The sequence below is a fragment of the Azospirillum sp. TSH20 genome (assembly GCF_003115935.1).
Classification (GTDB): Bacteria; Pseudomonadota; Alphaproteobacteria; order Azospirillales; family Azospirillaceae; genus Azospirillum.
The window spans coordinates 1-46740 of record NZ_LGQU01000008.1; the positions used below are offsets into that span (position 1 = coordinate 1).

The following is a 46740-nucleotide window of genomic DNA, read 5'->3' on the forward strand; positions in this document are numbered from 1 at the left end:
GGAAGGTGTTGGCGGCGTATTTCGTCAGCTCCGCCGTCTCCAGCGAGGTCACCACGATCGGCGTCTCGATCAGGTAGAGCGGCCGGTAAAGCCGGCGCATCACGTCGCCCGCGCGCTCCGACGTGGCGCCGATGACGACGCGGTCGGGCCGCATGAAGTCGCCGATGGCGGAGCCTTCGCGCAGGAATTCGGGGTTGGAGGCGATGTCGAACTCGGCCTCGGGGCGGACGCGGCGGATGATCGCCTCGACCTCGCGGCCCGTCCCGACCGGCACGGTCGACTTGGTCACCACCACCGTGTAGTGGTCGAGATGCTGGGCGATCTCCTCGGCGGCGCCGAAGACATAGGACAGATCGGCATGGCCGTCGCCGCGGCGCGACGGGGTGCCGACCGCGATGAACACGGCGTCGACGCCCTGCATCGCCTCCTTCAGATCCATGGTGAAGGACAGGCGGCCGGCGGCGACGTTGCGGGCGACGAGGTCGTCCAGGCCGGGCTCGTAGATCGGAATCTCGCCGTTCTTCAGCCGCTCGATCTTGCCGGCGTCCTTGTCGACGCAAGTGACGTGCACGCCGAACTCCGAAAAGCAAGCGCCGGAGACCAGGCCGACATAGCCCGTGCCGATCATCGCAATGCGCATCGCGTCCCCCTCATGTCCTTGAAAATAAGGAAACCTGTATATCTCTGGGATGCCCTGACAGGGCGTTCCTCATGGCCGGCCATTCGATGCGGCCGGCTCTTATCATTGCTCAGCATTCGGGGACGCAGCCCAAACGCACGCGCCCGCCGCCGTCCGGATCAGGGGACGGGGGCGGGCACGGCGTCATGCATACGGCCCGTCGCTCAGCAATATTTGCGCAGCATCTCGCGCACCTTGCCGGCCATGTCCGGCCGGTTCAGCGCGTGGGCCAGCGTCGCTTCGATGAAGCCGACCTTGTCGCCGCAGTCGTAGCGGGTGCCTTCGAAGCGCAGGCCGTGGAACGGCTGGGTGCCGATCAGGTTGGCCATGGCGTCGGTCAGCTGGATTTCGTTGCCGGCGCCGCGCTGCTGCTTTTCCAGATGATCGAAGATTTCCGGCTGCAGGATGTAGCGGCCGATGATCGACAGGGTCGACGGCGCGTCTTCCGGCTTCGGCTTTTCGACGAGACCACGGACGGTGGCCAGACGGCCGTCGTCCTTCTCGACGTCCAGGATACCGTAGCTGCTGGTCTTTTCGCGCGGCACGTCGACGACGGCGACGATGTTGCCGCCGACTTCCTCGTACGCCTCGACCATCTGCTTCAGGCAGGGGGTCTTGCCCTGGACGAAGTCGTCGGGCAGCACGATGGCGAACGGGTCGTTGCCGATCAGGGCGCGGGCGCACCACACGGCGTGGCCGAGGCCGAGCGGAACCTGCTGGCGGGTGTAGAAGCAGCGGCCGGGAGCGATCTCGCTGTGGCGGACCTCTTCCAGCGCGTCCAGCTTGCCGCGCTCTTCAAGCGTGCGGTTCAGTTCGGTGTCGGCGTCGAAATGGTCTTCGATGGCGCGCTTGGAACGGCCGGTGACGAAAACGAAATCCTCGATGCCGGCGGCGCGCGCCTCTTCGACGGCATGCTGCAGCAGGGGGCGGTCGACCAGGGGCAGCATCTCTTTCGGGATGGCCTTGGTGGCCGGCAGGAAGCGCGTGCCGAGACCGGCGACCGGGAACACCACCTTGCGCACGGGTTTCCGCATTGGACGTCTCTTGTGGTTGAGGCGAAATCAAATCCATGGTCCCACGGGACCGCCCAACCGCAAGCGAAGCCTGCGGAAGCACGGGCCGTGGTCCCCGGCTTTCTGCCACGCCTTCCGCGACTGCGCAACAAACCTTCCGAGACCGGGCAAAAGGCTAGTCCCGGCGGCCGAAATCAAAAGAAAACCGGCCGAATGTCCTCGTACAAGCCGATCTTTATCCGCAAGGTCCGAAGCCGGCCCGGACCTTTCTCATAGGCAGTAACGCTTGGAAAAGCGCCGCAAACCACGGGCGCGACACCGTGCCGCTGGCTGTCCGCCGTCATGCTTTGGCTGGCGAACTTTCCGTATGACGCTCGATTGCGGATCTTGCGCGAATACTTGCGCAAGCGGCCCGCAGGCGGCCATGGTGCCGGCCATGATCTCCGACTCGCGTACCTCCATCTTGCCGCCCCCACCCTCGCTGACCGTGCCCTCGCTGACCGCGGACCAGTTGCATGCCCGCGTCCTGCATCGGGACACGGAGTGCTTCGTCATCGACAAGCCGGCCGGTCTGGCCGTCCATAAGGCGGGCCGCATCACCGACCATCTGGAGCTGTACCTGCCCCATCTCGCCGAGGCGGACGGTGACGGCCTGATCGGCGATGGCCGGATCGGCGAGCCGCCGAAGCTCGCCCACCGGCTGGATCGCGACACCGCCGGCTGCCTGATCCTGGGCCGCACCCCCTGGGCGCTGAAGCGCTTCGGCCAAATGTTCGCCGCCGGCCATGTCGAGAAGACCTATTGGGCGGTGGCCGAGGGGATCCCGGACGCGGACTCCGGCGTCATCGACCTGCCCCTGCTGAAGAAGATCGAGCCCAAATCCTCGTTGGGAGCCTCCCGCTCCTCCTGGACCATCCTGCCCGATCCGGCCGGCCAGCCGGCGGTCACCGAATACCGGGTCCTCGGCACCAGCGCAGACGGCCGCTCCTGGCTCGAGCTTCGCCCGCGCACCGGTCGCACCCACCAGATCCGCGTCCATTGCGCCGCCATCGGCTGCCCGCTGGTGGGCGAGCCCTTCTACGGACCCGAGCGCCGGCCGCCCGGCAACCTTCACCTGCTGGCCCGCTCCGTCGCCTTCCGCATGGCCTTCGAACACGCCCCCGTCAGCGCCGTCGCCCCGGCACCGAAGCATATGCGGGACGCCCTGTCGGCCTGCGGCTGGCAAGGGGAGTAAGGACGGTTTCCGCGCAAAGGGGGGACTGACCTCCCGCCTGCCGCATCCCATTGTTAAGGGGGAAGGCCCCACAACCGACGGAGCGCACAGGATGGGACAGGCGGTCACCGACAACCGCGCCATGAACCGGTTCGAACTGGCGGTCGGCAACCAGACGGTTTTCGCCGACTACCGCCGCAACGGACAGACCCTGGTGATTTCCTATGTCGAGGCCCCGCCCTCGCTGCGCGGCACCGGCGCCGCCGGCCGCCTGATGGCAGGCGTGGTCGAGACCGCCCGCACCGAGGGGCTGAAGATCGTCCCGCTCTGCAGCTACGCCGCGCTGTGGATCAGACGCAACCGGCACGACGATTTGCTGGCGTGAGGGAGTACATCTGCCGATGGCTCTGCCGGCGAAACACATCGTACGCTCACCTCCACGGTAGGCGGCAGTGCAACCGCGTTAGGCAGAGGCGTCCGGAGAAGGCAGGCACATGACACTGGTGAGGCAGCTCTTGCCGGAAGATGCGGAGGAGTTTCGTTCGCTCCGTCTTGAAGCCCTTCAGCGGCATCCCGAGGCGTTTGGATCGAGTCATGCCGAGGAATGCGCCCGCCCTCTCTCCAGCTTTGCGGATTGGATCACGGGCGGATACATCGTCGGCGGGTTCGTCGACGGAAAGCTTAATGCGACGGCCGGACTGTTGACCTCCGACAAGGCCAAGTCACGACACAAAGGGATACTTTGGGGTGTCTATGTCCGCGAGAACAGGCGGGGCAGCGGCTTGGCCCACACAGTCATGACCACCCTGCTCGCCCATGCCGAGGACCATGTCGAACAGATTCATCTCTCCGTCACCGCGACCAACAAGCGTGCCATTGGCTTTTACGAACGCCTGGGCTTCAAGGCATTCGGAACGGAGCCGCGGGCGCTGAAAGTGGACGGGGTTTATATCGACGAACTTCTGATGGCAAAAATCCTTCGTTGCTAGGCCCAATCACGTCCTCACCCCAAGTCGAGACTCGTGACCTCGAACAGCCGGGCACAGTCGAGTTCAGGATGGCTTGCGGGAATGCAGGTCGGTAAAGGGTTGCGATGACGACCTCCCGTGATCCCCGTTACGCCGGCTACCGCTTCCTGCCGAGGTGGGCGCTGTTCGCGTAATCAGCAGACCGCGGCTGTCCGCAGTGCCTTCACTCTGCCCGGTCGTCAACAAATTGACGGTGCCCACAGGCAGATCGAGATCGTCCCGACTCATCCCGCAAATCCAGTAGCCGTCCGTCCCCTGGCCTTCGCTGCGTTCGAACCCTATGACCAGACTTCCCTCCCCCTCACATGTCTTCCAGTCCGAAGAAGGACCTGTATCGGGATTTCGCCTCTTCCGGGGAGATCGTGCCGGATGCCCAGCGTGATCCTATCTCGTCGAGGAACAGCGCAAGTTTCTGGTCGAAACCGCTTTCCTTCTTCTCGTCGAAAACCTGAAAGAACCTGGCGGCGCCCAATGAGATTCTCCCGCGGTCCATGACCAGGCGGGTCACAGGCAGGTTCCATTCCCGCCGCTTCGCCTCTTCAACCGCACATACCCAGCTGAGCTGATCGAAGAACCACACCATCTGTCTGCGTTCGTACCAGTAGAGCATGTATCGCTTGACGAGGTCGACGAGTGCCGCCGTCCGTTGCGTCGGGTAAAGACCGACCAGTCCGCCTCCTACGCCATTGTACATGGCGTCAAGACGCTCCGGGCTGTAGAGCAGGGCAAGCGGCGCCTCTTCAGAGAACTGATCCGTGAAAAGAACGGGGTCATCGACGAAAACGCCATCGACGTCAGCAATCAGGAGTGGAATTTTATACCGCTGGATCACACGGTCGGCAACCATGAAGCGTGAACAGGTGAAATACGTAATCTTGTCCTCTCGCGGGAGTTCCTGGAAGTCCGGTTGGCGGCTGTAGCCGATGTGGGTCTTGCGCATCAGCGCCCGCAGTCCGGATACCAGGGCGTCGCACGCCTCGTCGGCATCGACGACGTGGAAGTGGACGATGCGTTTATCGTGGGAGAAGAGATCGACCGAAAGCGCCATAAGCAACCCGAAGCGCTTGAAATACCCCGCATCGCAGGCGCTGAGCACAACACACCGGTAATCCGCAGCGTCCGGCAGTTCCTGATCCGGGAAGTCGATACTCGCATCGAAGCGGCGCACCAACTCTTCCGGAACCGACGCAATACGTTGGCTGAATTCGTCGCCGAAGGACGCGTGAACCAGGAAGCGAACCTCCTTGGCAGCAAACTTCATACAGTTCAAACTGTTCTTCATGTCTCCAATGCGCATGAAGTAGCCGCCGAAAAGAAAGATGAACCAGCACATATGCAGGCGGGCATATTGCTGCGACCGCCCGATCGTGGCGTTGAAGAAGGCGAAGGCGGCCTCCCGGTCGTCCCGTGCCATGTGATGGTCGCAGGCATGCTGGAGCATGTAGTAAGGCCATTTCCAGAACAGGCCCTGCTCCTCGCAAGCCTTGATGAAGGAAACGAGCGCGTCGGCGAAGGCGTCGGCTTGGCGGGCTTTCGCAAGGGCCATCAGCCCCCGTTGCCAGGACGGCAGATGCGCAGGATGCTGTTTGGCGACCTCAAGAAAATGACTTGCCGCCTTTTCGGGATCATTGATGTCTTCGAACAAAGCCGCCAGGTTGAAAATCGCCTCCGCGCATCCCGGGTGCTGGGCGATGTGCTGAAAGAACGCTGAAATCGCCTCGTCGTATTTTTTGTTGTCGAAGTGGTTGTTTCCGGCAGCCAGATGACCGTCGGGGCATTGGCAGCGAATATTCGGCTCTGCGGAAGACATCGGCTGACCCCTGACTGCGCGATGGTGACGGGCACCGTCTTTTCTGACCCACGAAAATTGCACAGAGAACAGGATTCGGCAAAGCCGACGAACCTCCACCCGCGCTCCACCATCTAAACAGCGCAATTCCTAACAACTTTCCATCAGGACGCAGTTTCGGGAAACCCACTGCACCGCCCGATTTTTCACCCACCCTTTTCCCATCCCCCCGCATCCGTGATAGGAATGTCATCCTGCCGCCACCAGGAAGGGACCGCCATGCCCCGCCGGATGCCGCCCACCCGATCTGCGTTCGACACCAACGGCTTCACGCCCGATGGAACAGTGGAACAGCACCCGGAATCCTGTTTCACGGTGTTTCAAACGTCCCATCCGGCGCGGCCCGCCGGCCACCCCGCTGCCGGATGAAACAATGGAACAGCACCCGCAACCCTGTTTCACGCTGTTCCAAACCTCCAGCCCGGCGCCCCGCCGCCAAGGACCGCGCGCCGTTGCTTTCGCGGCGGGAGTGCGGTTAAGTCCCCGCCGGTTTCCGCTGATCCGCGTCGAGTTCATGCCCGTCGAGTCCCTGGACGCCACCGCGTCGCGCCCCGCCCCACCGTCTCCCGCCCCGCCCCCAGCCGGCAGCGGGGTCGACGCCGCGTTGCGGGGTCTGGCCGGGGCCGCCGCCCTGGTGCTGGGGCCGCTGGCCGCGCTCGCCCCGCGCGGGCTGCCGGTCTGGGCCATCCTGGTCCTCGTGCTGTCGCTGACCGGGCTGGCCCGTCGTGGAAGCTTCGGACGCATCCTGCGGCTGACCCCGCCGGTCGCCGCGGTGGCGGCCTTCCTGCTGCTGGCCCTGGTCTCCAGCCTGTGGAGCCCTTCGGACCGCGCGCTGGAGACGGTGCTGGAGATCGGCTACATCGCGCTCGGCGCGCTGGCCGGCGGCGCCTGGATCGCCGGGCTGCCGGCGGCCGAGGCGCGGCGGCTGGGCGGGCTGTTCCTGGCCGGCGGGCTGGCCGGCGGGCTGCTGTTCGCGGTGGAGGCGGCGCTCGACTTCCCGCTGAACCGCTGGTGGAACAGCGTGCCCGACGACCAGCTGCCCAACCTGCTGAACGGCAATGTGCCGAAACGGACCGCGGCGCTGCTCTGCCTGCTGGTCTGGCCGGCCGCCCTGGCGGTGGACCGCTTCGGACGCCGGATGCCGGCCCTGCTGGTGCCGGTCGGCTATGCACTGGCCTGCCTGCCGCTGACCAGCCGTTCGGCCATGCTGGGCATCGCCGCCGGGCTGGTCACTCTGGCCGCCGCCCGTGCATCCGCCGTCTGGACCCGCCGGCTGTTCGCCACCGCGGTGACCGCCGCCTTCCTGCTGGTGCTGCCCGCCGCCCTGCTGTTCTCCGGCCCGCTCGACCTCGACCATTCCGGCCTGCTCTTCCGCTCGGCCCAGCACCGGGTGGAGATCTGGGGCCATGCGGCGGACCGCGCGTTGCGCACACCGGTGTTCGGCCAGGGAATCGACGCCTCGCGCTCCCTGCCGCCGGACGGGGCGGTGTCGGACTTTTCGCCGATCGGCGACAGCCTGCTGCCGCTGCATCCCCACAACGCCTTCCTGCAGGTCTGGCTGGAGACCGGAGCGGTCGGAGCGGCGCTGGCCCTGGCCGTCATGCTGATGCTGCTGGCCGCCACCGCCCGGCTGGAGCGCCACGACCAGCCCTTCGCGCTCGCCCTGTTCGCCACGGCGATGGCGATGGGCAGCACCGCCTACGGCATCTGGCAGCCCTGGTGGATGGCAGGCTTCCTTTCCGCCGCGCTGATGCTGCGGCTGGCAACCCGTATCGGGGCCCGTATCGGGGACAAGACACAATGAGCAAGCGCCCGCTCCGCATCCTGGTCATCAAGCTGGGCGCCTTCGGCGACTTCTTCCTGGCCCAGACGACCTTCGCCGCCATCCGCCGCCACCATGCCGGCGACCGGGTGACGCTGCTGACCCTGCCCTCCCTCGCCCCGCTCGCCCGCATGAGCGGCCTGTTCGACGAGGTGCTGGAGGACCCGCGCGAGCGGTCGCTGTCGGCCTATCTGACGATCCGCCGCACTCTGCGCGCCCATCGCTTCGACCGCGTCTACGACCTCCAGGCGCAGACGCGCACCGACCTGTACCACCGGCTGCTGTTCCCCGGCCCCTGGCCGGAATGGTCGGGCACCGCCCGTGGCGCCTCCCATCCCGACCGCTACGAGGGCCGGCGCAAGGTGCCGGTGCGCGAGCGCTATGTGCGTCAGCTCGCCCCCTTCGGCATCGTGCCGGACGAGACGCCGGACCTGTCCTGGCTCGACGCCGACATTTCCAAGTTCGGTCTGCCGGAGCGGTTCGCGTTGCTGGTCCCCGGCTCCTCCCCCGGACGGCCGGACAAGCGTTGGCCGGTCCGCCGCTATGCCGAGGTGGCGGCGGCGCTGGCCGGGCGCGGCATCATTCCGGTGGTGATCGGCACGGGCATCGAGAGCGACCTCGCCCGCTCCATCGCAGAGTATTGCCCCCAGGCTGTCGATCTCACCGACCGCACCAGCGTGCCGGAACTGGGCGGGCTGGCACGCCGGGCCTGGGGGGCGGTCGGCAACGACACCGGCCCGACCCACCTGATCGCCGCGGTCGGCTGCCCCACCGTGGTGGTGTTCTCCGACGCCTCCGACCCGATCCACAGCACCGGCCCGCGCGTGCTGATCCACCACCGCCCCGACTTCGCCGACATCGACAGCGCCGGCGTGGTCGAGGCGCTGGACCACGCGCGGGAGATGGGAGGCTCCTAACGGCAGAAGGGAAATGGCGCCACCTTGGGCATGTAGATCGGGATCCACTCGCAATGGGTGACCGGATTCGGCAGCTTCCGGGTCTCGATGTTCGGCCAGGCATGGGCGGCAAGCACCACCAGCGCCACGCCGCCCAGGATCCAGCGCCGCGGCTTGTTTCGGTCCAGCAGCCCCGGCATCCGCGCCAGCACCCAGGCGGCGGACAGGATCGCCAGCGGGTCGGTGTAGGCGGCATAGGCGCGCTGGAAACCGCGCAGCGAGAACAGCGCCTCCAGCCCCCAGGCGACCAGCAGCAGGAACAGCGCCTGCACCGCGGCCAGCTTTTCCCCCCGCCGCCACAGCACCACCGCCCCGGCCAGGGCGAACCACTCCACGATGATGGTCTGCGGGATGTTGTCGGGGTGGAGGAGGATGGTGCGGATCGCCAGCGTGCGGCCGATGCCGGCCAGCAGCAGGCCAAGCGTCCCCTGCCCCACCACGTTGCCCTGCCCCTGCAACTCCGCCCCGTGCCGCCAGGAGGAGAAGACGAACATGTGCTCGACGAAGTTGGCCACGGCGATGGCGTTCTGCTCGTTCCAGCGGATGTCGAGCGCCAGCAGCCCGACCGCCAGCCCCAGCAGAACCGCCGCCGCCCCGGCCACCGCGCGGGCCGCCGGCACCCGGTGGACCACCGCATGGACCAGGATGCCAACCAGAACCCAGCCGGCGACGATGCTCTGGTATCCGCCGCCCGACAGCCCGCCGCCAGGCCAACTTCCGACGGGGGTGTAGGGATAGACCGCCCGCCCCCAGCCGGCCAGCCCGGCCTGGATCAGCCCGAAGGCCGGCACCACCGCCGCGGCCGCCAGCAACCCGACCACAGCCGCCACGCCCCAGGCCGCTCCCGGAGCGGTCTCCGGCTCCGCCCTGCGCCCGAACAGGATCGCCGCCACCGGCAGCCCCATCGCCAGGAATACCGCCTGCACCTTGGTCACCATGGCCAGCCCGACCAGCAGCCCACCCAGCGCCAACTGCAGCAGCGACGCGCCGCCGCAGCCACGCCCGTCCGCCGGCCGCACAGCCCGCAGGACCAGCAGCAGACCCAGCACGACGAAGCCGGCCGACAGCAGGTCGGTGCGCATCTGCCGCCCCTGCGCCGTCAGCCCGACGCCGAAGGCCAGCAACACCCCGGCCAGCAGCGCCACCCGCCGGTCGCCCAGCAGCCCGCGCAGCAGCGTGGCGTAGCTGACGGCGAAGGCGGCGGTCAGCAGGATCGACAGCGCCCGCCCGGCCTGGATCAGCGACTGCCATACCGCCTCCGTCGCCACCACGTCGCTGCCCGTCGGCAGGGCCGACAGGCTGGCGACCGGCAGCAGCCCGACCGTATGCAACAGCCGGTACCAGACGTCGATCACCAGGAAATAGCCGTAGCCGGGATGGTCGAAATACTCCTGCGGCAACCCGTCGCCGAACAGCAGCCCGTGATAGGCCAGCACGAGATCCTGATCCGAATGCACCCAGTAGGGCAGCCGGAACCCGACCAGCAACACCGACAGCACCATCGCTGCGGCCAGCCCCAGGCACAGCAGCCACCAGGGCGCCGCCACGACACGGTCGAGCAGGGAGGGACGGGCGACGGAGGGTGCAGGCGTCATGATGGGCTGCGCTCACGGTTCAGGTCGGCGGGCGCCTTGTGGCACGGAAATGAGCGATTGGGAACCAGTCCGATCCTGCGGTGTTGCCCTCATGAAACGGTGGAGTCGGGAGTCTCCGCCTCTTTCGTGGTGCCTCGCACGAGTGGCTTTGCAACGTTGACGGGTCGCTGCCACAAAATACGGTATGGCAGACCCGCCGGGCAGACAAATGCCGGACAGACACATGCCGGACAAACACATGGGGGACTCGATGGCCGATACCGACGACATCCTGGAGCGTATCCGACGCCGCGCCCACGAGTTGTGGGAGAGCGAGGGCCGTCCGCACGGCCGCGATTCCGACCATTGGACCCAGGCGGAAGCGGAAATCCGCGGCGCCGGCGCGCTGGAGCCGACCGAAAAGGCAGCCGGATCGCGCAAGAAGACCGCCACCTCCAAGGCCGCCGGCAAGAGCACCCGCGCCGCCGCTGAATCCCTGTCCGAAGTCGCGAGCACCCCGGCGGAGGGCGCCAAATCCGCCCCCGCCAAGCCCGCGAAGACTAAGCCGGCCACGGCCACGGCCAAGCCGAAGGCCGAGGCTGCCCCCAAGCCGGCAGCCGGAAAGACCACCGCCAAGGCGACGCCCGCCAAGACCCCGCGCGGTCCGAAGAAGGACAGCGGCAAGAGCGCCTCGGCCGGCTGAACCCGGCCTCACCGTCGGAACCCTTCGGCTCCGGAGCCGGTTGTCAGGGACATCCTGTAAACTTCTCCGGAGGACTTCCCATGGCCGGCTCGCCGTCGATGGACGACTGCATCCGCAACTGCACCGACTGCCACACGATCTGCCTGGAAACCGTCGCGCACTGCCTGACCAAAGGCGGTGCGCATGCGGAGGCCGGGCATATCCGCCTGCTGCTGGACTGCGTCGACATCTGCCGCACCAGCGCGGATTTCATGATTCGCGGCTCCCGCTTCCACCATCTCACCTGCGGCGCCTGTGCCGAGATCTGTGCGGCCTGTGCCGACGATTGCGACCGCATGGCCGACGATTCCATGATGAAGCGTTGCGCCGAGATGTGCCGCCGCTGCGCCGAAAGCTGCCGCTCGATGTCGCGCATGGCCGCCTGATCGGGGCGTCCGCCTACTCCATCACCGCCGCGTCCTCCGGCGCCGGGGCCCCCGCCTTAGGCCGCCGGAGCAGCAGCAGCATCGGGATCACCAGCAGCGCGACGTACATCATCAGCTTGAAGTCGTCGATGTAGGCGATCATCGCCGCTTGCTGCGTGACCTGGGCATTCAGCATCGCCAGCGCCTCCGGCGACGCGGTGACCTGCTCCGTCATCGCCTGGGAAAACGGCGTCAGATGTGCGGCCAGGCTGGCATGGTTGACCTGGGTGTTCTGCGACAGCAGCGTCATCACCACCGAGATGCCGACGCTGCTCCCAAGGTTGCGGACCAGGCTGAACAGGCTGGCGGCATCGGTGCGCAGCCGCGGCTCCAGCGTGGCGAAGGCGATGGTGCTGAGCGGCACGAACACCAGCCCCAACCCCAGCCCCTGCACCACGCCGCTGATGATGATCGGCTCGCGGTCCATCACGATGGTGAAGCCGGTCATGTACCACAGCGACCAGCTGGTCAGCAGCACGCCCGCCAGGATCAGCAGCCGCGCGTCCACCTTGCGCACCAGCCGTCCCACCATCAACATCGAGATCATCGTGCCGACGCCGCGCGGCGCCAGCACCAGCCCGGTGGTGACCGTCGGGTAGCCCAGCAGGTTCTGCAACATCGGCGGCAGCAGCGCCATCGTCGCCAGCAGGATCACGCCGATCACGAAGATCAGGATCAGGCCGGTGACGAAGTTGCGGTCGCGCAGCAGCGCCGGGTCGATGAAGGGCTCGGTCTTCGTGTTGCCGTGGGCGGTGGCGATGTGGACGGTGAAGATCCAGAAGGCGCAGGCGGCCAGCGCCGTCTCGATCCAGATCTCGGTCGCGCCGAACCAGTCCAACTGCTCGCCGCGGTCCAGCAGCATCTGGAAGGCGCCGACCGCCAGCCCCAGCATGGCGAAGCCGAAGAAATCGAAGCCGCGCTGCCGGCCCTTGGTCTCGTGCAGGAAGATCAGCATGCCGAAGAAAGCCAGCAGCCCGACCGGCAGGTTGATGTAGAAGACCCAGCGCCAGCTGAAGCTGTCGGTCAGCCAGCCGCCCAGCGTCGGCCCGGCGATGGGACCGACCATGATGCCGGCGCCCCACAGCGCCATCGCCTGCCCGTGCCGCTCCTTCGGGTTGATGTCCAGCAGCACCGATTGGGACAGCGGCACCAGCGCCGCGCCGAAGATGCCCTGCACCAGCCGGAAGGCCACCATTTGCGTCAGGCTGCCGGCCAGCCCGCACAGCACCGAGGCCGCGGTGAAGCCTGCCACCGCGATCAGGAACAGCCGCTTGCGCCCGAACCGGTCGGCCATCCAGCCGGTGGCCGGCGTGGCGATGGCCGCGGCCACGATGTAGGAGGTCAGCACCCAGGTGATGGTGTCCTGCGCCGCCCCCAGGCTGCCCTGCATGCTGGGCAGGGCGACGTTGGCGATGGTGGTGTCCAGCACCTGCATGATGGTGGCGAGCATGATCGACACGGTGATCATGCCGCGATGCTTCACCTCATGCGGGGCGGCAGGGGATTGGCTGGCGGCCATGGGGTGCCTGCGGATGATTGTCGGTTGGAGGAGGCGAAGGCCCTACCGGATCGCCGCGACCGCGCTGCCGATCACGCCCGGCAGCGGCCGGCTGTAATGGGTGTCGACCTCCACATCGGCGCTCAGGCCGGTGCGCAGCGGCACGTCGGCGGCATCCGTCCCGTCGATGCGCAGACGGACCGGCACGCGCTGCACCACCTTCACCCAGTTGCCGGTGGCGTTCTGGGCGGGCAGGACCGAGAACTCAGATCCGGTGCCGGCGCCTATGCTCTCGACATGGGCGCTCAAGGTGCGGCCGGAATAGGCGTCCAGCACCACGGTCGCGGTCTGGCCGACGGCCATGTGGGTCAGGTCGGTTTCCTTGAAATTGGCCTCGACCCAACTCGACCCGCTCATGACCAGACTGACCGCCGAGAGCCCGACGGAGGCGTATTGCCCGACGAGCAGACGGTCGGTCTGGCTGACCACGCCATCGGCCGGCGCCGTCACCACCGTGTGGTCCAGGTCGCGCTGTGCGGTCGCCTTCTTCGCCAGCGCCTCCAGCACCATCGGATGGCGGTCGGTGGGGATGTCGGGATCGCCGCCCAGCGCGGCGCGGGCGCTGACCACCGCCTGCTTTTCGGTGTTCAGGTCCTGCTGCGCCGCCATCAGGTCATGGCGCACGGAATCATAGGTCGCGCGCGCGGCAACGCCGGTCTTCAGCAGATCCTGCTGGCGCTGGAACTCGCGCTGCTCGAAGGCAACCTTCTCCTCCGCCGCGGCCTGCTTGGCCTGCGCCTCACCCAGGTCGGCGCGCAACTGCTCCACCTTCAGCCGCGCCGACGCCAGCGCCGCGTCCGCCTGCTGGAGGGCCAGCCGATAAGGCTCGTCATCGATGCGGAACAACAGGTCGCCGCGATGGACCGGCTGGCTCTCACGCACCGCCACCTCGACGATGCGGCCGGAGATGTCCGGGCTGATCGTCACCTTGTCCTGCTGGACATAGGCGTTGTCGGTCGAGACATAGCGCCCGCCGACGACATACTCATAGCCGCCGCCCACCGCCACCAGCAGCGGCAGAGCGGCCATCAGAACCCAGCGGCGCCAGCGCGTCCGGCGGACGGGTTTGGCAGCTGGTTGAGCGGCAGGACGGGTTTCGGTATCGCGGTCGGTCACGGCGGTCATTGCGGTCGGGTCCCGAAGGAAAAAAGGAATGCGTCAGGCTTTGGCGGCGATCTTCTCGGCACTCATCTTCTCGGGCGGCTCGGCCGCCCGGCGGTCGGACAGGTTGGCGCGCATGTGGGCCAGCATCTCGACCAGCTTGGCCTCGGCGTCGGACGGAAGACCGGCCAGCGCCTCCGCATAGATGCCGGTGGCGAGCGCCCGGCCCTGCTCCAGCACCGCATGTGCTTTCGGCGTCAGATGCGGCAGGCGGGCGCGCCGGTCGGTCGGATCGGCGCGGCGTTCGATCCAGCCGCCCTCCTCCATGCGGTCGATCTGCCGGCAGAGCGTGATCGGCTCGATCTCCATCAGATCGGCCAGCGCCGCCTGCTTGATTCCTTCGTTCCGCGCCAGCGTGGCGATCACCGACCATTGAGCGCGGGTCAGCCCGAGATGGCGGGCCCGCTGGTCGAAACGGACGCGCATCATGCGCGCCGTATCGGTCAGGACGGCACCCAGGCTCATCGAATGGGAGTTTGCAGAGCGGGTATCGGCGGCGGAGGACATCGGCACATCATAAGCTTGCTTATCGATTTTGGTGAATTAATAAGCCTGCTTATCATCGGCAATCCTCGCGGCGCGCATGGCAGGGCCACGCCGATGTCGCGCCTCTGGCGCGCGCGACAGGAGATTGCTAAGGTGCCCACCCGTTTCGTTCCATTCCTTTCGCCAACTCGCCCGAATCGACCAGCTGAGGACCGATCCATGCCGCACTACCGCTCCCGCACCTCCACCCACGGCCGCAACATGGCGGGCGCGCGCGGCCTGTGGCGGGCGACCGGCATGAAGGACGGCGATTTCGGCAAGCCGATCATCGCCATCGCCAATTCCTTCACCCAGTTCGTACCCGGACACGTCCACCTGAAGGATCTGGGCCAGCTGGTCGCCCGCGAGATCGAGAAGGCCGGCGGCGTGGCGAAGGAGTTCAACACCATCGCGGTGGATGACGGCATCGCCATGGGCCATGGCGGCATGCTGTACAGCCTGCCCTCGCGCGAGTTGATCGCCGACGCGGTGGAGTACATGGCGAACGCGCACTGCGCCGACGCGCTGGTCTGCATCTCCAACTGCGACAAGATCACGCCCGGCATGCTGATGGCCGCGATGCGCCTGAACATCCCGGCGGTCTTCGTCTCCGGCGGCCCGATGGAGGCCGGCAAGGTCAAGTGGCGCGGCAAGGTCAAGTCGGTCGACCTGATCGATGCCATGGTCGCCGCCGCCGACCCGACCGTCTCCGATGAAGAGGCGGCAGAGATGGAGCGCGGCTCCTGCCCGACCTGCGGCTCCTGCTCCGGCATGTTCACCGCCAATTCGATGAACTGCCTGACGGAAGCGCTGGGCCTGTCACTGCCCGGCAACGGCACCATCCTGGCGACCCACGCCGACCGCAAGGAGCTGTTCCTCGCCGCCGGCCGCATGGTGGTCGACCTCTGCCGCCGCTGGTATCAGGAGGAGGACGCGACCGCCCTGCCGCGCGGCATCGCCACCCGGCAAGCGTTCGAGAATGCGATGACGCTCGACATCGCCATGGGCGGTTCGACCAACACCGTCCTGCACATCCTGGCCGCGGCGCAGGAGGGCGGCATCGACTTCACCATGGCGGACATCGACCGGCTGTCGCGCCACGTTCCCAACGTCTGCAAGGTCGCCCCGGCGGTGGCCGACGTCCATATCGAGGACGTGCATCGCGCCGGCGGCATCTTCGGCATCCTGGGCGAACTTGACCGTGCCGGCCTGCTGAACCGCGAAGCCCCCACCGTCCATGCCCCGACGCTGGGTGACGCGCTGGACCGCTGGGACGTGATGCGCACCCAGGACCAGTCCGTCCACACCCTGTACCGCGCCGCCCCCGGCGGCATCCCGACCGTCGTGCCCTTCAGTCAGGAGCGCCGCTGGCCGGAGCTGGACCTCGACCGCGAGAAGGGCGTGATCCGCAAGGCCGAGAACGCCTTCAGCCAGGACGGCGGCCTCGCCGTGCTGTACGGCAACATCGCGGAGAACGGCTGCATCGTGAAGACGGCGGGCGTTGACGCCTCCAACCTCGTCTTCGCCGGGCCGGCCCGCGTGTTCGAGAGCCAGGACGACGCCGTCGCCGGCATCCTGGGCGATGTGGTCAAGGCAGGCGAGGTGGTGATCATCCGCTACGAGGGTCCGCGCGGCGGACCCGGCATGCAGGAAATGCTGTACCCGACCAGCTACCTGAAGTCGAAGGGGTTGGGCAAGGCCTGCGCACTGGTCACCGACGGCCGTTTCTCCGGCGGCACGTCGGGGCTGTCGATCGGCCATGTCTCGCCGGAAGCGGCGCAGGGTGGCGCCATCGGACTGGTGCAGGACGGCGACCGCATCGAGATCGACATCCCCAACCGCATCATCCGCCTCGCCGTCGATGACCAGGAAATGCAGCGCCGCCGCGATGCGATGAACGCCAAGGGTGTGGATGCCTGGAAGCCGGCCAGCCGCGACCGCGTGGTTTCCCCGGCGCTCCGCGCCTATGCCGCCCTGACGACCAGCGCCGACCGCGGCGCCGTGCGCGACGTGTCCCAGGTGGAGAATATCGCCGTCCGCCGCTGAGCCGGTTTGACCCGGCCAGCGTCAACAGCGACCAAGTCAGGCACAGCGGATATTCATCACAAGTAACAATCAAGGCGCCGCGCAAGTCGCGGCGCTTTCTTTTTGCCCCGAATTACATACACCGATATGTTGGCTTCCGCCTGCGCGAAAATCTTAGGGCGATACATCGCTCGGATGTTCGCAAAATTCGAATTGCATGCTCTAATATGCCAACGCGAATTCCGCAAAGGGGGCGGACATGGCGGACACCATGTTGAGCACAGCGACGGACGAAGGCCGTCCTTGGCAGGAGGCATCACGCCTGCCGGGCGACAAGCCGCGCGAGCGCAAGGTGGTAACGGCGATGTTCGTCGACATCGTCCGCTCCTCCGCCATCGTGGCCGGCCGTGATCCGGAAGATGCGGACGACCTGCTCCTCTCCATTCTGGATCGCGTGACGGAGGCGGTGCCGCGTTTTGAAGGCACGGTGACGCAGATGCTGGGCGATGGTTTCCTGGCGACCTTCGGCGCCCCCGGCGCCAAGGAGGACCACGCCCTGCGCGCCTGTCTGGCTGCCCAGGACATCCTCAGCGCCACCCGTGACGAGCATGGAAAGCCGCTTTTCCAGATCCGCATCGGCATCAGTTCCGGCGACGCCGTGACCCATGTGGTGACCAACGGCCTGTGGTCCGACTACCGCGCCATCGGTGAATGCGTGCATATGGCCGCCAAGCTGCAGCAGCGCGCCGCCTCCGACACCGCGCAGCTCAGCCGCGACACGCTGGACCTGATCCCGGTCGGCGTGACGGCGCGCCCGATGGGAAGCCTGCGTTTGTCCGACGAGGTGGAGCCGATGCCGGCCTTCCTGCTCGACGGAGCCCGCGCCGTCCGCCGCACCGCCACCGACCTGCTGTCCGCCACCGACGCCCCCTATGTCGGCCGCGAGCAGGAGGTGGCGACGCTGTTCGCCATCACCGATTCGGTGGAGGCCGGGGCGCCGGCCCAACTCCTGCTGCAGGGAGAGGCGGGAATCGGCAAGTCGCGGCTGGTGGGAGAGTTTCTGCGCGATCCGCGCAGCAGGCGCTGGACCTTGCTGCAATGGCCGCAGATGCCGATCCGTCGGCTGGCCGATCCCGACGACCTCGAGGCAGTGGCGCTGAGCCTGGCGGAGCAGGTGGCCGGCCGCGCCAGCGAGGAGGGCGTCGGCTGGGTGTGCGAGGCCGCGGGCCGCCGGTCCGGTTCGCTGGCCGGCGACGCCGTGCGGGCGCTGTTCGGCCTGCCGGGGCTCGACCCGCTGTGGAGCGGCCTCGATGCGGCGCAGCGCCTGTCGCTGGGCATCGAGGGGCTGGTGGGGGCAACGCTTGAGCTGGCGGCGACGGTCCCATCGGATGATGGCGCCCAGACCGATGGCGAGGGGATCGTGGGACGGCCGTTGCTGGTCCTGGTCGAGGATGCCCATTGGGCGCGGCCGGTGATGGTGCGGCTGCTCGATCGGCTGGCGGAAGCACTGCCGGGGTCCGGGTCACGCCTGCTGCTGCTCGCAACCCGACGACCGCCGCCGCTGGGACCGGAATCACGCGAACAGGGCTGGAACGGCCGGCCGGGCGGACGGCGCATGGAATTGGGCATGCTGTCGCCGGAACAGGTGCAGAGTTTCCTGGCCCATTGGCTGGGGCCGGACTGGTCGCTGGTGGAGTTGAAGGCCCAGGTCGCCACCCGCTGCCAGGGCGTTCCGCTTTATCTGGAAGAGGTTCTGCGCACGCTGGAGACGTCCAACGCCATCGAAGGCACGCCGGGCTCCTACCGGCTGATCGACCCGTTGGTGGTCGACAAGCTGCCGCGTACGCTGCACGCGCTGCTGGCAGAGCGCATGGACCTGATGACGCTGGAACGGCGCCGACTGCTGATGAACGCCGCCGTGATCGGCAATACCTTCGACGTCGGGCTTCTGCAGGCTCTGACCGGCCTGTCGATGTCGATCCTGTCCGACTATCTGGCCTATCTGGAGCGTGCCGGCTTCGTGCTGCGCACCCGCCTGCTGCCCAACCTGGAATATTCCTTCAAGCATGCGCTGATCCAGGAGGTCGCCTACGCCACCCTGACGAAGTCCGACCGCCGGGCGCTGCATGCCCGCGTGCTGGAGGCGCTGCGCCACCGCCGCGACGCCGACCTTCCCAACCGCCTGGACCTGCTGGCCCACCACGCCTTCAAGGCGGAAAACTGGCCGGCCGCGCACTTGTTCGGCCGGCGTGCGGGCGAAAGGGCCGAAGGTCGTTCCAAGCTGGAAGATTCCAGCCGGCATTATACCAACGCTCTCGCCGCCGTGCGGCGTCTGCCGGATCATCCGCGAAACACTGCGCGCCAGATCGATTTGCTGATCGCACTTCCGAGATCTCTGCTGCCGCGAGGGTCGATGGGAGTGGACGACCATCTGCAACGGGCCATCGCCATGTCGCGAGATTCGGGTGATCTCATCCGCTATGCCCGGGCATGCTCAATGTTGGCATCGTTCCTGTGGACGTTCGGCGATCTCGACGAAGGTCTTGCGCTGTGCCGCGACGGCCTGTCTGCGCTCGACGCCCGGGATGACCGCCGCACCCGCGTCCAGTTGCTGTTCCGGCTGGGCGGCCTACAAACAGACAAGGGGCTCTTCCTAGAGGCGTTGGAAACATTCGAGCATGGCTCCCACTTGCTCACGAAGTCTCGTCCATACGACCGCTATGGTCTCGCAACTGTCGCACGGGTGCATATGGGCAGCCTCGCGGCCCGCGGATTGGCCGAATTGGGGCGGGTCGATGAAGCCGTGGAAACCGGGCGCCGCTCAGTCGAAATCGCCGAGGAAAGCAACCACCTCTTCTCAAGGATGTTCGCCCTGACGCATCTGGGATGGACCCATATCATCTGCGGGCAGTTGAAAGACAGCATTCCCGCACTTGAGGCCGCATTGTCGGTCGGCCACGCAATACATGCACCTCTACTGCTGCCGTTGGTGATGGGCGGCATCGGATACGCATCGGTCCTGACAGGGAACCACAATTCAGGCTACGCTATGTTTAAGCGCAGCTTTGCGCTGTTTCAGCAGCAAGGCGGGGGCAATGGTCGACTTCACCCGTTGGGCCGTGTTCCCCAAGTTCTGATTTGGTATGCCGAGGCACTTGCCGCCACCGACCAGCTGGTTGCAGCTTCAAAGGCTGCACAAGATGGACTAACGATCGCCAGCAAAACTTATCAAAAGTCTTTGGAGGTCCAAGCAAGTCTTTTGCTGAATAAATTCGGCAGCTTGAACGCCTTCAGCACACGGTCAGAATTACAGCGAATTATCATTGAATGATTTACTACAAAATACGGAAAATCATCAAACTTCATCATTTCCACGAAAGTAGTCCAGAACAAAGCTCCGGATTTCACTGCTTAAGGCTACATTCTTCGAGCGACGCGCATCTAATTTCGCGCACAATTGCTTGGTCAGCAATCCTTCAGCCTGCGCGATGGCATCCAGCCCATCCCACACCGCATTTTCGAGACGCACACGTCTTTCGCCATCCTCAACTGGCACAACACGAACCGACATAACAGGCCAAGCCATCAGATTAGATAATTGGTCAGCCCGGCAATCACGTTGTTTGTTGGCAGAGTTCAGCATCCCATCGGACTCCTTGACTGCGGTCATGACCGACAACCCAGCTTGAGAAGGCTGTGTTATCCGAAGGGCGGTGTTCGCAAAGTGAAAAACTTCACAGCGCGAGTTAGTTCGAATTCGAAGAAATGAGCACATCACTTCAACCGAGGAGACAAACGATGTCGCTCAATCTGTTCCAGTCGTCGATGGTTCGTGGCGCCGATGGCCGTCTGTACAACGTTTCCGCTCAAGGTGTCGCCGAGATCGCTGAAGTGCAGGCTTCGACCGCTCGTAACCTCGTCCGTTCCGGCGACCGCAGCACCTTTGATGCCGCCGATCACGAGGCCGGTCGTTACAGCATCACCCCGGGCGCCTGATCGGGTTCCCGGTTCCGGTTCTTCGGACCGTGGCCACCAGCGCCACTTCAGGTGCTGACCGGCCACGGACCCGGGAACGGGGACGCGCCCTCTCGATTTTCCTCCGCCCTGGACAAGCCGCGATGCCCTTCGATCTGCTCGATGTCAAAGCCTCCGTTTCGGATGCGGTGAAGGCCCACACGGTCGGCACCCACCGGGTCATGGCGCCCGAACAGACCCTGGCACGGGTCGCCCCGTTCCTGCCGATCATGGGGATCACCCGGGTCGCCAACGTCACAGGGCTGGATGCCGTCGGCATTCCGGTGGTGATGGTGACACGGCCGAACTCGCGCTCCATCTCGGTGTCGCAGGGCAAGGGAGTGACGCTCGCCGCCGCCAAGGCCTCGGGGGTCATGGAGTCGATCGAGAGCTATCACGCCGAACGCATCACCCTGCCGCTGAAGTTCGCCAGCTTCGAGGAGCTGCGCTGGACCCACCCGGTGGTGGACGTCGACCGCCTGCCCCGGCTGTCGACCGGCAGCTTCAATCCCAACAGCCCCATCCTGTGGATCGAGGGGCAAGACCTGCTGAACGGCGGCCCGAAATGGGTTCCGTTCGAGATGGTCCACCTGAATTTCACCGTGCCGATGGCCCCCGGCCACGGCGCCTTCCTGGCCGGCTCCAACGGGCTGGCGTCGGGCAACCACAAGGTGGAGGCGATCAGCCACGCCGTCACCGAACTGGTGGAGCGCGACGCGACCACCCTGTGGCGCCTGCAGGACCCGGCTTCCCAGGCGGCGACCCGCATCGACCTGGACAGCATCGACGATCCGGTCTGCCGTTCGCTGATCGACCGGTTCGAAGCGGCGGGCGTCGCCGTCGGCGTGTGGGAGACCACCAGCGACGTCGGCCTGCCCGCCTTCCTCTGCCGCATCGTCGAGCGTGAGGAGATGCCTCAGCATTCCATCCGCCCGGCCACCGGCATGGGCTGCCATGCGGCGCGCGAGATCGCCCTGTCCCGCGCCCTGACCGAGGCGGCGCAGAGCCGCCTGACCTTCATCGCCGGCGCCCGCGACGACATGCCCCGTGCCGAGTATGAGCGCCACCTCGACCCTGCCCATCACGCCCGCTGGAAGGCCATGATCGTGGAGGGTGGCGGCCGGCGCCCCTTCCACCATTGTCCGACCAGCACCGCCCCCACCATCGAGGCCGACCTTGCCCACCAGCTCGACCGGCTGCGCGCCGTCGGCATCGAGGAGGCGGTGGCGGTCGATCTGACCAAGCCCGAATTTGGTATCCCCGTCGTGCGCGTCGTCGTGCCTGGGCTGGAGGGTGCCGACGAATCCCCCGATTACCTGCTGGGTGAACGCGGCCTGCGCGTGCTCGGCACCCAAGCCATGGAGAAGGCGGCATGAGCGGCGTCTATGTCTTTCTCGGCCCCACCCTGCCGCGCGAGGACGCGGCGCTGGAGCTGGACGCCACCTATCTGCCGCCGGTCGCCCAGGGCGACGTTCTGCGGTTGTGCGCGGAAAAGCCGGCGGCCATCGGCATCATCGACGGTTTCTTCGAAAGCGTGCCGTCGGTCTGGCACAAGGAAATCCTCTACGCCATCCATGCCGGCATCCCGGTGTTCGGCGCCTCCAGCATGGGGGCACTGCGCGCGGCGGAGCTGTATCCCTTCGGCATGGTCGGCGTCGGCGCCATCTTCGAGGCGTTCCGCGACGGCCGGTTGGAGGATGACGACGAGGTGGCGGTGATCCACGGCCCGGCCGAGCTGGGCTACACCTCCCTGTCTGAGGCGATGGTCAACATCCGCCGCACCCTGTCCGACGCGATTGCCGACCGGGTGCTGACCGCCGAGACGGCCCTGCGCCTGGAATCCATCGCCAAGGAACTGCCCTACCGCGAGCGCGGCTATGGACGAATGTTGCGTCTGGGTGGCGATATCGGCCTGCCGGCGTCCGAATTGGTGGCTTTCCGCAGTTGGCTGCCGCAGGGCCGGTTCGACCAGAAGCGCGAGGATGCCAAGGCGATGCTGCGCACCATGGCCTGGCGGCTGGGCCGTTCGACGGGTGACGATGCGGCACCGGAGGCCCGTTTCCACTTCGAGCGCACCGTACTTTGGGAACGTGCCCTGCGCGACGCGGCTCCGCTCGCGATGTAAGGGCGTATCCGCTAGACTGATCGCGCCGGGGTGGCGATGACCGCCAGCCCGGCGCGAAACTGTACCTGGACGGACGGATGAACGCGCCGATGGATGTTGCGGCGGTGCTGAGGCGCAACCGGCTGCTCGGGGAACTCGATGCCGAGCAGATGGCGGAAATGCTGACGCTGGGCCGTATCGCCCGCTTCGATGCCGACCAGATCATCTTCGACAAGGGGGACCCCGGCGACAGCCTGTTCGCCGTGTTGAAGGGGCAGATCGCCATCCGCACCTCCTCGGCGGACGGCAAGACGATGCTGCTGAACATCCTGGAAGCCGGCGATGTGTTGGGCGAGATCGGCCTGATCGACGGACGGGAACGCACGGCGGCCGCGATCGCCCTGCGGCCGGTCGAGCTTTACCGGATCGACCGCTCCGACTTCATCCCCTTCCTGGAGCGCCACCCGCGCCTGTGCACCCGCATGATGATCGTGCTGTGCGACCGGCTGCGCTGGGTATCGGAGAACATTGAGGACGCGGTCTTCCACGACGTGCCGCGCCGGCTTGCCCGCCGGTTGCTGCTGCTGTCGGACAGCTACGGCCAGCAGACTCCGACCGGCCTGCGGTTGACCCTGCCGTTGTCGCAGGAATCGCTGGCCAACATGTTGGGCGTTACCCGTGAAATGGTGAACAAGTGCCTCGGCGCCCTACGAAAGGCCGGAGTGGTGACATATGCCAAAGGGTTTATCGTCATCAACGATCTGGCATTGCTTAAGGACATGGCCGGTGACCCCGAACGGGTTCCCTAGGGGGAATCCTTACCTGCCTAAAGTTTTGTTCCCAAAACCGGTTGTGGTCGCGTTATAGTGTGCATGCGTTGGGGGCAATCGCACGGGTAGCACGAGGGTTTAAGAGCATGTCGAGCGAAGGGAACAGGAAATCTCGCGTCGATCAATCTACGGGCGTCGCTTCACTGACTTCCCGCACGCTCAAATTGTCCGGGCGCGATGTTACAATCAGATTGGAGCCGTCCTATTGGGAAGGGCTCGAAGAAATTTGCCGTCGGGAGGATCTGACGGTGGACGAACTCTGCTACGATGTCCGTGACCGCATGGAGCAGCAGGGTCGTCGCTCTTCCCAGGCCGGCGTGTCGCTTGCCAACGCCTTGCGCGTGTTCGTGGTCGGCTATTTCAGGCAGGCGGCGACCGAACGCGGCCATGCGCGTGCCGGTCATGGCCAGGGCCGCCCCTTCATCGCGACCCCCTTCGACATCGTCCCGGTCACCAGCGACAGCTGACACCTGAAAAAAGCCGGCACTCTTGGGGACAGGCCTTTCGACCCGCCCCCCAATGTGTTGTACCGACCGTCTTATTGGGCGGTCCAGCCGCCATCCATCGTCAGGGCCGCACCGCGCATGTTGCCGGCGGCCTCCGAGCACAGGAACACTGCCAGTTCGCCCAGCTGTTCCGGCGTGACGAAGGATTTGGACGGCTGCTTCTCGCTCAGCAGCTCGCGCCCGGCCTCCTCCACCGACAGGTTGCGCGAGGCAGCCAGCGCGTCGATCTGCTTCTGCACCAGCGGCGTCAGCACCCAGCCCGGGCAGATGGCGTTGCAGGTGATGTTGGTCTCCGCCAGTTCCAGTGCCGTCACCTTGGTCAGGCCGATCACGCCATGCTTGGCGGCGACATAGGCCGACTTGTTGACCGACGCCACCAGCCCGTGCACCGACGCGATGTTGATGACCCGGCCCCAGCCGCGCGCCTTCATGCCCGGCAACGCGGCGCGGGTGCCGTGGAAAACGGCCGACAGGTTGATGGCGATCACCGCGTCCCAGCGTTCCACCGGAAAGGCATCGACCGGCGCCACATGCTGGATGCCGGCATTGTTGACCAGCACGTCCAGCCGGCCATAGGCCGCCTCGGTGGCGGCGACCATCGCCTCGATCTCCGCGGGCTTGGACATGTCGGCGCCGTTGTGGGCGACGCGCACACCGAACTCCGTCGACAGCGACCGGCACAGCTCGGCGATGTAGCCGGCATCGCCGAAGCCGTTCAGCATCAGGTCGGCGCCCTGCCCCGCAAGCTGCCGTGCGATCCCAAGGCCGATCCCGCTGGTGGACCCAGTAACGAGCGCGGCCTTCCCCTTCAGATTGGTCATTCTTCTTTATCCTTCGATCGGCATGGAACGGAGGTCCGGGGCGAGGATCAACTCGCACCCGGTGTTGGCGATTACCTGCTCCACCGTGACACCGGGGGCGGTTTCCTTCAAGACGAGCCCGACGTCGGTCGGCTCGATGACGGCGAGGTCGGTCACCACCAGGTCGACCCGACGGACCGAGGTCAGCGGCAGGGCGCAGCGTTCGACGATCTTCGCCTCGCCCTTGGCGCTGTGCTGCATGGCGACGATCACCCGGCGGGCGCCGGTGACCAGATCCATCGCCCCGCCCATACCCGGCACCATCTTGCCAGGCACCATCCAGTTGGCGAGCCGCCCCTCGCGGTCCACCTGCAGGCCGCCCAGCACGGTGACGTCCAGATGGCCGCCGCGGATCAGCCCGAAGGAGAGGGCGCTGTCGAAGGACGCCGCCCCCGGCAAGGCCGAGATGGGCGAGCCGCCGGCGTCGGTCAGGTCGTGGTTCTCCGCGCCGGTGATCGGGCCGGACATGCCGACGATCCCGTTCTCCGACTGGAAGAACACATGGCGTCCGACGGGGACATAGCGGGCGACCAGGGTCGGCAGGCCGATACCCAGGTTGACGAGGTCGCCGTCCTTCAGTTCCAGCGCGACGCGCTTGGCGATCAGGGTCTTTTCATCCATGGCTCGATACTCCCCGATCAGCGCGGCTTGGAGGTGACGATGTGGTCGACCAGAACCGACGGTGTCATCACCGCGTCGGGCGGGATGCAACCGACGGGCAGGATGTCCTCGGCCTCGGCGATGACGGTGGCGCCGGCCATCGCCATCAGTGGGTTGAAATTGCGCGCGGTCAACGCGTAGGTCAGGTTGCCGTACAGGTCGGCCTGCTTGGCGGCGACCAGCGCGAAATCGGCCTTGATCGGCATTTCCAGCAGATAGGTCACGCCGTCGATCTCGACCTTGCGCTTGCCCTCCTCCACCGTGGTGCCAACGCCGGTGGGGGTCAGGACGCCGCCCAGCCCGACGCCGCCGGCGCGGATACGCTCGGCCAGCGTGCCCTGCGGCACCAGTTCCACCTCGATGTCGCCGGCGATCATCTGCTTTTGCGTCTCGGGGTTCAGGCCGATGTGGCTGGTGACGACACGGCGCACCAGCTTCTCCACCACCAGCTTGCCCAGTCCGTTGTTGGGCCGCGCAGTGTCGTTGGCGATGATGGTCAGGTCGCGCTTGCCCTGGCGGATCAGTTCGTCCACCAGCCGGTTGGGGCCACCGACGGCCATGAAGCCGCCGATCAGCAGGGAAGCGCCGTCCGGAATGCGCGCGACGGCCTCTTCCAGGGAAATGAGCTTGTTCATCGTCAGACGATCCCGGTCAGGTAGTAGACGGCGATCACGAAGAAGACCGCCAGCGTCTTGATGCAGGTGACGGCGAAGATGTCGCCATAGGACTGCCGGTGCGTCAGCCCGGTGACGCCCAGCAAGGTGATGACGGCACCATTGTGCGGCAAGGTGTCCATGCCGCCGCTGGCCATCGAGGCGACGCGGTGCAGCACCTCCATCGGGATGCCGGCGGCATTGGCGGCGGTGATGAACTGGTCGGCCATGGCGGCCAGCGCGATGCTCATGCCGCCGGACGCCGACCCTGTGATGCCCGCCAGCACGGTGACCGTCACCGCCTCGTTCACCAGCGGGTTGGGGATGGCGGACAGCGCGTCGCGGATCACCAGGAAGCCCGGCAGCGCCGCGATCACCGCGCCGAAGCCGTATTCCGACGCCGTGTTCATCGAGGCCAGCAGCGACCCGCCGATCGCGGCCTTCGTGCCCTCGGCGAAGCGCTGGGACACCGGCTTCCAGGCAAAGGCCAGCACCATCAGGATGCCGCAGAGCAGCGCCCCCACCACCGCCCAGATGCCGGCGACGGCGGAAACCTGCGTCACCAGCGGCTTGGCGCCGGGGGTCAGGACAACTTCGCTGGTCGTGCCATAGATGACGGGGATCGCCATGGTGAACAGCTTGTTCAACACGCCGACGGCGACCAGCGGCGACAGCGCCAGGATCGGATTCGGCAGCAGTTCGGAGGCCACCGGCTCCGGCTCGTTGGTGTGGCCGCTGCCGTAGCCCTCGCCGCGCGCGATGGCAGAGCGCACCCGCCATTCCAGATAGAGCAGGCCCAGCGTCAAGATGAAGACCGAGCCGATCAGGCCCAGCCAGGGGGCGGCATAGGCGTCGGTCTTGAAGAAGGTGGTGGGAATGATGTTCTGGATTTGCGGCGTGCCCGGCAGCGCGTCCATCGTGACGGTGAAGGCGCCCAGCGCGATCACGCCGGGGATCAGGCGCTTGGGGATGTCGCCCTGCCGGAACATCTCCGCCGCGAAGGGATAGACGGCGAAGACCACGACGAACAGTGACACGCCGCCATAGGTCAGCAACAGGCAGACCAGGACGATGGAGGTCACCGCACGCTCGCGCCCGACCAGCTTGATGACGGCCGAGACGATCGACTTGGAGAAGCCGGACAGCTCGATCACCTTGCCGAACACCGCGCCCAGCAGAAAGACCGGGAAGTACAGCTTCACGAAGCCGACCATCTTGTCCATGAACAGGCCGGTGAAGACCGGCGGCACGGCGGACGGGTCGGTCAGCAGCACCGCCGCCAGCGCCGCCACCGGCGCGAAGAGGATGACGCTGAAGCCCCGATAGGCGACCAGCATGAGGAACGCGAGCGCTCCCAAGCAGATCAGGAAACTCATTTGGACGATGCTCCCTCGGTGATTCTTTTCGGATGGCCGACGTCTTGGATGTCGGTTCCGGGCGTTGCGGCTGAGACAGCCGGCGCAGCCTCTCGTGGTGGACCCGGCTACGGGTGCATGCATCGATATGAGCAAAGGTCGTGCCACTGGCAGGGAGCATGGTCGTCGCAAGCGAAACCTTTGACACCGCCGACTTTTTGCACTGCACACAAAACCGCCAGCCGGGCTCAATGTCTCAGGCTGGAGACTGCGCGCGGCAAAAAAGTCTCATTTTCGAGATATCGTCTCATTTTATGGACAGGGTAGCGACACGAGACGATCCCATCGGGCGGCGGTTGAGCGGGCCAATGGAATGCCGCTTGACCTTCCAATCGCTGGAAGGAGCAGCCTGTCCCCATCGAGCATCGCCAAACCGTCAAGGGAGAAGACCCATGCTGACATTGAAGGTTTCCGGAATGACCTGCGGCCACTGCGCCCAGACCGTGACCAAGGCTGTGGAAGCCGTTCCCGCCGTGGACCGCGCGCTGGTCGACTTGAAGGCCGGCCAGGTTGCCGTCGAAGGCAACGCTGATGAATCCGTCATCCGCCAAGCCATCGAGGATGCCGGTTATGAGGTACAAGGCCGGGCGTGAGACGTCATCACAAAAAAGAAAATGGGCGCCGGACCAATTGGCCGGCGCCCATTCTCGGTGACGTCTTCCCGGAAGGTTCGTTGAAGGTCTTTTATTTGGTCAGAATCAGCTTGTTGGCGCGGGTCACGCGCAGGCGGTAGCTCTGCCCGGCGTGCTGGATCACGATCTCGCGGCTGCCCGACATCAGGCGGGCGGATTCGACCACCGGCAGGGACGCGGCGATGAAGGAAGCCGGAGCGGAGACGGCGCTGTCGTGCATGGCGTGTCTTTCTTGCTGGACGGACGTTGCGGTCGGCGATGTCCGGGCGTGAACCCTGAACCGGACCCTACCTCTGCTCGCTCCTAATTGCAAGTCATTCTCATTCGCTTTTGTGGCGCGCCGCTCCGAATTCCTTGGTCAAACCCGGACCACACTGCGGACCATCCAGCGCAGGCCCACCACCAGCAGCTTGTTGTATTCGTTGACCAGCAGGTTCGCGGTGCCGGGCCACATCCACCAATCGTCCAGATGGACGGTGGGAGCGACGACGGGATGGGGGACCAGTTCCACGTCGGGCATCGCCATCGCCAGTTCCAGCATGCTGCGGCGCATGTGATAGTTGGCCGTCACGAGGCGAAGCGACCGGAACCCCTGGTCGCGCATCCAGTCCGCCGTCTCATAGGCGTTGCCGATGGTGCTGTCGGCGGAATAGCCCAATGTGATGCAGCATTCCATCTCGGTCGGGGAATGACGGGAGAGCTTCAGCAGTTCCTGCACCTCCACCCCGTCATAGACGCCGGACACGAACAGCTTCTTCGCCCGCCCGGCGGCCAGCAATTCCAGCCCGGTGACCAGCCGGTTGCTGCCGCCGGTCAACACGACGATGGCGTCGGTCCGCCGTTGGGCATCGGCGCCGGCGGGGGGCGAGCGCGGCACGTCGGCGGCATACCAGAACAGACCGGCCAGCCAGGCAACCGCCAGCACCAGCGCACCGGTCAACAGATGGCCGATCGCCCGCGCCATCACCCCGCTGCCGCGCTGCCGGTGGTGGGTGAGGCTCATCGCGACCCCGTCACGGCATCGACTCCAGCGTGCGCAGCACGGTCCAGCGCGCGGTCGCCAGCGCCAGCAGGGCCAGCGCCGCCGGGACCAGCAGCAGAACCACCCATTGCCAGGGCTCCAGCGCCAAATCCGGCAGCAGGCTGGCCCGCAGGCCCTGGGAGGCGCGGTGCAGCCCATACATGGTGCCGCCGGCCAGCAGCAGACCGATCCCGCCGCCGCGCAGGCTCAGGGATACCACATGACGCTCGAACTGGCGGGAGACATAGCGGTCGGTGGCGCCCATCAGATGCAGCAGCTCCACCACCGGCCGATGGATGGCAAGGCCGGTGCGCACCGCGAATACCACGGTCATCACCGCCGCCGCCCCGATCATCAGCACCACGCCCAGCGCCGCCAGCCGGATCGCCCCGGCGAAGGAGCGCAGGTCGGCCAACCAAACCGCATGGTCGTCCAGCGTCGCCCCCGGCGCTGCCGAGGTCAGGCGCAGGCGCAGGCCCGCGATGTCGACCGGCCCGTTGGCGACGACGTCGATCATCCGCGGCATCGGCAGCAGCGGGTCCGAAGCCCCCGATCCCAACCAGGGCTCCAGCAGCCGGGCGATCTCACCGCCGCTCAGCAGGGTCGCCGATCCGATCCCGGGGGTGGAGCGCAGGACCGTCAGCGCCGCCTCCGTCCGCTCGTCCAGCGGTGCCACGGGAGCGCCCGGCATTGGCGCCACCTGCACGGTCAGCCCGCCGGCCAGCCCGCTGTCCCAGCGTTGCGCCATGTCCGAAACCAGCATGGCGCCGGCCAGCGCCAGAGCCGCCAGGAACGCCATCAGCGCGGTGATCCAGCCGAGAAAGCGCGAGGAGGGATCGACCGCCAGCGGCAGGTCGGACCGGGGCCGAACGGGACGAAGCGCCATGCCGCTACTCCCACCGCGGGTCATTGGCCCGCTGATCGTTGGCCCGCGCATCCTGCGCCCGGCCCTCATGCGTCCGGCCCTCTTGGACCCGGCTGCCGCGCGAGGGCACGACCATCAGCCGGCCGCTGTCGAGATGCAGGCGCGGATGGTCGAAACGGCGGATCAGCGCCTCGTTGTGGGTGGCGATCACCACGGTGGTCCCCAGCTTGTACAGTTCCTCGAACAGATAGAGCAGCCGCATGCCGATGCCGTCGTCGACGTTGCCCGTGGGTTCGTCGGCCAGCAGCAGCCGCGGCCGGTTGATGACCGACCGGGCGATGGCGACCCGCTGCTTCTGCCCGCCCGACAGGGTCGACGGCTTGGCGTGCAGGTGGTTGCCCAGCCCGACCCAGCGCAGGATCTCGCTGCAATGGGCGACCACGTCGGCCTCCGGCGTACCGGCCATGCGCAGCGGCAGCGCCACATTGTCCAGTGCCGACAGATGGTCGAGCAGCGCGAAATCCTGGAACACCACGCCGATCTGGCGGCGCAGTTCCGGCAGGTCGCGGCGGGTCACCATCGCCATGTCGCGGCCGAACAGGGTGACCAGCCCGCGCGACGGCCGGTGAGCGAGATACATCAGCTTCAGCAGCGACGATTTGCCCGCCCCGCTGGCGCCGGTCAGGAAATGGAAGGATCCAGGCTGAAGGGTAAAGCTGATGTCGCGCAGCACCTCCGCCTCGGTGCCGTACCGCAAGCCGACATTCTCGAAACGAATCACGGTCCCACCACAGCTCGTCAACCCCTCCACGCCGGGGACAATGCACCCGGCCGGGGGCGGAGTCCACCCCGCCCCGCACCCTGCCACGATGTCCCGGACCTCGCGGAATACTTGAGAAGTCGGCGAAGACCTGACAAGTTGCCGGCCATGATCTGGATCCGGTCCCTCGCCTTCAACATCGCGTTCCATCTGTGGACCGCGCTGATGTGCTTCGCCCTGCTGTGGATGCTGCTGTTGCCGCGTCCGCAGATGGTCGCGGTGGTGAAATGGTATCTGCGCACCGTCGGCTGGCTGGAGCGCACGCTCGTCGGCATCCGGTATGAGGTGCGCGGGCGCGAGAACCTGCCCGACGGCCCCTTCCTGCTGGCGGCCAAGCACCAGTCGGCGTGGGAGACGATGAAGCTCCACCTTCTGGTGAAGGACCCGGCGATCATCCTGAAGCGCGAGCTGATGTGGATCCCGATCTGGGGCTGGTACGCCGCCAAGGCGAAGATGATCCCGGTCGACCGTGGCGCCGGCGGGGCGGCGATCAAGTCGCTGATCCGCAACTCCCGCCCGGTGCGGGACGAGGGTCGCCCAATCGTGATCTTCCCGCAGGGCACCCGCGTCGCGCCGGGCACCTACCGGCCCTACCGCATCGGCGTCGGCGTGCTTTACGACAGCCTGGGCATTCCAATCGTGCCGATGGCGCTGAACGCCGGGCTCTATTGGCCGCGCCACAGCTTCCTGAAGTATCCCGGCACGGTGGTGGTGGAATTCCTGCCGCCGATCATGCCTGGACGCCCGCGCGCCGAGGCGATGCACGACCTGGAGGAGCGGCTGGAGGCCGCGAGCGACCGTCTCGTCACCGCCGCCGGCGGCCCACCGACCCTGCGCCCGTCGCAGCCGGAACCGGAACGGGGCAAGCGGACGGTGACCGCCGTCTCCTGACGGGCGGCATAAGAGCCGATCGCGACGGTTATCCTTGAGCGCGGCGGCGTATCTGCCTACGCTCGCGCAACGAATCGCCGGAAGGGCCGGTTGAACCGGCTCCGGATGACGCGCGAGAGGAAGATGACGCAAACCGAGAAGCCCCAAAGGCCCACCCGGCGTCAGGACCGCTGGACGGAGCGGTGGCGCGCCGCCGCCGTCGCCCTTCTGATGACGGTGCAGCCGCTGTCGGTCCCCGTCGGCGCAGTCCTCACCGCTCCCGCGGCCCCCGCTCCGCTTGCCATAGCCGCCACCGCGGCAGCCATCACCCTGACACCGGCGGACGCCGAAGCCCGTGCCGGCTCCAGCGGCCGGTCGTCGGGCGGCTATTCGCGACCGTCGCGCACTCCGTCCATCGGCGGCGGCAGCGGCGGCTACACCCGCCCCTCCGCCCCGCGCACGCCCTCCACCGGTAGCGGCGGCGGCTGGTTTTCCGGCGGGCCATCCAGTTCCAGCGGCGGCTATGCCCGGCCGGGCAACAGCGCCCCGTCGGTCGCCGCCCCGCCGACGTCGGCAGGTGACAAGGCCTTCAGCCAGCAGGGCTCGGCCGATGCGCTGAACCGCTACCGGACCAAGCAGGACGCCGACCGCACGCCGCCGGCGCAGCCAAGCGCTCCGCCGCCCGCCGCCTCCACCCAGGGCCGCAGCAACGGCTCGAGCGGGTCGGGCTGGGGGTGGGGCTGGGGATCGGGCGGCTCCTCCTACCGCACCCCGTCCACCCGGCCGGCGCCGGCCAATCCCTATGGCGGTTACGGCTGGAGCCCGCCGCCCTACACCTACAGCGCGCCGCGCCGTTTCGGCATCTGGGACGGGCTGTTCCTGTGGTTCATGCTCGACACGCTGACCCGGCCGGGCCATGCCGCCTTCTTCCACAACAACGCCGACGACCCCGGTTATCGCGAGTGGCGGCAGGAGGCCGACCGGCTGGCCCGCGACAACGCCGAGTTGCGCGGCAAGCTGGACCAGCTCGATCAGTCGATGGCCGCCCAGGCCGGAACCCCGCGCGAGGCGGGACAGCTGCCGCCGGACGTGCCCGCGGATCTGGCCCGCGCCGGCTCCGCCAGTTCGGTGGACAGCGCCAGCGCGGCACAGACATCGCGCGGATCCGGCGGGCATGGCTTCTGGTGGTGGGGCCTGCTGCTGCTTGGCGTCGCGGTGCTGTTCCTGCTGTGGCGGGCGCGGCGCCGGATGGAGTCGCCACCAAAATCGGGTCCAGTTTCCAACGGTCCCGTTTCCAAGGGAGGATCGGACGTGCCCCTGTTCGGAACGCTCGGCAACTATGTGAACCAGAAGCTCAGCGGCAAGGCCTACAGCCCGTCGCTGTTCCGGCTGGGCATGACGGTCACCATCGACCCCACCCCCTTCCTGCTGGCGGAGAGCGCCACCAAGGTCAAGGCGCCGGACACCGGCACCGACCGGCTGGTGTCGATCGAGGCGGTCGGCACCGTCACCTCCGGCCCGGCCACCGTCTACCGCCTGCATCTTCCGGGGGGTGGCTTCTTCCAGATTCACCTCGGCCCCGACGGGCAGCCGGACGAGTGCCGCTATTTCACCCCCATCGACAGCGTCACCCCGTCCGACGAGGGCGAGTGGGGATTCTGGCTGGACGATGCGGAGGGAATGATCGGCTGGCCGGAGTTCCAGACCAAGGACGGCATGCTCTATCCCCGCGTCTGGCAGCCGGGACCCAGCCGCATCCAGCCCTTCACCCTCAGCGAGGCGCGCCAGACCCTGCGCGGGACCGAGACGGTGACCAGCCAGTCGATGCTGTACGGCGCCGCCACCGGAGCCGCAGCCCCGGCGCCCGCCACCGAATATATCCTGGTGGAGGCGGTGGAGCGGTCCGGCCGCGCGTCGGTCGAGATCGCCGCCGGCATCGACGTGAATCCCGCCTCCCTCTCCCTGTCCTAACCCACACGACAAGAGTGCCGGCCCCATGGAAAGCACCTTCGGTTCCATCCTGACCGCGCTCGGCACCGGACTTCCGGTGCTGCTGGTCCAGCTCGCCGTCACGCTGGCGCTGCTGGTGGCGGGCGTCGCCGTCTACACCCGCATCACCCCCTTCGACGAGCGCCGGCTGGTGGCGGAAGGCAATGCCGCCGGCGGCCTGACGCTGGCGGGATCCATCGTGGCGCTCGCCATTCCGCTGGCGGCGACGCTGGCGACCAGCGCCTTCGTGCTGGACATCCTGTTGTGGGGTGTGGTGGCGCTGATCCTGCAACTGGTCGCCTTCGCCGTGGCGACCCTGCTGATCCGCGACCTGCGCGGCCAGATCGAATCGGGCAACGTCGCATCGGCCGCGGCGCTGGTCGGCGTCCAGCTTGGGGTGGCGCTGATCAACGCCGCCGCCATGGCGGGATAAATCTCCCCCGAGAGGTAAGGATGGGGGTCTGGTTCCGGGATCGCCCCCTCCCCATCTGTGCAGGCGATGCGTCCGCGCTTTCGTGCGGGCGCCTCCAACAACCCTCCTTCGACAGGAATCAGCCATGCTTGCCTTCATCCGCAACCTTATGGGTGTCAAGACCGACCAGGCCGTCCAGGGCGCCATGGAGGCGCTGGTGCGCTGGGATCCGAAGTCCGCGACCGAGGCGGAGCTGCGGACCATGGAGCAGCATCTCGACCAGCTGGGCCGGCAGGTGGCGGAAGCCCGCGCCATCCATGACCGCGAGCAGCGCGAAGCCGACGAGATCAAGGCGCTGTCGAACCAGCGCATGGCCGCGGCCGAGCATCTGCAGCGCCAGATCGACGCCGAGACCGACCCGTCGCGCAAGGCCGGCCTGGAAAAGAGCCTGGAGACCATCGTCGCGATGCTGGAGGAGATGGCTCCCGACATCGACCGCGAGGTCCGCGATGCGGTCGAGGCGCGCGAGTTCCTGGAGATGCTGGAGAAGAACTACGCCGACGCCGGCGCCAAGCTGAAGGCTGCCCGTGCCGACCTGACCCGCGCCCAGCGCGACATGGGCCGCGCCGACCAGCAGCGCGCCATGGCCGAGCGTCAGGCCGAAGCAGCCCGTCAGGCCGCCGGCCTTGCCGGTGCCACCAGCGGCCTGACCGTGGCGCTGAAGGCGATGCAGGACACCGCCGCCAAGGATCTGGCCGCGGCGGAGGCCGCCAACGCCAAGGCCAAGCTGCTGCGCCCGTCGGCCCCGGAGAAGGAAGACCCCAACATCGCCGCCGCGCTCGCCGCCGCGTCGGGCAAGACCGTACCGACCAGCCTGTCCGACCGTCTGGCGGCGCTGAAGGCCAAGCAGGGCTGAGAGTGACGGGATCGGCGGGGGCTCTCCGCCGATCCTTACCGCTTGGGGGATGGAACAGCGTGGAACGGTTTCCGGCGGCTGTTTCATCTCAGCGGCGCCGTCCGCTCTACAGGCGGCGGAAGGCGGCCTTTCCGCCCCGACGCTCCTGCACCGAGCCGAGGTTGGGATAGGGATCGTCGGGGTTGAGGGTCCAGGGATAGACGCCCTTCGGCCCGGTCGATTCCGGGCGGGCCAGGATGGCGGCGACGGCGCGCGGATCGGGCGGAGTGCGTTCCCGGAAGGCGCCGGGGATGTGGTCGTCATCGTCCAGTTCGGTGACGATGTCGGCGGGCGGGTCTTCCGACGGCTGCGGGGTGACGGAGTCGGGCGGTTGGCGGAATTCCGCCTGTTGTGCCGGCTGTTTGGCAGAGGGGGCGCCGAGACCGTCGAGAAGACCGAGCCGGTCGGCCAGCCAGCGCACGGTCGACGGATCGCCGGCCGAGACCAGCCGTTCGATCTGCTCCGCCACCAGGGCGCGGAGAGAGGAGAGCCGGAGTTCGGCCTCGCGGTTCAGCGCCTGCCGTTCCCACCAGACCCTGTGACGGAAGTCCTTCGATCCGTAATAGGCGCGCCAGAGAGTCGTCCGGCTGCAGCCCATGGCGCGGGAGACATTGAGGAAACTGCTGCCGCGCGCCAGCATGCCGGCGGCCATGATCCACTGTTCCTCATGGAACTGCGAACCGGGGACCAGAGAGCCTTCGGAGGGCACCGGCGGCTCCTCGGCCCAGCAGGGGAAATGGTCGCCAAGCGCGTTGGGGGTCAGGGTACGGCTGTCGAGGGGCATGGGATGGCTCCGCAAAAAGGATCGGACTGTTTGCGGCGAGGGTATAGGAAAATTGTCCCTTTATAGGGAGTTTTGTGCAAAATCCGCGGGGATCAAGGGGTTAAGGTCGGTGCCCTGCCTGGATCATGAAGCGATGGGACGGAAGTGCTCAGATTGTCCGGGATGTAAAAACACGCTCGGAACATGTGCTTCTACGTTCTGTAGTGCCGGCTTGTCATAACGTTCGCCCTACCCGAGAGGAACGACCTCAATCCGTTGAAAACGCCATCAACTCCGTGATGCAGTCGGCGACGATGCGAGATGGACGACGGTTTGGTGGCAGAAGGAGCAGAGTGCGTGATCGAATTTCCGGCTCGAACGCACAGACGACCAGGCCTCGACCGAGATAGGGTTCGGCAGTCAGTGGATTGACCAGACCGCACCCGATGCCAGCCTGCACCATCGCACATATGGTCATCGAGTAGGGCGTCTCCAGCACGATTTTCGGCATCACGCCATGGGCGGCCAGCACCCCATCCAGCCGGCGGCGCGCGGTGTCCTCGGGAGCGAGGGCGATGAATGGCGTGCCGTGTAGATCGGCGGGGTGGAGAACTTCGCGATGCGCCAGCGGGTGATCGGCCGGAACCGCGATCACGAGGCGCTGCCGCATGAAAAGCGTCGCATCCACCCCCGTCACGTCGATCTCGTCGGCCGCCAGCCCAATGTCGAAATGGCCGGAGGCGATCAGATCCTTCACCACTGAAGACATACGCGCCTGCACTGTGATCGACACGTCGGGATGCCGCACTTGGAAGGCACGCAATGCTTTCGGCAGGATGGTGGTGCTGACTGCCGAGTGGCAGGCGACCCGGATTTCCCCCGAGCCGAAGTCACGAATGCGCGCTGCGGCGGCGCGCAAATGGATCAATCCCGCAAAGGACGATGCCACTTCCTGGAAGAACAGCCGCGCCTCCTCCGTCGGGAGCATGCGCCCTTTGGCGCGATGAAACAGCGCGAAGCCGATTTCCCGCTCCAACTCCTGGATCGCCTTGCTGACGGCGGGTTGCGAAATGCGCAGCACCTCGGCCGCGCGCGAAGCGGTACCGTTGGTCATCACCGCGTGGAATACCTCGACCTGCCGCAGGTTCATGATGGTCTCTCTATAACCTGAGGGAATAGACTAGCTTGAAATCCATATTGGACGAAATAGGGCTGGTGGCGTCATATCGGGGGAGTCAGTCAAAGGACGCCTCCCATGAAAGATCTCACCCAATGCGTGGTGAATCCTTCGGTTGCCGCCGAAGGGTTCGATAGCCTCACCGTGCCCGTCCATCGTGGATCGACAATCGTATTCGCCAATGCCGAAGATTACGCGACACGCGGAGAACGCGGGCATACCGGCTATACCTACGGCCTTTACGGCACCCCAACAACCCGGACGCTGGAGACCAAGCTGACGGCTCTTGAGAACGGTGCCTGGACTTTCCTTCTGCCGTCAGGGCAGGCGGCCAACAGCTTTGCCGTGCTGCCCTTCCTGCAAGCCGGCGACAGGATGTTGATCGCCGACACCTCCTATCCACCGATGCGCGACTTCGCCAATCACGATCTGGTCAGATTCGGCATCGAGGTCGACTATTACGACCCGACCTCCGTCGCTGACCTGGAGCGGCGGATCGACGGACGCACCAAGGTCGTCTGGTGCGAATCCCCCGGCTCCACCACCATGGAGATCCAGGACCTGCCGGCCATCGCGGCGGTGGCGCACCACTATGGCGCCCTGGTCGGCTGCGACAACAGCTGGGCCACCCCGCTGAACTTCAAGCCTCTGGACCATGGCGCCGATCTGGTGACCGAAGCGCTGACGAAGTACGTCAGCGGCCATTCCGATCTGCTGATGGGGTCGCTCACCGTGCGGAACGAGGCCCTGATCACGCCGATCCGCAGCGCTCTCGGCCGCTACGGGATTGGCGTTTCGCCCGATGACGCCTCGCTGGTGCTGCGGGGAATGGAGACACTGGGCGTGCGGATGCGGCAGGCGTCAGACGGGGCAATGGCGCTGGCCGAACGGTTGGCCGGCCATCCGCTGGTGGAGAGGGTTCTGTATCCGGCACTCCCCGACTCTCCCGGCCATGCGGTGTGGAAGCGTGATTTCCTCGGGGCCAGCGGCGTCTTCAGCGTCGTGTTCACGCCCGCGGCGACGCCGCACGTCCCGCCGGCCCTCGACGTGTTGCGCACCTTCGCCATCGGCGCTTCCTGGGGCGGGACCCGTAGCCTGATGGCGCCGATGCCCGTGAAGCGCAACCGCACCGCCCGCCCCTGGACCGGTGAGGACCTGATCCTGCGCATCAGCGTCGGGCTGGAGGATCCGTCCGACCTGCAGGACGACATCACCGCCTTCCTCGACGACATCACCACACGGGCGGCCAAGGCGGCGACCGCCTGACGGCGGCGGACGCAAACACCCCCCGACAATGGCAGAGGTGCAGCCGGGTGTTCGTCGGCTCGGAAACGGGAAGCGATGTAGCCCCTGAAGGCGCCCCAATCCTTACGCCTCGGGGGAGGCCGCCTTCGCCGCCTTCGGTTTGCGCGCCGCCACCTCGAAGGCCACGTCCTCGATCATTCCGGCGGTGAGGGACGACAGGGCCGATTTCAGGCTCGGCCAGTGGTTCATGCGGGCGGTGTCGGCGACGGCTGGGTTTTTCGCCTTCAGGACGAGGCGGCGGCCGCCCTGGGGGGCTTCCTCCACCCGGTGCGGCTCCAGTTCGGCCAGCAGCGGGGCGGGGACCTTGCCCTTCAGGGCGTGCAGGACGGCGGCCCACAGGGCGGTCACGTCGTCGGCATCGGGCAGCGGGCCGAGATCGGCGAGGCCGGATTCCACCGGATCGGCGGGGGCGACGGTGTCGACCTTGCCGATGCGCCGCGCGCGGCGGCCGGCACTGTGGCGTTCGCGCTCCAGATAGGTCTCGGCCGCCTCCTCCTCGTCCTTGGCGTCGAAATCGAGGGTCACCGCCTCGATCTTGCGGCCTTTCCGCTTCATCTTGTCTTCCGGCATGCTGACGCGGAAGGGGGCGAGCTGGTTCACCTCGGAGATGGCGCGGTCGATGGTGCGGGTGCGCAGGATGCCGAAATCCTTGTAGGCGCCCTCCGGCACGTTCATCAGCTTGCGCAGCGTGTCGATGTCCAGCTCCAGCGACGGATAGTCCATCTGGTAGCGCTGCATGCCGATCTCGTAGAGCTTCAGCGCATAGGTGCTGGTGACCTTGACCATCGCCGGTCCGGACAGCTTGGCCCACAGCTGCGACGAGCGCTGTATTTCCAGGAAGGCGTCGGTGAACTGGAAATGGATGTCGGCGGCGTCGCTGTCCTCCTCCTCCTCCGGCCGGACATAGCTGGAGAGGATGCGCAGTTCCGCGCGCGACCGGCGGCCGCGGAAGGGGCCGATGACCACGAGGCTGGAGTCGAAGATCTCCTTCAGCGCGTCGAAGATTCGCTCGTTGCCCTTGTGGTTGCCGCGCACCACGCGCTTGGGCAGGCGGTAGAGCTTGTTGGCGAAATTCTGGCTGCCGGCCAGATGGATCATGAAGTTCAGCATCTTCTGCGCCGGCAGCGACAGGCGCGTGCCGTTGGCGGGATAGCTGTAGACCGCCTCCGCCGCCTTGATCAGATGCTTGTAGCCGTCGCGCTCGAAGGTGGCGCTGGCGACACGGGCGGTCAGGCCGGCGACCGGAGCCGCGGATTCGGCGGCAACAGACGGCAGGGTGGCGGCGGCACCATCGCCGTCGATCACCGCGCCGCCGGCCAGATCCTCCGGACCCAGCACGACGAGATTCGCAGCGGCCTTCACCGTGTTCGCCTTGGTGGGCGCAGCCGCGTCCGACGGGACGGACTCCTCCGTCACCGCACCGCGCGCCTTCCTGCGCCCCGTACCCGCCATCGCCTGCCTCCCGCGAAATCGAGCGAGGCTAAATCAATCCTTACCCCAAAAACAAGTAAGGAAAGGGTCGCGCTGCAGAATCCTGGGCATCCTTACACCCTGGGGGCGGAACCCTTACGCCCCGGGGGGTGTGCGACTCGCCCCCACCCGGTAAGGCTGTTTCCCCCACCCTGTAAGGAAGATTCGATGCGACTCGCGGACTCCCCTAGGGATTCGCGCCGACGAATCCTCTTAAAAGGGAAAGGGAGAGGCAAGCGCACGCTAAGTGCCGGATCTGCCAAGGCTTCCCAAGTGCGAATCTCAGCCGGACAAGCCGGTTGGGAGGCTTCCATGTCGCGAATCGGACCGACTCGAGTCTGCGGAGCGGTGTTATCGGGCCTGCTCTATCCTTACTGCCTGGGGGCGTTCAGGCATTTTTGCTGTTCGGAGGTCAGTGGGCAAGCGCCATCCTTACGGCTTGGGGGCACCTGATGCCGGATCCAGGCCCCCGAGAGGTAAGGATGACGGGAGTCTGCGGAGTTGAGAGTCCGATTCTGGAGCGTGTCAGGAGTCTCAAGGGCTTACCCGCCCCCAGGATGTAAGGAAGCCCGCCCCCAAGCCGTAAGGATGGATGGGCGGGCTCATCGGCGGCAATGGGGCGGGATCTGGCCCCCAGGGAGTAAGGATGGAAAAGGAGGAATGGGTTAGTAGATTGATTTAAAATGTGTTTTTTAATGGACTGCCAGCAGGAACAGCCCCTGCCCCAGATAGACGCTGGCGGTTCCCATCACCAGATAGCGGCTCCACAGGCGGAATTGAGCGTCGCTCATGCGATCCAGAACGCGGCGGGAGAGATTCGTGCCCAGCAGTGCCATGGCGATCGACATCAGGATCACCGTCGCTTCCACCGTCTCGCCGGCATGGCCGGCCACCAGCGGGGCGAAGTAAGCGATCTTGACCAGATGGCCGACCGACTGGATGGCGGCCTTGGTGGCGACCACGCTCTGGCGGGTCATGGCGCTGCGGATGAAGAAGGCGTCGAGCAAGGGGCCGGAGATTCCGGCGAGCAACTGGATGCCCATGCAGAGGAAGCCGCCCAGCACGCCATGCAGCGGCTTCTGCGCGTTCAGCGCCCAGCGGGCGGGAATGGCGAGCGCCAGGAAGGGCGTCAGGCCCAGAATCAGAAGCGAGACCGCACGGTCCGGCACGGCGCCGACCAGGGCGAACAGCAGGCCGGCCACCGATCCGCCCAACGCGAATCGCAGGATGATCGGCCAGACCACATGACGCCGCCACAGCCACGCCCGCCAGCCGTTGGAGGCGAACTGGGTCACGCCATGCAGCAGCATCGCCGAGGGCACCGGCAGCAGGATCAGCAGCAGGCCCATCAGCACCATGCCACCGGCCATGCCGAACAGGCCCGACAGAAACGAGGTCACGAGAACGGTGAGGCCAAGCCCCACCATCAGCGGAAGCGTCAGCATGAATCAGCCCGAATGTCGGAGATCAGGCTGAAAAACTCGCACGCGCGCGGTTGCGCCGCAAACGGCATTGTTCGATGCTCAGCCTCAGGAAAAGTTGGAGTGAAGTAAGGATGGACGCATGCGTCGATTGCCCTCGCTGAACGGCCTGCGCGCCTTCGAGGCGGCGGCCCGCCATGGCAGCTTTACCGCGGCGGCGGCGGAGCTGCATGTCTCGCAGGCCGCCATCAGCCGGATGGTGAAGCTGCTGGAGGAGCGGCTGGGCTTCGCCCTGTTCGACCGGCGGGCCAACGCGCTGGTGCTGACCGAACGCGGCCGGGCGCTGCAGCCGGCGCTGACCGAAGCCTTCGACGGCATCGCCCGGCGGGTGGAGCAGGTGTCGGCGATGCGGGCCGGGCCGGTGCTGACGGTGGGGATGGGGGCGACGGTGGCGGTCCGCTGGCTGATCCCGCGCCTGTCGAGCTTCCACCTTGCGCATCCGGAAATCGAGGTGCGGATCGCCACCGGCGGGGCGGGGGCGCCGATGAACGACGACTGGACCTGCGCCGTCCTGCTGGGCGATGGCCAATGGCCGGGCTATGAGGCGGAGCGGCTGTTCTCCTCCAGCCTGCAGCCGGTCTGTGCGCCGCGGCTGGCGGCGGAGTTGCGCGGGCCGGCGGATCTGTCCGGCGCCACCCTGCTGCATGTGTCGCATTGGGGGGAGGACTGGCCGCGCTGGCTGGCCGCCGCCGGGGTGGCGGATCCGGCAGCGGCTTCGGGAATAAGGGGGCTGTCCTTCGGCAGCTATGCCATGACCTTGCAGGCGGCCATCGACGGCGTCGGGGTGGCGCTGGCGCCGCGGCTCTATATCCTGGACGACATCGCCGCCGGGCGGCTCGCCACGCCGTTCGGGCCGGCGGTGCCGATGGTCCTGTCCTGGTATCTGGTTTATCGCGCCTCCCGCCGCGAGGATGCCGGGTTTGGGCCGTTCCGCGACTGGCTTTATGCGGTGTGCGCGGAGGTTGGATAGGCGGCGCATGGCCGGGCGGCGCAATTGACCGATGCGCGGGCTGCAGGTGCCGACTTAGGCTGCGCGCTGTTTTGTGCCCGTTCCAAGCAGTCACGACCCTACAGGACCGCGCGATGCCGCCAACCGCTGTTCCGCACACCACGGAAGACGCCGCCCACCCTGCCCTGTCCCGCTCGCTGGTGCTGCTGATGGCGCTGGCCTGCGGCGTGGTGGTGGCCAACATCTATTATGCCCAGCCGCTGGTCGGGCTGATCGGCCCGGCGGTCGGGCTGTCGCCGGAGACCGCCAGCCTCGTCGTCACCCTGACCCAGGTCGGCTATGGCGCCGGGCTGGTGCTGCTGGTGCCGCTGGGCGATCTGCTGGAGAACCGGCGGCTGGTGGTGGTCACCCTGTGCAGCACGGTCTTGGCCTTGCTTGTGGCGGCGGTCGCCCCCAGCGCGTCGCTGTTCCTGACGGCGGCCTTCCTGATCGGCGTCACCTCCGTCGCCGTCCAGATGCTGGTGCCGCTGGCCGCCCACATGGCGCCGGAGGCCTCGCGCGGGCAGGTGGTGGGCAATGTGATGAGCGGGCTGCTGCTCGGCATCCTGCTGGCCCGGCCGGTGTCGAGCCTGATCGCCGACAGCCTGGGCTGGCGGGCGGTGTTCGGCCTGTCGGCGGTGGTGATGGTCGGCTTCGCCGTGCTGCTGTGGCGGGTGCTGCCGCAACGGCGGCCGAAGGGGCAGTCCAGCTATGGCGCGCTGCTCGGATCGTTGGGGCGGCTGCTGGTGCGGACGCCGGTGCTGCAGCGGCGGACCGTGTACCAGACCATGATGTTCGCGGCCTTCAGCCTCTATTGGACCTCCGTCCCGCTGCTGCTGATGGGGGCGCCCTTCCACCTCAGCCAGCGGGGGATCGCGCTGTTCGCCCTGTCAGGGGCGGCGGGCGCGCTGGTGGCGCCGATCGCCGGGCGGATCGCCGACCGCGGCTGGACCCGGCCGGCCACCGGCTTCGCGCTGGCGATGGCGGCCTTGTCCTTCTTCGTGGCGCGGGCCGGCGAAGGATCGATCGCGCTGCTGGTGCTGGCCGGGCTGCTGCTCGACATGGGCGTGCAGATGAACATGGTGCTGGGGCAGCGCGCCATCTATTCGCTGGGGGCGGAGACTCGCAGCCGGATGAACGCCATCTATATGGCGATCTTCTTCCTGGGCGGCGCGGCGGGCTCGGCGCTGGCCGGCTATGCCTTCGCCGTCGGCGGCTGGGCGCCGGTGACCTGGATCGGCTTCGCCTTTCCCGCCGTCGGCCTGCTGTTCTACCTGACCGAATTCCGTGGGCGGCACGCCGCCTGACCGGTGACCTTCAAAGGAGAAGACGCAATGGATCAACGTCCGCCCGATCAACGTCCTCTGGGCCGCAGCGGCCTGACGGTGTCCCCGCTCTGCTTCGGCGGCAACGTGTTCGGCTGGACCGCCGACGAGGCGACCTCCTTCCGGCTGCTCGACGCCTTCGTCGAAGCCGGCTTCAACTTCGTCGACACCGCCGACGTCTATTCGGCCTGGGCGCCCGGCAACCAGGGCGGCGAGTCCGAGACCATCATCGGCAAATGGATGAAGAGCCGCGGCAACCGCGACCGCATCGTCCTGGCGACCAAGGTCGGGTCGGAGATGGGGCCGGGCAAGAAGGGCCTGTCGCCGGCCTGGATCCGGACGGCGGTGGAGGATTCGCTGCGCCGGCTGCAGACCGACCGCATCGACCTCTATCAGTCGCATTGGGACGATCCCGAGACGCCGTTCGAGGATACGCTGGGCGCCTACAAGGAGCTGATCGACCAGGGCAAGGTGCGGGCCATCGGCGCCTCCAACCTGACGGCGTCCCGCCTGCGCGAGGCGCTGGAGGTCAGCGCCCGCACCGGCCTGCCCCGCTATGAGACCCTGCAGCCGGAATACAACCTGTACAGCCGCGAGGGCTACGAGGCGGAGCTGGAGGGGATTTGCCGGGAGAACGGGCTGGGCGTCATCCCCTACTATTCGCTGGCCGCCGGCTTCCTGACCGGCAAGTACCGCTCGGCCGAGGATGCCGGCAAGAGCGCGCGCGGCGGCGGGGTGGTGTCGAAGTATCTGAACGAGCGCGGCCGGGCCATCCTGGCGGCTCTGGACGAGGTCGCCGGGCGGCACAAGGCGACGCCGAGCCAAGTGGCGCTCGCCTGGCTGATTGCGCGGCCCGGCCTGACGGCGCCGATCGCGAGCGCGTCGAAGCCGGAGCAGATGGGCGATCTGATCGCCGCCGCCAATCTGCGGCTGGATGCCGACGACATCGGGCGGCTGGATCGGGACAGTGCCTATTGAGGCGGCCCGTCAGGGAGTGGGGATCGCCGCTGCTTTGGACGGGGCCGGTTTGCCGGCCGCGTCCGTCTTCAGCACCGCCAGGAAGGCGTCGGCCATGGCGTGATAGACCGAATGCGGGCAGACCAGCCGCGACAGGGTGGTGGCGAGCGCGGCGCTCAGCATCAGCGGCAGCAGCATCTCGGGCGAGGCGCTCATCTCCGTCACGATGACGACGGCGGTCAGGGGGGCCTGCACCACGCCGGCGAAATAGGAGACCATCGACAGCAGGACGATGGCGCCCAGCGAGCTGTCCGGCAGCAGCCCGCCGATGATCGAGCCGATGCCGGCCCCGACCGACAGCGAGGGGGAGAAGATGCCGCCGGGAATGCCGCAGATGCCGGACAGGACGGTCGCCAGCAGCTTTGCCGGGGCATAGTACCAGGGCAGCGTCTCCACCCCGTCCAGCACGGCGCGCGCCTGCTCATAGCCGGTGCCGAAGGTCAGGCCGCCGGTGGCGGCGCCGATCGCCGCCAGGGCAAGGCCGCAACCCAACGCGATGAGCAGCGGGTGGCGGGCCAGCCGTCCACCCAGGCCGCAGCGGATCCAGCGCGTCAGCCACAGCAGCAGGGAGCTGAATCCGCCGCCGGCCAGACCGCCGACGACGCCGGTCGCCAGAACCGCTTCCCAGTCGTGCCAGCTGGCCGAGGCGGCGGTGTGGCCGAAATAGGCGTAGTTGCCGAGCAGGCCGACGGCGACCAGACCGGCCGCCACCACCGCGATCAGCACGAGGCTGCTGGTCCGCCTTTCGAAGCTGCGGGCCATCTCCTCGATGGCGAAGACGATGCCGGCCAGCGGCGTGTTGAAGGCCGCGGCGACGCCGGCCGCCCCGCCGGCGAGGATCAGACCCGGCTCCCGCCCCAGCCCGGCGATGGAACCGGCCATCAGCATGATCGAGGCGCCGACCTGCACCGTCGGTCCCTCGCGCCCGATGGAGGCGCCGCAGGCCAGCCCGACCAGGGTCAGCAGGATCTTCCCCACGGCGATGCGCGGCGACAGCAGCCGGCGCTTGGCTGCCGGATCCTGGACATGGCGCGCGGCGATGGCCTGGGGAATGCCGCTGCCCTGCGATCCCGGCACCACGCGAAGGGCGACCCAGGCGGAAAAGGCCAGCCCCAGCGGAGTCAGCAGGAAGGGCAGCCAGGGAACTGCCCCGACGGCCAGCCGGAACAACTGCTGGGCGTAATCCGCGGCAACGGCGAACAGGACGGCGACCAGCCCGACCGCACCGGCACCGGACCAGAACAGCAGGCGCCGCCGCCAGTTTCTGGGGGACATCCAGACATGGTGGGGCCGGCGCAGCCGGTTGGGCAGCGGGTGGTGCGGGCGATTGGCAGAAGGCATCGACGGGGGCCGGAAGCGGGGGAAAAGGACGGATGAAACGGCAGGGGGCCGAGTTTAGGTCCGTTTTTTTCCGCAGGTCCAGCCACGCTCGTGCAGATCTGGCCCGAAGAGGCCGTTCGTGCACGAAAATATGGCGTCAGCGGCGGGCGGTGCTGCCCGAATGGGGCTGGTGGGGACGGGTTGAGCGACCGCGAGAGGCGATGGCGGCGCCCTGCAGGGTGCGCTGGCTGCGGCGTGCCTGCGCCTGTTCGACCTCGCGGCGGAAGTTGGGGCCGAGAGCCTCGTAGGCGGCCTTCAGCTCCGGGTCCTTCATCCAGAATTCCTGGCGATCCATGGTTTCCTCTTATATTGGCTGGCCGCCGGCCGAATGCCGGGCAGACCTGCGGCATGCCGCCCTTGCAGAAGCTGCTTCAGAAGCTGTTCCGGGGCGGGTCATCCGATGTTTTTATCGGGATGACGCCCACCTTCCTTTTCCGAAGGACGGGGCGGCATGACGACTGACAGGTTGGGGTGGCTGGTCTTCACTTCAAGATACCCCCGGTGTCTGACCGGGCGACTTTTCGAAAGCGATAACGTCCTGTCCACCCCAAGGTTCCAGCCGGCCCTCCCCCGGCCGCCGGTACTAGGACCGGCGGGGGGGATGGGAGATCTCCCTCTCCCCCCCGGGGAGAGGGGCGGGGGGAGGGGGGGGCATGGG

45 protein-coding genes are annotated in these 46740 nt (G+C 67.2%); 23 read left to right on the forward strand and 22 right to left on the reverse strand.

The annotated features are described in order from the left end of the window. Positions 1-640, reverse strand: a 640-nt coding sequence (locus TSH20_RS02685) for a nucleotide sugar dehydrogenase (protein WP_146207469.1), incomplete at its 3' end; no start/stop codon positions are given. Positions 641-843: 203 nt separating this feature from the next. Next, the gene (gene galU / locus TSH20_RS02690; protein WP_109073275.1) at positions 844-1713 is read right to left on the reverse strand and encodes a UTP--glucose-1-phosphate uridylyltransferase GalU; all 870 of its coding nucleotides are present in this window, start codon (positions 1711-1713) and stop codon (positions 844-846) included. A 415-nt stretch (positions 1714-2128) separates the two neighbouring features. Between galU and TSH20_RS02695 the strand changes: the two genes are divergently transcribed. From TSH20_RS02695 to TSH20_RS02705, 3 genes are all read left to right on the forward strand, one after another. Further along, a complete protein-coding gene (locus tag TSH20_RS02695; protein WP_109073316.1) occupies positions 2129-2926 on the forward strand; it encodes an RluA family pseudouridine synthase in 798 nt (265 codons plus the stop codon). A gap of 91 nt (positions 2927-3017) precedes the next feature. Beyond that, entirely contained in the window at positions 3018-3290 is a 273-nt protein-coding gene (locus TSH20_RS02700; protein WP_109073276.1) for a GNAT family N-acetyltransferase, read from the forward strand. Positions 3291-3399: 109 nt separating this feature from the next. Then, positions 3400-3894 (forward strand): GNAT family N-acetyltransferase, encoded by a 495-nt coding sequence (locus tag TSH20_RS02705; RefSeq protein WP_109073277.1) that lies wholly within the window; start codon positions 3400-3402, stop codon positions 3892-3894. 340 nt (positions 3895-4234) lie between these two features. On the opposite strand, the gene TSH20_RS02710 is transcribed toward TSH20_RS02705, so the two are convergent. After that, positions 4235-5743, reverse strand: coding sequence for a hypothetical protein (locus TSH20_RS02710; protein ID WP_109073278.1), 1509 nt, complete (start codon positions 5741-5743; stop codon positions 4235-4237). 553 nt (positions 5744-6296) lie between these two features. Between TSH20_RS02710 and TSH20_RS02715 the strand changes: the two genes are divergently transcribed. Both TSH20_RS02715 and TSH20_RS02720 read left to right on the forward strand, forming a co-directional pair. Beyond that, positions 6297-7586: an O-antigen ligase family protein gene (locus TSH20_RS02715; RefSeq protein ID WP_247871471.1), complete on the forward strand. Its 1290-nt coding sequence runs from the start codon at positions 6297-6299 to the stop codon at positions 7584-7586. Next, entirely contained in the window at positions 7583-8521 is a 939-nt protein-coding gene (locus TSH20_RS02720) for a glycosyltransferase family 9 protein (protein ID WP_109073280.1), read from the forward strand. Before TSH20_RS02715 ends, TSH20_RS02720 begins: the two co-directional genes overlap by 4 nt. On the opposite strand, the gene TSH20_RS02725 is transcribed toward TSH20_RS02720, so the two are convergent. Beyond that, entirely contained in the window at positions 8518-10155 is a 1638-nt protein-coding gene (locus TSH20_RS02725; RefSeq protein ID WP_109073281.1) for a glycosyltransferase family 39 protein, read from the reverse strand. The two genes, TSH20_RS02720 and TSH20_RS02725, sit on opposite strands and share 4 nt — an antisense overlap. Before the next feature lie 223 nt (positions 10156-10378). Here TSH20_RS02725 and TSH20_RS02730 point away from each other — a divergent pair, with 223 nt between their 5' ends. Continuing rightward, a complete protein-coding gene (locus tag TSH20_RS02730; protein WP_247871472.1) occupies positions 10379-10837 on the forward strand; it encodes a DUF2934 domain-containing protein in 459 nt (152 codons plus the stop codon). A gap of 80 nt (positions 10838-10917) precedes the next feature. Next, complete coding sequence (locus tag TSH20_RS02735; RefSeq protein WP_109073282.1) at positions 10918-11262, forward strand: four-helix bundle copper-binding protein; 345 nt, start codon at positions 10918-10920, stop codon at positions 11260-11262. A 13-nt stretch (positions 11263-11275) separates the two neighbouring features. On the opposite strand, the gene TSH20_RS02740 is transcribed toward TSH20_RS02735, so the two are convergent. The 3 genes from TSH20_RS02740 to TSH20_RS02750 are packed head-to-tail and all read right to left on the reverse strand — an operon-like array spanning position 11276 to position 14527. Further along, positions 11276-12820 (reverse strand): DHA2 family efflux MFS transporter permease subunit, encoded by a 1545-nt coding sequence (locus tag TSH20_RS02740; protein WP_109073283.1) that lies wholly within the window; start codon positions 12818-12820, stop codon positions 11276-11278. A gap of 42 nt (positions 12821-12862) precedes the next feature. After that, complete coding sequence (locus tag TSH20_RS02745; protein WP_109073284.1) at positions 12863-13984, reverse strand: HlyD family secretion protein; 1122 nt, start codon at positions 13982-13984, stop codon at positions 12863-12865. Positions 13985-14017: 33 nt separating this feature from the next. Further along, complete coding sequence (locus TSH20_RS02750; RefSeq protein ID WP_247871473.1) at positions 14018-14527, reverse strand: MarR family transcriptional regulator; 510 nt, start codon at positions 14525-14527, stop codon at positions 14018-14020. 198 nt (positions 14528-14725) lie between these two features. Between TSH20_RS02750 and ilvD the strand changes: the two genes are divergently transcribed. Both ilvD and TSH20_RS02760 read left to right on the forward strand, forming a co-directional pair. Further along, positions 14726-16591, forward strand: coding sequence for a dihydroxy-acid dehydratase (gene ilvD / locus TSH20_RS02755; RefSeq protein WP_109073286.1), 1866 nt, complete (start codon positions 14726-14728; stop codon positions 16589-16591). Positions 16592-16829: 238 nt separating this feature from the next. Beyond that, positions 16830-19901 (forward strand): adenylate/guanylate cyclase domain-containing protein, encoded by a 3072-nt coding sequence (locus TSH20_RS02760; RefSeq protein WP_109073287.1) that lies wholly within the window; start codon positions 16830-16832, stop codon positions 19899-19901. Positions 19902-19925: 24 nt separating this feature from the next. Here TSH20_RS02760 and TSH20_RS35570 read toward each other — a convergent pair whose 3' ends face one another. After that, positions 19926-20240 carry a ribbon-helix-helix domain-containing protein gene (locus tag TSH20_RS35570; RefSeq protein ID WP_247871474.1) on the reverse strand — a complete coding sequence of 105 codons (315 nt, stop codon included), beginning with the start codon at positions 20238-20240 and terminating at the stop codon, positions 19926-19928. Between the two features lie 128 nt (positions 20241-20368). Between TSH20_RS35570 and TSH20_RS02770 the strand changes: the two genes are divergently transcribed. From TSH20_RS02770 to TSH20_RS02790, 5 genes are all read left to right on the forward strand, one after another. Further along, on the forward strand, positions 20369-20566 hold the full coding sequence (locus TSH20_RS02770; RefSeq protein WP_109073289.1) for a hypothetical protein: 198 nt from the start codon (positions 20369-20371) through the stop codon (positions 20564-20566). A 122-nt stretch (positions 20567-20688) separates the two neighbouring features. Next, entirely contained in the window at positions 20689-21960 is a 1272-nt protein-coding gene (locus TSH20_RS02775) for a YcaO-like family protein (RefSeq protein ID WP_109073290.1), read from the forward strand. Further along, positions 21957-22709 carry a TfuA-like protein gene (locus tag TSH20_RS02780; protein ID WP_109073291.1) on the forward strand — a complete coding sequence of 251 codons (753 nt, stop codon included), beginning with the start codon at positions 21957-21959 and terminating at the stop codon, positions 22707-22709. The genes TSH20_RS02775 and TSH20_RS02780 overlap by 4 nt, the downstream gene beginning before the upstream one ends. A gap of 77 nt (positions 22710-22786) precedes the next feature. Next, positions 22787-23497: a Crp/Fnr family transcriptional regulator gene (locus TSH20_RS02785; protein ID WP_109073292.1), complete on the forward strand. Its 711-nt coding sequence runs from the start codon at positions 22787-22789 to the stop codon at positions 23495-23497. A 107-nt stretch (positions 23498-23604) separates the two neighbouring features. After that, the gene (locus TSH20_RS02790; RefSeq protein WP_109073293.1) at positions 23605-23985 is read left to right on the forward strand and encodes a ribbon-helix-helix domain-containing protein; all 381 of its coding nucleotides are present in this window, start codon (positions 23605-23607) and stop codon (positions 23983-23985) included. 71 nt (positions 23986-24056) lie between these two features. On the opposite strand, the gene TSH20_RS02795 is transcribed toward TSH20_RS02790, so the two are convergent. Genes TSH20_RS02795 through TSH20_RS02810 form a run of 4 tightly spaced genes read right to left on the reverse strand, consistent with a single transcriptional unit; the run spans position 24057 to position 27573 of the window. Further along, positions 24057-24845 (reverse strand): 3-hydroxybutyrate dehydrogenase, encoded by a 789-nt coding sequence (locus TSH20_RS02795; RefSeq protein ID WP_109073294.1) that lies wholly within the window; start codon positions 24843-24845, stop codon positions 24057-24059. A gap of 6 nt (positions 24846-24851) precedes the next feature. Further along, entirely contained in the window at positions 24852-25505 is a 654-nt protein-coding gene (locus TSH20_RS02800) for a 3-oxoacid CoA-transferase subunit B (protein ID WP_109073295.1), read from the reverse strand. 17 nt (positions 25506-25522) lie between these two features. Continuing rightward, a complete protein-coding gene (locus tag TSH20_RS02805; RefSeq protein ID WP_109073296.1) occupies positions 25523-26179 on the reverse strand; it encodes a 3-oxoacid CoA-transferase subunit A in 657 nt (218 codons plus the stop codon). A gap of 2 nt (positions 26180-26181) precedes the next feature. Further along, positions 26182-27573: a GntP family permease gene (locus TSH20_RS02810; protein ID WP_109073297.1), complete on the reverse strand. Its 1392-nt coding sequence runs from the start codon at positions 27571-27573 to the stop codon at positions 26182-26184. A gap of 431 nt (positions 27574-28004) precedes the next feature. Here TSH20_RS02810 and TSH20_RS02815 point away from each other — a divergent pair, with 431 nt between their 5' ends. Beyond that, complete coding sequence (locus TSH20_RS02815; RefSeq protein ID WP_109073298.1) at positions 28005-28205, forward strand: cation transporter; 201 nt, start codon at positions 28005-28007, stop codon at positions 28203-28205. Positions 28206-28296: 91 nt separating this feature from the next. Here the strand turns inward: TSH20_RS02815 and TSH20_RS02820 are convergent, their stop codons facing one another. The 4 genes from TSH20_RS02820 to ftsE all read right to left on the reverse strand — a co-directional run bounded on the left by TSH20_RS02820 (position 28297) and on the right by ftsE (position 30911). Beyond that, positions 28297-28464: a hemin uptake protein HemP gene (locus TSH20_RS02820; protein ID WP_085091948.1), complete on the reverse strand. Its 168-nt coding sequence runs from the start codon at positions 28462-28464 to the stop codon at positions 28297-28299. A 138-nt stretch (positions 28465-28602) separates the two neighbouring features. Continuing rightward, a complete protein-coding gene (locus TSH20_RS02825) occupies positions 28603-29247 on the reverse strand; it encodes a YdcF family protein (protein WP_109073299.1) in 645 nt (214 codons plus the stop codon). A 10-nt stretch (positions 29248-29257) separates the two neighbouring features. Continuing rightward, positions 29258-30151, reverse strand: a complete 894-nt coding sequence (locus tag TSH20_RS02830) for a hypothetical protein (RefSeq protein ID WP_109073300.1) — start codon at positions 30149-30151, stop codon at positions 29258-29260. A 4-nt stretch (positions 30152-30155) separates the two neighbouring features. Beyond that, entirely contained in the window at positions 30156-30911 is a 756-nt protein-coding gene (gene ftsE / locus TSH20_RS02835) for a cell division ATP-binding protein FtsE (RefSeq protein ID WP_109073301.1), read from the reverse strand. A gap of 147 nt (positions 30912-31058) precedes the next feature. Between ftsE and TSH20_RS02840 the strand changes: the two genes are divergently transcribed. The 4 genes from TSH20_RS02840 (at position 31059) to TSH20_RS02855 (ending at position 35137) form a co-directional block, all read left to right on the forward strand. Continuing rightward, positions 31059-31841: a lysophospholipid acyltransferase family protein gene (locus TSH20_RS02840; protein WP_109073302.1), complete on the forward strand. Its 783-nt coding sequence runs from the start codon at positions 31059-31061 to the stop codon at positions 31839-31841. 123 nt (positions 31842-31964) lie between these two features. Continuing rightward, positions 31965-33791 carry a DUF2491 family protein gene (locus tag TSH20_RS02845; protein WP_247871475.1) on the forward strand — a complete coding sequence of 609 codons (1827 nt, stop codon included), beginning with the start codon at positions 31965-31967 and terminating at the stop codon, positions 33789-33791. 25 nt (positions 33792-33816) lie between these two features. Beyond that, positions 33817-34242 (forward strand): DUF350 domain-containing protein, encoded by a 426-nt coding sequence (locus TSH20_RS02850; RefSeq protein WP_109073304.1) that lies wholly within the window; start codon positions 33817-33819, stop codon positions 34240-34242. Positions 34243-34366: 124 nt separating this feature from the next. Beyond that, the gene (locus TSH20_RS02855) at positions 34367-35137 is read left to right on the forward strand and encodes a hypothetical protein (RefSeq protein WP_109073305.1); all 771 of its coding nucleotides are present in this window, start codon (positions 34367-34369) and stop codon (positions 35135-35137) included. Between the two features lie 106 nt (positions 35138-35243). Here TSH20_RS02855 and TSH20_RS02860 read toward each other — a convergent pair whose 3' ends face one another. Beyond that, the gene (locus TSH20_RS02860) at positions 35244-35960 is read right to left on the reverse strand and encodes a hypothetical protein (RefSeq protein WP_109073306.1); all 717 of its coding nucleotides are present in this window, start codon (positions 35958-35960) and stop codon (positions 35244-35246) included. Between the two features lie 247 nt (positions 35961-36207). Beyond that, the gene (locus tag TSH20_RS02865) at positions 36208-37089 is read right to left on the reverse strand and encodes a LysR substrate-binding domain-containing protein (protein WP_109073307.1); all 882 of its coding nucleotides are present in this window, start codon (positions 37087-37089) and stop codon (positions 36208-36210) included. Positions 37090-37194: 105 nt separating this feature from the next. Between TSH20_RS02865 and TSH20_RS02870 the strand changes: the two genes are divergently transcribed. Then, complete coding sequence (locus TSH20_RS02870; RefSeq protein WP_109073308.1) at positions 37195-38382, forward strand: PLP-dependent transferase; 1188 nt, start codon at positions 37195-37197, stop codon at positions 38380-38382. A gap of 102 nt (positions 38383-38484) precedes the next feature. Here TSH20_RS02870 and TSH20_RS02875 read toward each other — a convergent pair whose 3' ends face one another. Then, positions 38485-39873, reverse strand: a complete 1389-nt coding sequence (locus TSH20_RS02875; RefSeq protein WP_109073309.1) for a replication initiation protein — start codon at positions 39871-39873, stop codon at positions 38485-38487. Positions 39874-40583: 710 nt separating this feature from the next. After that, positions 40584-41336, reverse strand: coding sequence for a sulfite exporter TauE/SafE family protein (locus tag TSH20_RS02880; protein WP_109073310.1), 753 nt, complete (start codon positions 41334-41336; stop codon positions 40584-40586). 118 nt (positions 41337-41454) lie between these two features. On the opposite strand from TSH20_RS02880, the gene TSH20_RS02885 reads away from it, so the two are divergent. The 3 genes from TSH20_RS02885 to TSH20_RS02895 all read left to right on the forward strand — a co-directional run bounded on the left by TSH20_RS02885 (position 41455) and on the right by TSH20_RS02895 (position 44663). Continuing rightward, positions 41455-42342: a LysR substrate-binding domain-containing protein gene (locus TSH20_RS02885; protein ID WP_109073311.1), complete on the forward strand. Its 888-nt coding sequence runs from the start codon at positions 41455-41457 to the stop codon at positions 42340-42342. A 113-nt stretch (positions 42343-42455) separates the two neighbouring features. Then, positions 42456-43667: an MFS transporter gene (locus TSH20_RS02890; protein WP_109073312.1), complete on the forward strand. Its 1212-nt coding sequence runs from the start codon at positions 42456-42458 to the stop codon at positions 43665-43667. 27 nt (positions 43668-43694) lie between these two features. After that, entirely contained in the window at positions 43695-44663 is a 969-nt protein-coding gene (locus TSH20_RS02895; protein WP_109073313.1) for an aldo/keto reductase, read from the forward strand. 9 nt (positions 44664-44672) lie between these two features. Here TSH20_RS02895 and TSH20_RS02900 read toward each other — a convergent pair whose 3' ends face one another. Both TSH20_RS02900 and TSH20_RS02905 read right to left on the reverse strand, forming a co-directional pair. Next, positions 44673-46043 (reverse strand): chloride channel protein, encoded by a 1371-nt coding sequence (locus tag TSH20_RS02900; RefSeq protein ID WP_109073314.1) that lies wholly within the window; start codon positions 46041-46043, stop codon positions 44673-44675. Between the two features lie 136 nt (positions 46044-46179). Next, positions 46180-46377, reverse strand: coding sequence for a hypothetical protein (locus TSH20_RS02905; protein ID WP_109073315.1), 198 nt, complete (start codon positions 46375-46377; stop codon positions 46180-46182). Between the last annotated feature and the right edge of the window lie 363 nt (positions 46378-46740).

Coding starts and splice junctions, on each gene's coding strand:
- galU (WP_109073275.1), bottom strand. CDS start 1,713: ATGCGGAAACCCGTGCGCAAGGTGGTGTTCCCGGTCGCCGGTCTCGGC.
- TSH20_RS02695 (WP_109073316.1), top strand. CDS start 2,129: ATGATCTCCGACTCGCGTACCTCCATCTTGCCGCCCCCACCCTCGCTG.
- TSH20_RS02700 (WP_109073276.1), top strand. CDS start 3,018: ATGGGACAGGCGGTCACCGACAACCGCGCCATGAACCGGTTCGAACTG.
- TSH20_RS02705 (WP_109073277.1), top strand. CDS start 3,400: ATGACACTGGTGAGGCAGCTCTTGCCGGAAGATGCGGAGGAGTTTCGT.
- TSH20_RS02710 (WP_109073278.1), bottom strand. CDS start 5,743: ATGTCTTCCGCAGAGCCGAATATTCGCTGCCAATGCCCCGACGGTCAT.
- TSH20_RS02715 (WP_247871471.1), top strand. CDS start 6,297: ATGCCCGTCGAGTCCCTGGACGCCACCGCGTCGCGCCCCGCCCCACCG.
- TSH20_RS02720 (WP_109073280.1), top strand. CDS start 7,583: ATGAGCAAGCGCCCGCTCCGCATCCTGGTCATCAAGCTGGGCGCCTTC.
- TSH20_RS02725 (WP_109073281.1), bottom strand. CDS start 10,155: ATGACGCCTGCACCCTCCGTCGCCCGTCCCTCCCTGCTCGACCGTGTC.
- TSH20_RS02730 (WP_247871472.1), top strand. CDS start 10,379: ATGCCGGACAAACACATGGGGGACTCGATGGCCGATACCGACGACATC.
- TSH20_RS02735 (WP_109073282.1), top strand. CDS start 10,918: ATGGCCGGCTCGCCGTCGATGGACGACTGCATCCGCAACTGCACCGAC.
- TSH20_RS02740 (WP_109073283.1), bottom strand. CDS start 12,820: ATGGCCGCCAGCCAATCCCCTGCCGCCCCGCATGAGGTGAAGCATCGC.
- TSH20_RS02745 (WP_109073284.1), bottom strand. CDS start 13,984: ATGACCGCCGTGACCGACCGCGATACCGAAACCCGTCCTGCCGCTCAA.
- TSH20_RS02750 (WP_247871473.1), bottom strand. CDS start 14,527: ATGTCCTCCGCCGCCGATACCCGCTCTGCAAACTCCCATTCGATGAGC.
- ilvD (WP_109073286.1), top strand. CDS start 14,726: ATGCCGCACTACCGCTCCCGCACCTCCACCCACGGCCGCAACATGGCG.
- TSH20_RS02760 (WP_109073287.1), top strand. CDS start 16,830: ATGGCGGACACCATGTTGAGCACAGCGACGGACGAAGGCCGTCCTTGG.
- TSH20_RS35570 (WP_247871474.1), bottom strand. CDS start 20,240: ATGACCGCAGTCAAGGAGTCCGATGGGATGCTGAACTCTGCCAACAAA.
- TSH20_RS02770 (WP_109073289.1), top strand. CDS start 20,369: ATGTCGCTCAATCTGTTCCAGTCGTCGATGGTTCGTGGCGCCGATGGC.
- TSH20_RS02775 (WP_109073290.1), top strand. CDS start 20,689: ATGCCCTTCGATCTGCTCGATGTCAAAGCCTCCGTTTCGGATGCGGTG.
- TSH20_RS02780 (WP_109073291.1), top strand. CDS start 21,957: ATGAGCGGCGTCTATGTCTTTCTCGGCCCCACCCTGCCGCGCGAGGAC.
- TSH20_RS02785 (WP_109073292.1), top strand. CDS start 22,787: ATGAACGCGCCGATGGATGTTGCGGCGGTGCTGAGGCGCAACCGGCTG.
- TSH20_RS02790 (WP_109073293.1), top strand. CDS start 23,605: ATGTCGAGCGAAGGGAACAGGAAATCTCGCGTCGATCAATCTACGGGC.
- TSH20_RS02795 (WP_109073294.1), bottom strand. CDS start 24,845: ATGACCAATCTGAAGGGGAAGGCCGCGCTCGTTACTGGGTCCACCAGC.
- TSH20_RS02800 (WP_109073295.1), bottom strand. CDS start 25,505: ATGGATGAAAAGACCCTGATCGCCAAGCGCGTCGCGCTGGAACTGAAG.
- TSH20_RS02805 (WP_109073296.1), bottom strand. CDS start 26,179: ATGAACAAGCTCATTTCCCTGGAAGAGGCCGTCGCGCGCATTCCGGAC.
- TSH20_RS02810 (WP_109073297.1), bottom strand. CDS start 27,573: ATGAGTTTCCTGATCTGCTTGGGAGCGCTCGCGTTCCTCATGCTGGTC.
- TSH20_RS02815 (WP_109073298.1), top strand. CDS start 28,005: ATGCTGACATTGAAGGTTTCCGGAATGACCTGCGGCCACTGCGCCCAG.
- TSH20_RS02820 (WP_085091948.1), bottom strand. CDS start 28,464: ATGCACGACAGCGCCGTCTCCGCTCCGGCTTCCTTCATCGCCGCGTCC.
- TSH20_RS02825 (WP_109073299.1), bottom strand. CDS start 29,247: ATGAGCCTCACCCACCACCGGCAGCGCGGCAGCGGGGTGATGGCGCGG.
- TSH20_RS02830 (WP_109073300.1), bottom strand. CDS start 30,151: ATGGCGCTTCGTCCCGTTCGGCCCCGGTCCGACCTGCCGCTGGCGGTC.
- TSH20_RS02840 (WP_109073302.1), top strand. CDS start 31,059: ATGATCTGGATCCGGTCCCTCGCCTTCAACATCGCGTTCCATCTGTGG.
- TSH20_RS02845 (WP_247871475.1), top strand. CDS start 31,965: ATGACGCAAACCGAGAAGCCCCAAAGGCCCACCCGGCGTCAGGACCGC.
- TSH20_RS02850 (WP_109073304.1), top strand. CDS start 33,817: ATGGAAAGCACCTTCGGTTCCATCCTGACCGCGCTCGGCACCGGACTT.
- TSH20_RS02855 (WP_109073305.1), top strand. CDS start 34,367: ATGCTTGCCTTCATCCGCAACCTTATGGGTGTCAAGACCGACCAGGCC.
- TSH20_RS02860 (WP_109073306.1), bottom strand. CDS start 35,960: ATGCCCCTCGACAGCCGTACCCTGACCCCCAACGCGCTTGGCGACCAT.
- TSH20_RS02865 (WP_109073307.1), bottom strand. CDS start 37,089: ATGAACCTGCGGCAGGTCGAGGTATTCCACGCGGTGATGACCAACGGT.
- TSH20_RS02870 (WP_109073308.1), top strand. CDS start 37,195: ATGAAAGATCTCACCCAATGCGTGGTGAATCCTTCGGTTGCCGCCGAA.
- TSH20_RS02875 (WP_109073309.1), bottom strand. CDS start 39,873: ATGGCGGGTACGGGGCGCAGGAAGGCGCGCGGTGCGGTGACGGAGGAG.
- TSH20_RS02880 (WP_109073310.1), bottom strand. CDS start 41,336: ATGCTGACGCTTCCGCTGATGGTGGGGCTTGGCCTCACCGTTCTCGTG.
- TSH20_RS02885 (WP_109073311.1), top strand. CDS start 41,455: ATGCGTCGATTGCCCTCGCTGAACGGCCTGCGCGCCTTCGAGGCGGCG.
- TSH20_RS02890 (WP_109073312.1), top strand. CDS start 42,456: ATGCCGCCAACCGCTGTTCCGCACACCACGGAAGACGCCGCCCACCCT.
- TSH20_RS02895 (WP_109073313.1), top strand. CDS start 43,695: ATGGATCAACGTCCGCCCGATCAACGTCCTCTGGGCCGCAGCGGCCTG.
- TSH20_RS02900 (WP_109073314.1), bottom strand. CDS start 46,043: ATGCCTTCTGCCAATCGCCCGCACCACCCGCTGCCCAACCGGCTGCGC.
- TSH20_RS02905 (WP_109073315.1), bottom strand. CDS start 46,377: ATGGATCGCCAGGAATTCTGGATGAAGGACCCGGAGCTGAAGGCCGCC.